This is a genomic window from Mesorhizobium sp. M0276 (genome assembly GCF_040321755.1).
Classification (GTDB): Bacteria; Pseudomonadota; Alphaproteobacteria; order Rhizobiales; family Rhizobiaceae; genus Mesorhizobium.
The window spans coordinates 1-57072 of sequence record NZ_JAMYSC010000009.1 but is presented as its reverse complement, the minus strand read 5'-3'; the positions used below and the strand labels follow the sequence as shown (position 1 = coordinate 57072).

Annotated in this window: 51 protein-coding genes and 4 pseudogenes (1 of these 55 only partly in view); 37 read left to right on the top strand and 18 right to left on the bottom strand. The window is 61.9% G+C overall.

Annotated elements, in window-relative coordinates; all coding sequences use genetic code 11:
* From NKJ01_RS09320 to NKJ01_RS09275, 10 genes are all read left to right on the top strand, one after another.
* On the top strand, positions 1-3689 hold the 3' portion of the coding sequence (locus NKJ01_RS09320; RefSeq protein WP_352727550.1) for a PAS domain-containing protein. It extends 877 nt beyond the left edge of the window; the window shows 3689 of its 4566 coding nt (coding positions 878-4566); its start codon lies beyond the left edge, outside the window; its stop codon occupies positions 3687-3689.
* 509 nt (positions 3690-4198) lie between these two features.
* Positions 4199-5254 (top strand): phosphate ABC transporter substrate-binding protein PstS, encoded by a 1056-nt coding sequence (gene pstS, locus NKJ01_RS09315; RefSeq protein ID WP_352604761.1) that lies wholly within the window; start codon positions 4199-4201, stop codon positions 5252-5254.
* A gap of 64 nt (positions 5255-5318) precedes the next feature.
* Complete coding sequence (pstC, locus tag NKJ01_RS09310; RefSeq protein ID WP_023757399.1) at positions 5319-6302, top strand: phosphate ABC transporter permease subunit PstC; 984 nt, start codon at positions 5319-5321, stop codon at positions 6300-6302.
* 3 nt (positions 6303-6305) lie between these two features.
* Positions 6306-7157, top strand: coding sequence for a phosphate ABC transporter permease PstA (gene pstA, locus NKJ01_RS09305; protein ID WP_352604759.1), 852 nt, complete (start codon positions 6306-6308; stop codon positions 7155-7157).
* Positions 7154-7957, top strand: coding sequence for a phosphate ABC transporter ATP-binding protein PstB (gene pstB, locus NKJ01_RS09300; RefSeq protein ID WP_352727549.1), 804 nt, complete (start codon positions 7154-7156; stop codon positions 7955-7957). Before pstA ends, pstB begins: the two co-directional genes overlap by 4 nt.
* Positions 7958-7982: 25 nt before the next feature.
* Positions 7983-8690 carry a phosphate signaling complex protein PhoU gene (phoU, locus tag NKJ01_RS09295; protein WP_023757396.1) on the top strand — a complete coding sequence of 236 codons (708 nt, stop codon included), beginning with the start codon at positions 7983-7985 and terminating at the stop codon, positions 8688-8690.
* Between the two features lie 19 nt (positions 8691-8709).
* Positions 8710-9399 (top strand): phosphate regulon transcriptional regulator PhoB, encoded by a 690-nt coding sequence (phoB, locus tag NKJ01_RS09290; protein ID WP_032906962.1) that lies wholly within the window; start codon positions 8710-8712, stop codon positions 9397-9399.
* 534 nt (positions 9400-9933) lie between these two features.
* The gene (eglC, locus tag NKJ01_RS09285; protein ID WP_023757394.1) at positions 9934-11346 is read left to right on the top strand and encodes an endo-1,3-1,4-beta-glycanase EglC; all 1413 of its coding nucleotides are present in this window, start codon (positions 9934-9936) and stop codon (positions 11344-11346) included.
* A gap of 64 nt (positions 11347-11410) precedes the next feature.
* Entirely contained in the window at positions 11411-13150 is a 1740-nt protein-coding gene (locus NKJ01_RS09280) for a type I secretion system permease/ATPase (RefSeq protein ID WP_352727548.1), read from the top strand.
* A 3-nt stretch (positions 13151-13153) separates the two neighbouring features.
* On the top strand, positions 13154-14473 hold the full coding sequence (locus NKJ01_RS09275) for an HlyD family type I secretion periplasmic adaptor subunit (RefSeq protein ID WP_352727547.1): 1320 nt from the start codon (positions 13154-13156) through the stop codon (positions 14471-14473).
* Between the two features lie 134 nt (positions 14474-14607).
* Here the strand turns inward: NKJ01_RS09275 and NKJ01_RS09270 are convergent, their stop codons facing one another.
* A complete protein-coding gene (locus NKJ01_RS09270) occupies positions 14608-15852 on the bottom strand; it encodes an ROK family protein (RefSeq protein ID WP_352727546.1) in 1245 nt (414 codons plus the stop codon).
* 269 nt (positions 15853-16121) lie between these two features.
* Here NKJ01_RS09270 and xylF point away from each other — a divergent pair, with 269 nt between their 5' ends.
* The 4 genes from xylF (at position 16122) to NKJ01_RS09250 (ending at position 21334) form a co-directional block, all read left to right on the top strand.
* Positions 16122-17162, top strand: a complete 1041-nt coding sequence (xylF, locus tag NKJ01_RS09265) for a D-xylose ABC transporter substrate-binding protein (protein ID WP_352486460.1) — start codon at positions 16122-16124, stop codon at positions 17160-17162.
* Between the two features lie 144 nt (positions 17163-17306).
* Positions 17307-18638 (top strand): sugar ABC transporter permease, encoded by a 1332-nt coding sequence (locus NKJ01_RS09260; RefSeq protein ID WP_023757390.1) that lies wholly within the window; start codon positions 17307-17309, stop codon positions 18636-18638.
* A 96-nt stretch (positions 18639-18734) separates the two neighbouring features.
* Entirely contained in the window at positions 18735-19535 is an 801-nt protein-coding gene (locus tag NKJ01_RS09255; RefSeq protein ID WP_352727545.1) for an ATP-binding cassette domain-containing protein, read from the top strand.
* A gap of 152 nt (positions 19536-19687) precedes the next feature.
* Positions 19688-21334: a CHASE domain-containing protein gene (locus NKJ01_RS09250; RefSeq protein ID WP_352727544.1), complete on the top strand. Its 1647-nt coding sequence runs from the start codon at positions 19688-19690 to the stop codon at positions 21332-21334.
* Positions 21335-21428: 94 nt separating this feature from the next.
* Here the strand turns inward: NKJ01_RS09250 and NKJ01_RS09245 are convergent, their stop codons facing one another.
* The 4 genes from NKJ01_RS09245 to NKJ01_RS09230 form a co-directional block, all read right to left on the bottom strand.
* Positions 21429-21674 carry a YMGG-like glycine zipper-containing protein gene (locus NKJ01_RS09245; RefSeq protein ID WP_352604741.1) on the bottom strand — a complete coding sequence of 82 codons (246 nt, stop codon included), beginning with the start codon at positions 21672-21674 and terminating at the stop codon, positions 21429-21431.
* 608 nt (positions 21675-22282) lie between these two features.
* Positions 22283-23314: a sensor histidine kinase gene (locus tag NKJ01_RS09240; protein ID WP_023757384.1), complete on the bottom strand. Its 1032-nt coding sequence runs from the start codon at positions 23312-23314 to the stop codon at positions 22283-22285.
* Between the two features lie 186 nt (positions 23315-23500).
* Positions 23501-23665, bottom strand: a complete 165-nt coding sequence (locus NKJ01_RS09235; protein ID WP_006203859.1) for a DUF1328 domain-containing protein — start codon at positions 23663-23665, stop codon at positions 23501-23503.
* Between the two features lie 251 nt (positions 23666-23916).
* Positions 23917-24711, bottom strand: coding sequence for a response regulator (locus tag NKJ01_RS09230; RefSeq protein WP_352727543.1), 795 nt, complete (start codon positions 24709-24711; stop codon positions 23917-23919).
* 222 nt (positions 24712-24933) lie between these two features.
* Between NKJ01_RS09230 and NKJ01_RS09225 the strand changes: the two genes are divergently transcribed.
* Together NKJ01_RS09225 and NKJ01_RS09220 are read left to right on the top strand one after the other, a co-directional pair.
* Complete coding sequence (locus NKJ01_RS09225) at positions 24934-25137, top strand: NepR family anti-sigma factor (RefSeq protein ID WP_023757382.1); 204 nt, start codon at positions 24934-24936, stop codon at positions 25135-25137.
* Between the two features lie 3 nt (positions 25138-25140).
* Positions 25141-25692 carry a sigma-70 family RNA polymerase sigma factor gene (locus tag NKJ01_RS09220; protein ID WP_023757381.1) on the top strand — a complete coding sequence of 184 codons (552 nt, stop codon included), beginning with the start codon at positions 25141-25143 and terminating at the stop codon, positions 25690-25692.
* A gap of 42 nt (positions 25693-25734) precedes the next feature.
* Here NKJ01_RS09220 and NKJ01_RS09215 read toward each other — a convergent pair whose 3' ends face one another.
* Positions 25735-26139, bottom strand: a complete 405-nt coding sequence (locus tag NKJ01_RS09215) for a response regulator (protein WP_352727542.1) — start codon at positions 26137-26139, stop codon at positions 25735-25737.
* Between the two features lie 167 nt (positions 26140-26306).
* Here NKJ01_RS09215 and NKJ01_RS09210 point away from each other — a divergent pair.
* The 3 genes and pseudogenes from NKJ01_RS09210 (at position 26307) to NKJ01_RS09200 (ending at position 27569) form a co-directional block, all read left to right on the top strand.
* Positions 26307-26644, top strand: a pseudogene (locus NKJ01_RS09210) (helix-turn-helix domain-containing protein).
* A 127-nt stretch (positions 26645-26771) separates the two neighbouring features.
* Positions 26772-27098, top strand: a complete 327-nt coding sequence (locus NKJ01_RS09205) for an ElaB/YgaM/YqjD family protein (RefSeq protein WP_023757377.1) — start codon at positions 26772-26774, stop codon at positions 27096-27098.
* Between the two features lie 12 nt (positions 27099-27110).
* Positions 27111-27569, top strand: a complete 459-nt coding sequence (locus tag NKJ01_RS09200; RefSeq protein ID WP_352727541.1) for a hypothetical protein — start codon at positions 27111-27113, stop codon at positions 27567-27569.
* A gap of 63 nt (positions 27570-27632) precedes the next feature.
* Here the strand turns inward: NKJ01_RS09200 and NKJ01_RS09195 are convergent, their stop codons facing one another.
* Positions 27633-29165, bottom strand: a complete 1533-nt coding sequence (locus tag NKJ01_RS09195; protein ID WP_352727540.1) for a sensor histidine kinase — start codon at positions 29163-29165, stop codon at positions 27633-27635.
* A gap of 137 nt (positions 29166-29302) precedes the next feature.
* Between NKJ01_RS09195 and NKJ01_RS09190 the strand changes: the two genes are divergently transcribed.
* On the top strand, positions 29303-29476 hold the full coding sequence (locus tag NKJ01_RS09190; RefSeq protein WP_352727539.1) for a hypothetical protein: 174 nt from the start codon (positions 29303-29305) through the stop codon (positions 29474-29476).
* 29 nt (positions 29477-29505) lie between these two features.
* Here NKJ01_RS09190 and NKJ01_RS09185 read toward each other — a convergent pair whose 3' ends face one another.
* On the bottom strand, positions 29506-30426 hold the full coding sequence (locus NKJ01_RS09185) for a diacylglycerol/lipid kinase family protein (RefSeq protein ID WP_352727538.1): 921 nt from the start codon (positions 30424-30426) through the stop codon (positions 29506-29508).
* Positions 30427-30700: 274 nt separating this feature from the next.
* Between NKJ01_RS09185 and NKJ01_RS09180 the strand changes: the two genes are divergently transcribed.
* Complete coding sequence (locus tag NKJ01_RS09180) at positions 30701-31945, top strand: PRC-barrel domain-containing protein (protein ID WP_352727537.1); 1245 nt, start codon at positions 30701-30703, stop codon at positions 31943-31945.
* 51 nt (positions 31946-31996) lie between these two features.
* On the opposite strand, the gene NKJ01_RS09175 is transcribed toward NKJ01_RS09180, so the two are convergent.
* Positions 31997-33562 (bottom strand): alkaline phosphatase family protein, encoded by a 1566-nt coding sequence (locus NKJ01_RS09175; RefSeq protein ID WP_352727536.1) that lies wholly within the window; start codon positions 33560-33562, stop codon positions 31997-31999.
* A 228-nt stretch (positions 33563-33790) separates the two neighbouring features.
* Here NKJ01_RS09175 and NKJ01_RS09170 point away from each other — a divergent pair.
* The 4 genes and pseudogenes from NKJ01_RS09170 (at position 33791) to NKJ01_RS09155 (ending at position 36848) form a co-directional block, all read left to right on the top strand.
* Positions 33791-34725: pseudogene (locus tag NKJ01_RS09170) on the top strand (VOC family protein).
* A 4-nt stretch (positions 34726-34729) separates the two neighbouring features.
* Positions 34730-35350 (top strand): alpha/beta hydrolase, encoded by a 621-nt coding sequence (locus tag NKJ01_RS09165; RefSeq protein WP_352727535.1) that lies wholly within the window; start codon positions 34730-34732, stop codon positions 35348-35350.
* 3 nt (positions 35351-35353) lie between these two features.
* On the top strand, positions 35354-35653 hold the full coding sequence (locus tag NKJ01_RS09160) for a GNAT family N-acetyltransferase (protein ID WP_023757367.1): 300 nt from the start codon (positions 35354-35356) through the stop codon (positions 35651-35653).
* 143 nt (positions 35654-35796) lie between these two features.
* Positions 35797-36848: pseudogene (locus tag NKJ01_RS09155) on the top strand (dipeptidase).
* Between the two features lie 6 nt (positions 36849-36854).
* Here the strand turns inward: NKJ01_RS09155 and NKJ01_RS09150 are convergent.
* Positions 36855-37112, bottom strand: a complete 258-nt coding sequence (locus NKJ01_RS09150) for a hypothetical protein (protein ID WP_352727534.1) — start codon at positions 37110-37112, stop codon at positions 36855-36857.
* A 2-nt stretch (positions 37113-37114) separates the two neighbouring features.
* Positions 37115-37252: a hypothetical protein gene (locus NKJ01_RS36440; protein ID WP_023757364.1), complete on the bottom strand. Its 138-nt coding sequence runs from the start codon at positions 37250-37252 to the stop codon at positions 37115-37117.
* A gap of 212 nt (positions 37253-37464) precedes the next feature.
* Here NKJ01_RS36440 and betI point away from each other — a divergent pair, with 212 nt between their 5' ends.
* The 3 genes from betI to NKJ01_RS09130 are packed head-to-tail and all read left to right on the top strand — an operon-like array spanning position 37465 to position 39758.
* Entirely contained in the window at positions 37465-38178 is a 714-nt protein-coding gene (betI, locus tag NKJ01_RS09140; protein WP_031259591.1) for a transcriptional regulator BetI, read from the top strand.
* A 24-nt stretch (positions 38179-38202) separates the two neighbouring features.
* Positions 38203-38451 (top strand): hypothetical protein, encoded by a 249-nt coding sequence (locus NKJ01_RS09135; RefSeq protein WP_352727533.1) that lies wholly within the window; start codon positions 38203-38205, stop codon positions 38449-38451.
* Positions 38448-39758, top strand: coding sequence for a flavin monoamine oxidase family protein (locus NKJ01_RS09130; RefSeq protein ID WP_352727532.1), 1311 nt, complete (start codon positions 38448-38450; stop codon positions 39756-39758). The genes NKJ01_RS09135 and NKJ01_RS09130 overlap by 4 nt, the downstream gene beginning before the upstream one ends.
* Here the strand turns inward: NKJ01_RS09130 and NKJ01_RS09125 are convergent.
* Together NKJ01_RS09125 and NKJ01_RS09120 are read right to left on the bottom strand one after the other, a co-directional pair.
* Positions 39722-39838, bottom strand: a pseudogene (locus tag NKJ01_RS09125) (Fe3+/spermidine/putrescine ABC transporter ATP-binding protein); the annotation flags it as partial. The gene NKJ01_RS09130 and the pseudogene NKJ01_RS09125 overlap by 37 nt on opposite strands.
* A gap of 108 nt (positions 39839-39946) precedes the next feature.
* A complete protein-coding gene (locus NKJ01_RS09120; RefSeq protein ID WP_352727531.1) occupies positions 39947-41149 on the bottom strand; it encodes an aromatic ring-hydroxylating oxygenase subunit alpha in 1203 nt (400 codons plus the stop codon).
* Positions 41150-41578: 429 nt separating this feature from the next.
* Here NKJ01_RS09120 and NKJ01_RS09115 point away from each other — a divergent pair, with 429 nt between their 5' ends.
* Positions 41579-41989, top strand: a complete 411-nt coding sequence (locus NKJ01_RS09115; RefSeq protein WP_352727530.1) for a hypothetical protein — start codon at positions 41579-41581, stop codon at positions 41987-41989.
* Positions 41990-42103: 114 nt separating this feature from the next.
* Here the strand turns inward: NKJ01_RS09115 and NKJ01_RS09110 are convergent, their stop codons facing one another.
* Both NKJ01_RS09110 and NKJ01_RS09105 read right to left on the bottom strand, forming a co-directional pair.
* The gene (locus NKJ01_RS09110) at positions 42104-44191 is read right to left on the bottom strand and encodes an ATP-binding protein (protein ID WP_352727529.1); all 2088 of its coding nucleotides are present in this window, start codon (positions 44189-44191) and stop codon (positions 42104-42106) included.
* A gap of 79 nt (positions 44192-44270) precedes the next feature.
* Positions 44271-45044 (bottom strand): response regulator, encoded by a 774-nt coding sequence (locus NKJ01_RS09105; protein ID WP_198032173.1) that lies wholly within the window; start codon positions 45042-45044, stop codon positions 44271-44273.
* Positions 45045-45089: 45 nt separating this feature from the next.
* Between NKJ01_RS09105 and NKJ01_RS09100 the strand changes: the two genes are divergently transcribed.
* A complete protein-coding gene (locus NKJ01_RS09100; protein WP_352604715.1) occupies positions 45090-45791 on the top strand; it encodes a winged helix-turn-helix domain-containing protein in 702 nt (233 codons plus the stop codon).
* Between the two features lie 72 nt (positions 45792-45863).
* Here the strand turns inward: NKJ01_RS09100 and NKJ01_RS09095 are convergent, their stop codons facing one another.
* Positions 45864-46031, bottom strand: a complete 168-nt coding sequence (locus NKJ01_RS09095; RefSeq protein ID WP_023757353.1) for a hypothetical protein — start codon at positions 46029-46031, stop codon at positions 45864-45866.
* A gap of 183 nt (positions 46032-46214) precedes the next feature.
* Here NKJ01_RS09095 and NKJ01_RS09090 point away from each other — a divergent pair, with 183 nt between their 5' ends.
* The gene (locus NKJ01_RS09090; protein ID WP_352727528.1) at positions 46215-46547 is read left to right on the top strand and encodes a hypothetical protein; all 333 of its coding nucleotides are present in this window, start codon (positions 46215-46217) and stop codon (positions 46545-46547) included.
* 211 nt (positions 46548-46758) lie between these two features.
* Positions 46759-47220: a L,D-transpeptidase gene (locus tag NKJ01_RS09085; RefSeq protein WP_352727527.1), complete on the top strand. Its 462-nt coding sequence runs from the start codon at positions 46759-46761 to the stop codon at positions 47218-47220.
* 214 nt (positions 47221-47434) lie between these two features.
* Here the strand turns inward: NKJ01_RS09085 and NKJ01_RS09080 are convergent, their stop codons facing one another.
* Both NKJ01_RS09080 and NKJ01_RS09075 read right to left on the bottom strand, forming a co-directional pair.
* The gene (locus NKJ01_RS09080) at positions 47435-50518 is read right to left on the bottom strand and encodes an efflux RND transporter permease subunit (protein ID WP_352727526.1); all 3084 of its coding nucleotides are present in this window, start codon (positions 50516-50518) and stop codon (positions 47435-47437) included.
* Positions 50515-51804 (bottom strand): efflux RND transporter periplasmic adaptor subunit, encoded by a 1290-nt coding sequence (locus tag NKJ01_RS09075; RefSeq protein WP_352727613.1) that lies wholly within the window; start codon positions 51802-51804, stop codon positions 50515-50517. The genes NKJ01_RS09080 and NKJ01_RS09075 overlap by 4 nt, the downstream gene beginning before the upstream one ends.
* Before the next feature lie 157 nt (positions 51805-51961).
* Between NKJ01_RS09075 and NKJ01_RS09070 the strand changes: the two genes are divergently transcribed.
* From NKJ01_RS09070 to NKJ01_RS09050, 5 genes are all read left to right on the top strand, one after another.
* The gene (locus NKJ01_RS09070; RefSeq protein WP_352727525.1) at positions 51962-52495 is read left to right on the top strand and encodes a TetR/AcrR family transcriptional regulator; all 534 of its coding nucleotides are present in this window, start codon (positions 51962-51964) and stop codon (positions 52493-52495) included.
* A gap of 303 nt (positions 52496-52798) precedes the next feature.
* A complete protein-coding gene (locus NKJ01_RS09065; RefSeq protein WP_352727524.1) occupies positions 52799-54127 on the top strand; it encodes an NAD(P)H-dependent oxidoreductase in 1329 nt (442 codons plus the stop codon).
* Between the two features lie 2 nt (positions 54128-54129).
* Entirely contained in the window at positions 54130-55158 is a 1029-nt protein-coding gene (locus tag NKJ01_RS09060; protein WP_352727523.1) for a thiamine pyrophosphate-dependent dehydrogenase E1 component subunit alpha, read from the top strand.
* Positions 55158-56156: an alpha-ketoacid dehydrogenase subunit beta gene (locus NKJ01_RS09055; RefSeq protein ID WP_352727522.1), complete on the top strand. Its 999-nt coding sequence runs from the start codon at positions 55158-55160 to the stop codon at positions 56154-56156. The genes NKJ01_RS09060 and NKJ01_RS09055 overlap by 1 nt, the downstream gene beginning before the upstream one ends.
* Positions 56157-56159: 3 nt before the next feature.
* A partial coding sequence (locus NKJ01_RS09050; RefSeq protein WP_352727521.1) for a biotin/lipoyl-containing protein occupies positions 56160-57072 on the top strand: 913 nt, incomplete at its 3' end.

Below are 57072 nucleotides of genomic sequence, written 5' to 3'. Positions count from 1 at the left end.
TCAACCACCGCGATGCCGAGATCGAGAGCGCCAACGCCAAGGTCGCCGAGACCTTCGCCAATCTCCGCACCATGGTCGATCAGATGCCGATCGGCATCCTCGTCCTCGATACCGATATGCGCGCCGAAGTCATCAACCGTGCCTTCTACGATTTCTGGCAGATCGACGCGCGGCGTGCCGAGATCGGCTGCAGCTTCCGCGACCTGATGGATGCCAGCCGTGACATTGACCCGTTTGGTTCCGAAGACGCGGCATGGCAGCGGCATATCGCCGAGCGCGAGGCGGAAATCAGGGCGGGCACCGCCGGATCGCGGCAGTTCCCGCGCAATGACGGCCGCACGCTGATATCATCGATGGCGCCGCTGGCCGGCGGCAAGCGGCTGATCTCCTATGTCGACGTCACCGACATGAAGAATCGCGAGGCCGAGGTTGCCGACGCTCTGGAGAAAGCGCGACTGGCCGAAGCAGTGATCAATGCCGTCAAGGATCCGATCTTCGTCAAGGACGACCATCTGCGCTTCGTTTTCGTCAACGAGGCGTTCGCCGCTTTGTTTGGCCAGACGCCGCAAGCCATGCTCGGCAGGCCCGGCGGCGATTTCCTGCCGGCGAATGCTGTGGCGCTTTTCGAGCAGAGCGAACGGGACGTGCTTGCCAGCGGACGCCCGTACGAAGTGGAAGAAAATTTCGAGGCCGATGGCGCCAGCCGTTCGCGCATCGTCAGGAAAAGCCGCGTCGGCATGGCCAGCGGCCGCAATTACGTTGCCGGTTTCCTGTTCGACATTTCCGACATGAAGCGCCGCGAGACCGAAGCCGAGGATGCGCGCAAGCATCTCGCCAGCGTGCTGGAATCCTTGCCGGCGGCCGTCATCATCTATGATCGTGACGACAGGTTCGTGTTCGCCAACCGCAAGATTCACGATACGCTTCCGGCCTTGAGGCCGGCATGGCAGCCCGGCTGCACATTGCGCGAGGCGCTCGTCCTCGGCCATGCCAACGGCTATTTCCGCAGCAGCGGCGATCCGCAAGTCGACAAGCTCTACGACGACGATCCCGATCGCTGGCTGGATGCGATCCTCGCCCGCTACCGCTTGCCCAATTCCTCGTTCGAGCGCCACAACCCCGATGGCCGCTGGTATCAGGTCTATGACATGCGGACCGTCGATGGCACATTCATCGGTGTTCGCGTCGACATCTCCGAGATCAAGAGCCGCGAGGCGGCGTTGCGCGATTCGATGCGCCAGATCGATCTGTTCCGGCATGTGCTGGACGAGCTCCCGGTCGCCGCCTTCATCAAGGCGCAGGACCTGAGCATCGAGTTCGTCAACAAGGCCTGGTGCGCGATCACCGGTTTTGCCAAGGAGGATGTCATTGGCCGCACCGACCGCCAGCTGTTCGGAGTGCAGGACGCCGATGGCTACAGCGATGACGACACGCAAGTCGCCGTGACAGGCACCGTCAAGGAGGTCGAGGAACCCGTCACCCATCGCGACGGCACGGTTCGACAATTGATGACGCGCAAGAGCCGGCTGGTGGCGCTGGACGGATCGGTGCATCTGGTCGGTTCCAGCACCGACATCACCGACGTCAAGGCGCGCGAGCGCGCGCTGGAAGAGAGCATGCGCGAGAACGAGGTGTTCCGCAGCCTGATCGACAACGTGCCGGTATCGATCTACGCCAAGCGCTCCGATCTCAGGCAGTTCTACGTCAACAAGGGTTGGAGCGATCTCACCGGCTTCGGCAAGGACGAGGCGATCGGCAAGACCGATATCGAGATATTCGGGTCGGACGGCGAAGCGTTCGTCGATAGCGACCTTGCGGTGCTGCGCACCGGTGAGACCCAGGAGGCCGAGGAGACGGTGACGCTGGCCGACGGCAGCGTCCGGCATCAGTTCGCGCGCAAGGGGGCGATGATCGCGTCCGATGGCTCGCTCTACCTGATCGGCTCGACCACCGATATCACCGAGTTGAAGACGCGCGAGGTCGAACTGCGCGAAGCGCGGCAGCGCGCCGTTCTCGCCGACCGCGCCAAGTCGGAATTTCTCGCCAATATGAGCCACGAGATCCGTACGCCGATGAATGGCGTGCTCGGCATGGCCGAACTCTTGGCCAAATCGGATCTCGACCCGAAGCAGAAGACGTTTACCGACATCATCGTGAAATCGGGCAACGCGCTGCTCACCATCATCAACGACATCCTGGACTTCTCCAAGATCGACGCCGGTCAGTTGGTGCTCGATCCGGCGCCCTTCAATCTTGCCGAGGCGATCGAGGATGTGGCGACACTGGTGTCGACACGCGCCAAGGAGAAGGATCTCGAGCTCATCGTGCGCGTCGAGCCTCGCCTCGAGAGCCTGTTTGTCGGCGATGTCGGCCGCATCAGGCAGATTGTCACCAATTTGCTCGGCAATGCAGTGAAATTCACCGACGAAGGTCATGTGCTGGTCGACGTCACAGGCGAGAGGGTTGCAACCGGAACGAAGCTCACCATCTCGGTCACCGATACGGGCATCGGCATCCCCGAGGAAAAACTGAAACTGGTGTTCGAGAAATTCAGCCAGGTCGACACCTCGTCGACGAGGCGGCACGAGGGAACCGGCCTCGGCCTTGCCATCACTTCGCGGCTCGTCGAGCTGATGGGCGGCGACATCGGTGTCGAGAGCGCCGAAGGCAAGGGCTCGACCTTCTGGTTCACGGTCACGCTGCCGAGTGCCGGACAGCAGAACGGGCAACGCATCATGCCGATCGACGTGACCGGCGCGCGCGTACTGATCGTCGACGACAACGCGGTCAACAGAGCCATCCTGACCGAACAAATGACATCGTGGACGTTCGATTCCTGCGCGGCCGAGAGCGGCGCCGAGGGCCTCAAGGTGCTGATCGCCGCCGCTGCCTATGGCGTGCCGGTCGATTGCGTCGTGCTCGACTACCAGATGCCTGAGATGAGCGGCGCCGAAATGGCGCGGATCGTGCGCAACACCGCCGGCCTTGCCGGCACGCCGATCATCATGCTGACCTCGGTCGACCAGTCGCTCGCCAACACCGGCTATCGCGATCTCGGCATCGATGCCCAACTGATCAAGCCGGCGCGCTCATCGGTGCTGCTGGAAACGCTGGTCGCAACCATCCAGCGGCATCGCCACAACACGACCGGCAGCGACGCCCTGCCGCTCGCAGGCACCGTCCCTTCGGGCGATATGGTGCCACCACAGCCGTCCGCGCCGGCAGAACAGCGGGCGCTGCTGCAGCCTCCCTCGCTACGCCCTCGGCTGCTCGCGACGGGTCGAGACGACAGGCTGGATATCCTGGTGGCAGAAGACAATGAGGTGAACCAGATGGTGTTCACCCAGATTCTCGGCGAGACCGGTTTCGGTTTCGAGATCGTCGGCAATGGCCGCAAGGCGCTCGACGCCTTCGGCCGGCTCAATCCGTGCATGATCCTGATGGATGTCTCGATGCCGGAGATGAACGGGTTGGAGGCGACCGCCGCCATTCGCCGGCTGGAGGAAGAAACCGGCACTCATGTGCCGATCGTCGGCGTCACCGCGCATGCGCTGAAAGGCGATCGCGAACGCTGCCTGGAGGCAGGCATGGACGACTACCTGTCCAAGCCGATCAGCCCCAGGGCCCTGCTCGAGAAGGTCGAGCGCTGGATCGGCGCCAGCCGCCAAGTTCAGCGTAACGCCGGGTAAGGGGTTCTCGCCGTGCCGGTTCGCGAGAACCAGGCAAAGATTCGCGACGCGTCCCACGCGCAGCACTATGGCGCGATCGCACCATATCAAAACTGTGCCTGATCAAGACAATGGCCATATTCGAATTCCGCTCTTCCCAGTTACGGGCGGGAGCAGCGACCGCCAGCATGGAACAGCGTCAACCTACCCCAACGGACCCTGTTTTTCGGCGATGGCCCGGCCACGACATCGTGGCCGCGAGCAACGCGCTCCCGTCCGGCTTTTTTATAAGGCCGGCTAATCCCAAAACGCCGGCCAGCCTCGGGCCAAACGCAGCAAGTCCCTGATTTCGAGGACAAAGCCGGGCTCCATCAGGAGTGCTGGTCAGGCCACAATTTGTTCATCCCGATCATGCGTTACCGGGGTGACATCAAACTGTCATGCGACTGTAATAATCGAAGGCTATTGGCCTCAGCGGGCGCCGAGAGGAATGGCGCCGAGAGACCATCTTCCGAACAGGAGCAGGCCACATGAGACATTTCATCCGCTCGGCGGCCGTTGCGATCGCAATGGCTACGGCGTCCACTTTCACCCTTTCCGCGGCAATGGCAGCTGATCTTTCCGGCGCCGGCTCGACCTTCATCTATCCGGTGTTCGCCAAATGGGCCGACACCTACAAGAAAGACACCGGCGTCGGCCTCAATTACCAGTCGATCGGTTCGGGCGGCGGCATCAAGCAGGTCATCGCCAAGACCGTGACCTTCGGCGCCACCGACAAGCCAATGTCCGACGCCGACCTGGAAAAGAACGGCCTCGTGCAGTTCCCGATGGTGATGGGCGGCATCGTGCCGATCGTCAACCTGACCGGCATCAAGCCGGGCGAACTTGTTCTTGACGGCGCGACCCTGGCCCAGATCTACCTCGGCGCCATCACCACCTGGGATGATGCGGCGATCAAGGCGCTGAACCCGAACCTGACCCTGCCGTCCACCGCGATTGCCGTCGTGCATCGCTCGGACGGCTCGGGCACGACCTTCAACTTCACTAACTATCTGGTCAAGCTGTCGCCTGACTGGAAGGACAAGGTCGGTTCGGACACAGCCGTCGAATGGCCAACTGGCGTCGGCGCCAAGGGCAGCGAAGGCGTTGCCAATACCGTCAAGCAGACCGACGGCGGCATCGGCTACGTCGAGTATGCCTATGCCAAGCAGAATAGCCTTTCCTACTCCAAGCTGGTGAATGCCGCCGGCAAGGTCGTCGAGCCGTCGCTCGAATCCTTCGGCGCGGCTGCTTCGAATGCCGATTTCAAAGGCGCGAAGAACTTCAACGTCATCATCACCAACGAACCCGGCGACACCAGCTGGCCGATCGCTGCTTCGACCTGGGTGCTGATCCACAAGGTTCCCAACGATGCCGCCGCCACCGGCGAAGCGCTGAAGTTCTTCGCCTGGGCCTACAAGGACGGCAAGGATACCGCCAAGGCGCTCGACTATGTCTCGATCCCCGACAGCGTCGTCGACTTGATCAAGACCTCCTGGAAGGCCGACATCCAGGCCGACGGGAAGCCGGTCTTCGCAGGCGAGTAACATCCTTCGAAGGAGCGCCGCGGCGCGGCGCTCCTTTCCCTCAACTCAAAGAGCCGAGCTTCACATGAGCGCTGTCCAGGAAGCCTTGCCAGCCATTCGAGGTTCGCGCGACGCGATCGTCAGACGATTCGCGCTGACCGACGCAATCTTCCACGGGATGACCCGGGCCGCCGCCATATTGGTGCTGGTCCTGCTTGGCGGCGTCGCGATCTCGCTGTTTGCCGGATCCTGGCAAGCCCTGTCGACCTTCGGCTTCTCTTTCCTGACCAGCGAAAGCTGGAATCCGGTGACGGAGAAATTCGGCGCGCTGGCACCGATCTACGGCACCATCATCACGTCGGCCATCGCCATCCTGATCGCCGTGCCGCTCGGCATCGGCATCGCCATCTTTCTCACCGAGCTTTGCCCGCGCCCGCTGCGGCGGCCGATCGGCATGGCGGTGGAACTGCTGGCCGGCATCCCCTCGATCATTTACGGCATCTGGGGCCTGTTCGTGCTGGCGCCGTTCCTGCAGACGACCGTGCAGCCCTTCATCATCGGCGTGTTCCACGGCATTCCCGGCCTCGGCAGCCTGTTTGCCGGTCCGCCCTATGGCATCGGCCTGCTGACCTCGTCGCTGATCCTCGCCATCATGGTGCTGCCCTTCATCACCTCGATCACCAAGGACGTCTTCGACACGGTACCGCCGGTGCTAAAGGAATCGGCCTACGGCATCGGCTGCACGACCTGGGAAGTGACCCGCCGCGTCGTCATTCCCTACACGAGGATCGGCATCATGGGCGGCGTCATGCTCGGCCTTGGCCGCGCGCTGGGCGAAACCATGGCGGTCACCTTCGTCATCGGAAACGCGCACCGCATCTCAACCTCGCTGTTCGCGCCGGCAACGACGATCTCCGCGACCATCGCCAATGAGTTCACCGAAGCCGTCGGCGACCTCTACACCTCTTCGCTGGTGGCGCTCGGCCTGATCCTGTTCGTCATCACCTTCCTGATCCTTGCCATCGCCCGCTACATGCTGATGCGCATCGACGCCCGCACCGGAGCCTGACCGATGTCGACAGCCACATCGCTTCACCAGAGCCGCAAGAGGAAGAATGCCGTGATGATGACGCTGTGTGTCACCGCGGCGGGCATCGGACTTGCCTGGCTGGCGCTCATCCTCGGCGCGCTGGTCTACAAGGGCGCGGCCGGCCTGTCCCTTGACGTCTTCACGCAGATGACGCCGCCTCCCGGCGACGCCGGCGGCCTGCTCAACGCCATCTATGGCAGCGTGGTCATGACGATCATCGCCGTCATCGTCGGTACGCCGATCGGAGTGCTGGCCGGCACTTACATGGCCGAATACGGTCGCTTTTCCAGGCTGACCACCGTGGTGCGCTTCATCAACGACATCCTGCTGTCGGCGCCGTCGATCATCATCGGCCTGTTCGTCTACGAACTTATGGTGCGGCCGATGGGGCATTTCTCGGCAATCGCCGGTGCTGTCGCGCTCGCCATCCTCGTCATTCCGGTGGTGGTACGCACCACCGAAGACATGCTCAATTTGGTGCCGAACGCCTTGCGCGAAGCCGGCACCGCGATCGGCGCACCGCGCTGGGTGGTCATCAAGTCGGTCGCCTACCGCGCCGCGCTATCGGGCATTGTCACCGGCATATTGCTGTCGATCGCCCGTATCTCCGGCGAGACGGCACCACTGCTCTTCACGGCGCTCAACAACCAGTTCTGGTCGAGCAATCTCAACGCGCCGATGGCCAGCCTGCCTGTCACCATCTTCCAGTTCGCTCTCAGCCCCTACGAGGAATGGCAGCAACTGGCCTGGACCGGCGCACTCATCATCACATTGACGGTTCTTGCGCTCAGCATCGTTGCGCGCAGCCTGACCGGACGCAGAGAGGACAAATGAGCCAGATGTTGTCTCCAGACATGACGATCGCCGCCGAGGCCACCGCCAAGGCCAAGATCGAGGTCAAGAACCTCAACTTCTACTACGGCCAGTCGAAGGCGCTGAAGGACATTACGCTGTCCTTGCCGGAGCGCAGCGTCACCGCCTTCATCGGGCCTTCGGGCTGCGGGAAGTCGACGCTGCTGCGCGTCTTCAACCGCATCTACGAGCTCTATCCCAAGCAGACGGCCGAAGGTCAGGTGCTGCTCGACGGCCAGAACGTTCTCGACCGCTCGCAGGACCTCAACCTGCTGCGCACCAAGATCGGCATGGTGTTCCAGAAGCCGACGCCATTTCCGATGTCGATCTATGAAAACATCGCGTTCGGCATCAGGCTCTACGAGAAGCTGAGCAAGTCGGAGATGGACGGCCGCGTCGAGCAGGCGCTGAAGCGCGCGGCACTCTGGACCGAGGTCAAGGACAAGCTCGACGCCAGCGGCCTCAGCCTCTCCGGCGGCCAGCAGCAGCGGCTCTGCATCGCCCGCACCGTGGCGGTGAAGCCGGAAGTCATCCTGCTCGACGAGCCCGCCTCGGCGCTCGACCCGCTGTCGACCGCCAAGATCGAGGAACTGATCGACGAGTTGCAAGCCGACTACACGATCGTCATCGTCACCCACAACATGCAGCAGGCGGCGCGCGTATCGAAGCAGACGGCCTTCATGTATCTGGGCGAGCTGGTCGAGTTCGACCGCACCGAGAAGATCTTCACGTCGCCCCGCGAGAAGCGCACGCAGGACTACATCACCGGCCGCTTCGGCTGAGCTCAGGCATACGAGGAACAGGATCATGAGCGAACACACAGTCGCTTCTTTCGACGAGGATCTCGGTCAGATCAGCAAGCTCATCAGCGACATGGGCGATCTCGCCAGCTCGATGGTCGGCGGTGCGACCAAGGCGCTCTTGAATTCCGACAACGCCTTGGCACAGCGCGTCGTCTCCGATGATGCGATCATGGACGCGCGCCAGCGCGAGCTCGACGACCGCGCAATCACGCTGATCGCCAAGCGGCAGCCGATGGCCGATGATCTGCGCCATGTCGTCGGTTCTATCCGCATGGCCGGCGATCTCGAACGCATCGGCGACCTTGCCAAGAACATCGCCAAGCGTGTCGGCACTGTCGGCCTCAGCGTCACGCCGCGCGACCTTTCGCACTCGATCGATGGAATGGCACAACTGGTGCTGATCCAGGTGCAGGGCGTCATCGAGGAATATGCGGCGCGTGACGCCGCCGCGCTGGCGAAACTGCGTGCCGACGACGAACGCATCGACGTCAAATACACCTCCGTGTTCCGCGAGCTTCTCACCTATATGATGGAAGACCCGCGCAACATCACCGCGTGCACGCATCTTTTGTTCTGCGCCAAGAACCTCGAGCGCATCGGCGACCATGTCACCAACATCGCGGAAAATGCCTATTATGTTTTGACCGGCACGCAGCTGCCGGCCAATCGTCCGAAACAGGACGAGACGACAATGTCCGCGCCCGCGGCATGACGACAGGGGTAACCAGCCGATGATCGCGCCACGCATCATGGTGGTGGAGGACGAGGAGCCGCTAGGCGTGCTGCTCCGTTACAATCTGGAGTCCGAGGGCTATCAGGTCGAGGTCGTGACGCGCGGCGACGAGGCCGAGATCCGGCTGCAGGAGAACGTGCCTGACCTTCTGGTGCTCGACTGGATGGTACCGGCGGTCTCCGGCATCGAACTCTGCCGGCGCCTGCGAATGCGTCCCGAGACCGAGCGGCTGCCGATCATCATGCTGACCGCGCGCGGCGAGGAGAGCGATCGCGTGCGGGGCCTCTCGACCGGCGCCGACGATTATCTGGTAAAGCCGTTTTCGACACCGGAGTTCATGGCCAGGGTCAAGGCGCTGCTGCGCCGTGCCAAGCCGGAACTGCTGTCCAGCGTGCTGAAGGTCGGCGACATCGTGCTCGATCGAGAATCGCACCGGGTCTATCGCAAGAAGAGCGAGATCCGGCTCGGGCCGACCGAATTCCGCCTGCTCGAATTCATGATGCGCCATCCCGGCCGCGTGTTCTCGCGCAGCCAGCTGCTCGACAACGTCTGGGGCGAAACGATCTACATCGACGAACGCACGGTAGACGTGCATGTCGGGCGGCTGCGCAAAGCCGTCAACAACGGCCGCATGCCCGACGTCATCCGCACCATTCGGGGCGCAGGCTACGCGATCAGGGAAGACTAGCCGATAGATCGGAACCAAGGTTCAAATTCAATCAGCAGGTCGTCGCCAATGGCCACGCGATGGCAGACATTCAAGCAGGCGGCATCGAAGTCTAAACTGCCCTTCGCGGTCGCGGGCTCGCGCGTACCTTGACTGGCTGGCGATTGCCTTCCGATCTCCCAATTCGCTTTTCTGCCAGGCTGGCCGCAGGAAGCACGGCCCGTGACACTTTAGTTGGTCACATTGCTATCTTGCCCGCAGACCTCCGATCAAAGTCGCGCGCCTCAAGAAACAATTTGAACTAATATGGCTATGTGCCCGCTAGAGGATGTGGTTTCGCATAAATTCGCAATTTTATTAAAAATTGCATCCGACTAAGAGCGAGTTTCCCTCTTCTTTATTGATTGTATGTGCTCCGAATAGTCAATACGATCTTGGATCTGATGATGATTCCGCGGGAACGATCTCGTTCGTTGCAACGTTGCTTTGAAAGCGGTCGCCGGACGCTGCGCCGAATGATTTGACCAGGTCGGACACTAAGAGGAAGGATTTCTGATGAGCACGGTCTTAAACGCCAAAGGTATTCCTCTTCCCTACACCGGCGCGTCCAGTCATTGGTTCTCGGCAACCGGAGCCGGGGCCGAACTGCATGGCACTTCAGGCAACGACTCCTTCTGGGGAGACACCGGCGTCTATGTCACGATGTACGGTGGCGCCGGCGATGACTACTATCACCTCTATTCCACCAACAATAAGGCGGTCGAAGATCCCGGGGCCGGGATCGATACGATCGACACCTGGATGAGCTACAAGCTCCCCGACAATTTCGAGAACCTGGTCGTTACCGGCGCCAATCGATATGCGTTCGGAAATGCGTTGGACAACATCATCAAGGGCGGGTCGGGTCATCAGACGCTGGATGGCGGCAAGGGAAATGATGTCCTGATCGGCGGTGACGGCGCCGACACTTTCGCCATCTCCAAAGGAAATGGGAGCGATCTTATCTTCGATTTCGGTGCGACCGATGTGGTGCGCCTTAACGGCTATGACTTCACTTCGTTCGACGCCGTCCGTTCGCAGATGGTTCAGGTGGAATCGAACGTGATGCTGAACCTCGGATCTGACGAGATCCTGGTGTTCAAGAATACGACCATCGACAAGTTGCAGCCCACCCAGTTCGAACTGCCGATAGACAAGTCCGGAATGACGCTGTCCTTCTCCGACGAATTCAACACGCTGAGCCTTCGGGACGGGCAGGACGGCACGTGGAATTCCAATTTCTCGTGGGGCGCGCCGAACGGCAGCACATTGAGCAGCAATGGCGAGTTGCAATGGTATATCGACGCCAATTACGGGCCGACGAGTTCCGTCCACCCGTTCAGCGTTGAAAACGGCGTCCTCACCATCACCGCCGCGCAGGCGCCGGAGGACATCAAGCCTCTGATCAACAACTACGAATACACATCGGGGATACTGACGACCCACGACACCTTCGCGCAAACCTACGGCTATTTCGAAATGCGGGCGGACCTGCCCGAAACGGCCGGAGCCTGGCCGGCCTTCTGGCTGCTTCCGGAAGACGGATCGTGGCCGCCGGAGCTGGACGTCGTCGAAACGCGCGGTCAGGATCCGAACACGCTTTTCATGACAGCGCACACCAATGAGACGGGAGAGCACACGAAGGTTTCGTCCACCGTGAACGTTGCGGACACTGACGGTTTCCACACCTATGGCCTGCTCTGGACAAAGGATGAGCTTGTCTGGACCTATGACGGTGTGAAGGTCGCCCAAGCGGCGACGCCGTCCGACATGCACGACCCCATGTACATACTGGCCAATCTCGCGGTGGGCGGCATTGCCGGCCAGCCTCCTGACCATCTGGCTACTCCAGCGGAGATGAAAATCGACTATATCCACGCCTATACGCTGGACCAACCCTTGGACATGGCAAGCGACCACTCGGTCTAAGCGGCGGCTTCATGTTTGAGGCCATTAGCCGTCAGGGAGCGCGGGGATGATTGGAGAGTCCAGTTTGCGGGCAGTTTTCAGGCGCGCCATCGCCGATGTCGGTGCTTTCTCGTTCCTCATCAACATCCTGCTGTTGGTGATCCCCCTTTATCTCTTGCAGGTCTATGACCGCGTCCTGCCTTCCTACCGCGTCGAGACGCTGTTCTACCTGTCGGCTATCGCGGTTCTCGCGCTAGCCTTTCTCGGTCTCCTCGATGCGGTCCGCTCCATCTACACGCAGCGCGTTGCAGCCACTGTCGACGACAGACTGGGTGCGAGGACATTCGCCGTCTCGCTTGAAGCCAAGTACGCCGGCGGCGCAGCCATGTCTCCACTGCGCGACCTTGCCTCGATATGCGCCTTCATCAGGTCACGCAGCGTGGCGGTCTTGTTCGACCTGCCGTTTGCTCCCTTCTTCCTCACCCTGCTGTACCTCATCCATCCCTTTCTGTTTTGGCTTACGCTGGCAGGGGTTGCGCTGTTGCTTACGCTGGTCCTGGCAAATCAGCTCGCCGTCGGCAGGAACGACGCTTTGTCCGCGGAACGTTCGGCTGTCGCCAGCCTGTCGGAGCAGGCCTTTGCCCGCAACGCGGAGACGCTGCTCGCCATGGGTATGGTCCAAAACGCCGCGCGCGTCTGGGGCAGGCACGTGGCGGAGGCGCTAGTTCTTCATGACCGTTCGTCCACGGCCAACGCGATCTTCAGCGGAACATCGCGAGCCGTACGCATGATCCTTCAGCTGGCGATACTGGGCGTTGGAGCATGGCTCGTGCTGCAAGGGAAGATGACGGCAGGGATGATCTTCGCGTCTTCCCTGGTGTCGTCCCGCGCGCTGCAGCCGCTCGATCAACTGATCGGTTCATGGCGGCAGATCGTCGACGCCAGACGATCGTGGAAGCGGTTGGACAAGGCGCTTTCCGCCCATCCGGCACACGCGCGAAAACTGACCTTGCCGGATCCGTCGGGCGAAATTGTCGTGCAGGGGCTGATCCTTGTCGCTCCGAACGCCACGCCCGGCACCGAACCCATCATCAAGCGACTGAACTTCCAGATCGGCGCCGGCGAAGCGGTTGCGATAATAGGTCCAAGCGGGGCCGGCAAGTCCACCCTGGCAAGATTGCTTGTCGGTGCGATCCAAGCGACCAGCGGCTGCGTCAGGATAAACGGCGCCGACCTCAGAAACTGGGACGAGAAGCAGCTTGGCCGTCATATCGGATATCTCGCTCAGGAGGTGGAGCTCTTTCCCGGATCAATCGCGGAAAATGTCGCCCGCTTTGAACCTGATGCAAGTGACGCCTCTATCGTCGAAGCGGCAAAACGTGCCCAGGCGCATGAACTGATACTGGCGCTGCGCGATGGCTACCAGACCGGAATAGGTCCGTCGGACAGAACACTGTCGGGCGGCGAACGCCAAAGGATCGGGCTGGCGCGTGCCTTTTACGGCAATCCGCGTATTCTTGTGCTGGATGAGCCCAGCACACATCTCGACGGCAGCGGCGAAGCCGCGCTCGAAGACGTGCTTGCCGCGGCGAAAGGAGCGGGCGTTACGACGATCGTGATAACGCACCGCCCTTCGGTCGCCGCAGCCTGCGATCGCGTGATGCTTCTGCGCAGTGGAGTGATCGAAGCCTTCGGTCCAAGCGGCGACGTGTTGCGGCAGCCGATCGCCGGCATCGGCCTTCCCCCGAAGCGCAGCATGGCGGTGACGGGGTCCTTTGCGACGACGATCCGCACCACCCCTCATAACGTCCGCTTTGGATCCTAGAAGATGGCAGCACAGAGTCTCGTCTGGGAAGGCAAAGCGCGCACCGACATCCGGCGGGTGGCTTTCGCCGGATATGCGGCAACAGCGATATTGATAGGTTGTTTTGGCTATTGGGCGGTCAGTGCACCGTTGTCCGGCGCGGTCATCACGCAAGGCACAATCTCGGCGACAGGCGGAAACATCCTCATTCAGCATCCTGAGGGCGGTATCATTCAAGAATTGCTCGCCCATGAGGGTGATCGCGTGCAGCAGGCCCAGGATCTGATCCTGCTGGATAGAACGGCCGCGCAAGCCGAGCTCAACCGGCTGACGAGACAGTCGATCGCGTTGAAGGCGAGCGCCTCGCGGCTGGAGGCGGAACGCGACGGACTGGACCAGCTTGCGCCAATCACGGAGGCCGCGCCAGCACCATTCCAGCACGATTTCGAGATTCTGGTTCGAGAACAGCAGAAGGAATTCAATGCCAGGCTCGCCCGGTTTCGATCGGAACAATCGATCCTCGCGCAGCGGGTTGCCATGCATCGCCAGTCTGTCGTCGGTTTGCAAGCCCAGAAACTGGCCGTCCAGCAACAGGCCGAAGTCGTGAAGAAAGAGCTCGGCATCAAGACCAATCTGCTGGACAAAGGCCTCACCAATCGCACGGAATATTCGCAGCTTTTGCGCAGCGAAGCCGATCTCGTCGGGCAGGCAGGGGCGCTGGAGGCAAATCTTGCAGCGGCCAACACCCAGATCGTCGAAGCCCAGGAGCAAATCGAGCGCCTGACCACCCAACGCGTGGAGGAAGCCCTGACGAAGCTCGACGAGGTACGGTCTTCGCTGGCCGACATCGACGAACAGATGCGGGCGTCCGAGGCAGTGCTGCGGCGGACGACGATCAAGGCGCCGGCAGCGGGCATCGTGGTGTCGTCCACCTATAATTCCAAGGGCAGCGTGATTGCCCCCGGCGAGAAGATCATGGAGATTCTGCCTACGACATCGGGTCTGGTCGTCGATGCACGGCTGCCGCCGAAAGACATCGACCAGGTTCGTGTCGGCCAGCCGGCAAGACTGCGACTATCAGCGTTGAACATGCGGCTCACGCCTGAGATTTCAGCCATCGTGACACAGGTTTCCGCAGACCGGCTCATCGACCAGGTTACGCATGAAGCGTATTTCCGCGCGAAGCTGAAAATTGCCTCCGCCTTGCCGCCCGGCGTGAAAGCGGAGCAGCTCTATCCTGGAATGCCGGTAGAAGCGTTCATAAGTACTGGCGACCGGAGCTTTTTCGAGTATCTCGCACGGCCGATGCGCGATTCCTTCGCTCGCGCTTTCACGGAGCGGTAGATGTGCGGACCGCGCAATCGATCGGCGCAGCAATGACTGCAAGGGACTTGGCTGTGAGAGTTCAACCGAGGACGTGCTAAACTCCGCCCAGGGTCGAACTCGGTCGTTCACAATGACCGGCTTTGACCCTGGTCTCACGCGACACTCTTTCCGGCGCTCCCTCTCGCCAGCACACCTGGCGCAAAAATCTCCTGATCGACGAAGGTCAGCGCCCGCATGGCGCAGCCTTCGCGGATCAGCGGCAATTCGTTCGGCTCTGCCTCGAAGGAAATCCATTCGGAATGCTGGCCGCCGGCGGTCTGGGCGATGGCCTTGCGCAATGCCGGCTCGATCAGGTCGAAGGCGGCGGCGCTGACGCCGACCATGGCGACGGGCGCCGGATCGATCAGCGCGAAAAGGCTGCCGAGACCGTAGCCGAGGGCTTCGCCGGCCCTGCGATAGGCCTCCCGTTCGGGCCCGTCACTTTCGCGGGCAACAGCCGCCAGCGCGCGCATGTCGGCGTCGCTGACATCGGCGACGGGTTCCGCGTCCTCACCCAGTTGCCTTGCATTGCGCCAGATGGCGTAGTTGCCGGCATAGGCCTCGACGCAGCCGCGCCGTCCGCAGCGGCAGAGCGCGCCGTTCGGCCGATGGATCATATGACCGAACTCGCCGCCCGACGAGTGGGTGCCGGTGAACAATTCGCCTTTCAGCACCAGGCCCATGCCGATGCCGTGCGACAAAAGGATGGCGATGAAATCGTTGCGGTAGCGATCGGGATCGCGCCAGCGCAGCGCGATCGCCATCATGTTGCAGTCGTTCTCCATGGTGGCGGGGATGCCGAACTCGTCTTCGAGGATGTCGGCGAAGGCGATATCGGTGTGCGGCGTGATTGGCGACCACAGCATGGCGCGAGCACGGGTGTCGGTGATGCCCTGGATCGCCAGCGCGATGCGGGCGATCCTGTGAACGTCAAGATCGGGATCTTCGAAACGACGCCGCACGATTGCCGTGCATTCGCCGATCAGCGCGTCGCGCGCTATGGTCAACGTGTCCAGCCGGCGCTGTTCCTCTGATATCACCTGGCCCGCATAGTCGATGACGGCGACGGAGAGAAAATTCAGCGACAGCACCACGGTCATCACCGCTGCCGCTTCCGGGTTGAGGCTGAGCCCGACCTGGGGCCGGCCACGTTTGAGCGAGCCGGCCTCGCTTGGCTTGCTTTCTGTCAGGATGCCTTCACCGATCAGGTCGGAGGAGATCGCCGATATGGTCGAGTGGCTGAGGCCCGTGGTTGCGGCGATCTCGGTGCGTGAAGGCTGTCTGGCGCGGCGGACAGCGGCGATCACCATCGCCCGGTTGCGCCGGCGCAAATCGTCGTGGCGGATTCCGACCGACATGTCTGTTCAAGTCCTCCCGGTCGCCGCGGTTCTCCGTCCCCTCGAACGCTGTCGGCAACGCTGTCAAATACTGGCAGAAGCCGCCCGGCCTGTCATTTATTTATTCCGGAGCTCGAAAAAAATTCGCAGACACATCAAAATCCCTCAGAATCGATGTTGACAGCGTTCGGGTGTTGGATCAGTATTTTTTCGAGGCTCGAAAAAATAGAGCCTTTGTGCCGGCCTTAGGGTCAGTTTGGTCGCGCCATACGCGGCGCAGGGAGGATAATATGAAAAGATTCACAGCCGCCATCCTGGCGGGTGTCGCCATGTCGCTGACGCTCGCGTCAGTCGCGCAGGCGAAGGACAAGGTCATCGGCGTTTCGTGGTCCAACTTCCAGGAAGAGCGCTGGAAGACCGACGAGGCCGCCATGAAGACGGCGATCGAGGCAGCCGGCGACAAGTACATCTCCGCCGACGCGCAGTCCAATCCCGGCAAGCAGCTTACCGATGTCGAGAGCCTGATCTCGCAGGGCGCCAATTCGCTGATCATCCTGGCGCAGGATGCCTCGGCTATCGGCCCGGCGGTACAGAAGGCGCTGGACGAAGGCATTCCGGTCGTCGGCTATGACCGGCTGATCGAGAACAAGGACGTCTTCTATCTGACCTTCGACAACAAGGAAGTCGGCCGCATGCAGGCCCGCGAAGTGTTCAAGGTCAAGCCGGAAGGCAACTATGTCTTCATCAAGGGCTCGGGTGCCGATCCGAATGCCGACTTCCTGTTCGCGGGCTCGATGGAAGTGCTCAAGGAAGCCATCGACAGCGGCAAGATCAAGAATGTCGGCGAGGCCTATACGGACGGCTGGCTGCCAGCCAATGCCCAGAAGAACATGGAACAGTTCCTGACCGCCAACGACAACAAGGTCGATGCCGTGGTCGCGGCCAATGACGGCACCGCCGGCGGCGTCGTGGCGGCGCTGACGGCTCAAGGGTTGGCCGGCACCGTGCCGGTCTCGGGTCAGGACGGCGACCACGCCGCGCTGAACCGCATCGCCCTCGGCACGCAGACCGTGTCGGTGTGGAAGGATGCGCGCGAACTCGGCAAGAATGCCGCCGAGATCGCCTCGCAACTTGCCGATGGCAAGAAGACGGGCGACATTGCCGGCGCCAAGGACTTCACGACGCCGGGCGGCAATACTGTCAAGTCGCTGTTCCTGACCCCGGTTGCCATCACCAAGGACAATCTCAACGTCGTCATCGACGCCGGCTGGATCAAGAAGGACGAGGTCTGCGCGGGCGTCGCCGCCGGCACCGTCGCAGCCTGCAACTAAAGCTGGGCTCTCTCTGCATTCTCAACGCCGCGGCCCAAAAGCCGCGGCGTTTTCTCAAAAAGATTTGTGTTTCCGCATCACGCGGATAGCTTCTAGGCTGGTTCCGGTATTCGCGTCAGACGGCCCGCCGGTTGGGAGGAAATCATGACCGACACGACGTCCAACCTACCTGCTGCAAATACCCCCGCAGACCAGGCGCGTGCGTCCGAACTGAGCACTGTCGGACGCTTCCTCAAGGCAACCGAACTCGATACGCGCATGCTTGGCATGGTTGGTGCGTTGCTGGTCATCTGGGTTGGCATTCACATCTTGTCGGGCGGACTTTTCCTGACGCCGCGCAATCTCTGGAACCTGTCGGTGCAGACCTCCTCGGTCGCGATCATGGCAACCGGCATGGTGCTGGTCATCGTCATGCGCAACATCGACCTTTCGGTTGGTTCCGTCGAAGGCGTGATCGGTATGATCATGGGCGTGGCGCAAGCCGAATTCCTCATTCGTGTCATCGGCTTCCAACTTGGAAATCCCTGGCTCTGGATCATCGCCCTGGCCGCCGGTGTGGTGCTCGGCCTTGCGATCGGCGCCTTCCAGGGCTTCATCATCGCCTATCTTGAGGTTCCTGCCTTTATCGTGACGCTGGGCGGTCTTTTGGTTTGGCGCGGCATGGCATGGCTGATCACCAACGGGCGCACGGTCGCGCCGCTTGACGCCACGTTCCAGCTGATGGGCGGCGGGCCGCGGGGCTCGGTCGGCGCTACCGCCAGCTGGATCATCGGCGTCGTCGCTTGCGTGGCTGTCGCTTTCGCGCTGCTCAACGGCCGCTCGCAGCGCAAACGGTTCAACTTTCCACTGCGGCCCGTCTGGGCGGAGATCTTCCTCGGCGTGGTCACCTGTGCGGCCATCCTTGGGGCCGTCTGGATCGCTAATTCCTATCCGTGGCCAATCGGCATCGTGCGCCAGTATGCGCAGCAGAACGGCATCACCATTCCCGAAGGTGGGCTGTTCATCGCCCACGGCGTGGCCATACCGGTGCTGATGGCGGTCGCGGTCGGCATTGTCATGACCTTCATTACCAGGCGCACCCGTTTCGGTCGCTACGTCTTTGCCATCGGCGGCAATCCGGAGGCCGCCAATCTCGCCGGCATCAACACGCGCTGGGTGACCATGAAAGTGTTCATGATCATGGGCGTGCTGGCCGCGATCAGCGCGGCGATCTCGTCGGCCCGCCTAAACGCGGCGACCAATGCGCTGGGCACGTTGGACGAATTGCTGGTGATCGCCGCCGCCGTCATCGGCGGCACTTCGCTTGCGGGTGGCTCCGGAACGGTGCTCGGCGCCATGCTCGGGGCGCTGCTCATGCAGTCGCTGCAGTCCGGCATGGTGCTGCTTGGCATCGACTCGCCGCTGCAGAGCATCGTCGTTGGCGCCGTGCTGGTCATCGCCGTCTGGCTCGATACCGTCTATCGCAAGCGGGTCTGAGCATGATCCCGAAAAGTGACAACGGTTTTCTCGGACAGACGGAAATCGTTTGTCCAGAGATCATGCTCAAGCAGGAACTGTCGGGGAGAAACGATCATGGCTGACAAAATCGACCCCGCGGGCACCGCGCTGATCGACATGCGCAACATCTCAATCGCGTTCGGCGGCATCCGCGCCGTCGACGACGCCTCGATTGATCTTTTCCCCGGCGAGGTCGTGGCGCTGCTCGGCCACAACGGCGCCGGCAAGTCGACATTGATCAAGATCCTGTCCGGCGCTTACAAACGCGATGCGGGCCAGATCTTCGTCAACGGCGAGGAGGCAGCTATCTCCAATCCGCGCGACGCCAAGAAATACGGCATAGAGACGATCTATCAGACACTGGCGTTGGCCGACAATGTCGACGCCGCAGCCAATCTGTTCCTCGGACGGGAGCTGATGACCGCCTGGGGTACGCTCGACGACGTTGCCATGGAGGCCGAGGCGCGCAAGGTGATGGGCCGGCTCAATCCGCGCTTCCAGCGCTTCAAGGAGCCAGTGATCAAGCTGTCGGGCGGCCAGCGGCAATCGGTGGCGATCGCGCGCGCGATCCTGTTCAACGCGCGCATTCTTATCATGGACGAGCCGACGGCGGCGCTTGGCCCGCAGGAAACGGCGCAGGTCGGCGAACTGGTCAAGCAACTCAAGTCCGACGGCATCGGCATCTTCCTGATCAGCCACGACATCCACGATGTGTTCGACCTTGCCGATCGGGTCTGCGTCATGAAGAACGGCCAGGTCGTCGGCACCGCCCGCACTACGGACGTGACCCAGGATGAGGTGCTCGGCATGATCATTTTGGGCAAATGCCCGCCCGGTGCCATTCCCGGACCGGGCGCGCTGAAGATCGCCGCTTGAGGCTTGCGGGTAGCGATGCCGCCTGACCGGAGGAATGTGCCGGGTCCGGACCATCCGATGTGCCAGCCGTCAGGATGGCTTGGCCTTGCCATTGTATTGGCACGGCGACTTCCCCATAAAAGGCTCGACATGCTCATGGACCGCATCATCCGTTGAAGAAGCTTTTTCCAACCGTCGCGTTCATCGCCGTCGCGCTGATCAGCATGACGATGGCGGGGTTCGCCTATTTCGCGACGCAAGAGGCCGCCCGCATCAAGTTCGAAGCGACGGCCGACGACGCGCTCAACCGGATCGAGAGCCGCATCGATCTGCATTTGTCGCTGCTACGCTCGACACAGGCCCTGTTCGATGCCCGCAACGGCAATATTTCCGGCGCCGAGTTCAACGCGTTCTTCAAAGCGCTCGATGTCGACAGAAATTTTGCCGGCTTGCGCGGCATCGGCTATCTCAGGCTGGCAAAGGCTGGAGACGAGACGGCGGTCGAACGCCATATGCAGTACGACCATGGCGTCAACCATCCAATCTATCCTGATACCACGCAGCCCTGGCGCACCCCCGTCGTGCTGTTCGAACCGCTGGATCCGTCCAACCAGGCCAGCATCGGGTACGACATGTTCAGTGAACCGGTGCGGCGCGCGGCAATCGAAAAGGCGATGTTGGATGACCAGCAGCACGCCAGCGGGCTGGTGCAACTGGGCCAGGAGACGGGTGCCGCGCAGACGTTCACCGGCTTCCTCGTCTTCGTGCGACTCAATGTCGAAACGGCACCCGATGCCATCGATGCGCCCAGATCCTCCACGGCGGGTTTTCTTTATGCGGCTTTTCGAACCAGCGATCTGTTCCAGACCGCGCTCAGTCGATCGCCGCTGCTGCCGGTCAACACGGAGATCTACGACGGCGACGGCGCGGTGAACGGCGACAATCTGCTGTTCCGGTCGGAAACGCCACCGGCTTCGACATTCGGCGACAGGCTGCTGGTCACCCGCAAGATCGTTGTGGCCGGGCGGCCATGGACTGTTTTGTTCCGGCCGACGAGCGCCTTCTCGCAGCCGTCGTCGCGCGCCATTCCGGTGATGCTGGGGCTGTTCGGCCTGTTGTTGGCGGGCGCCATCGCGCTGGTCGCGCGTTTCCAGGAGCGCGCCTATGAGGCGGCGGCGCGCTTGCACGAGACGACGGAAAAGAGCCTGCTCGAAAAAGACCTGATGCTGCAGGAGATGAAGCATCGCATCAAGAATTCGATCACCAGGGTGCTGGCGATCGCGCGCCAGACGGCTTCGCGGGCCACAGACGTCAATGAGTTTTCCTCATCCTTCTCGGCCCGGCTCCAGGCGATGGCGGCGTCCCAGGACATGCTGACGCGCTCGCGCTGGCAAAAGGCCGATCTTGCCGATCTCTTGCGCATCGAGCTTGGCCAGGTGTTCGGCAAGGAGCTGCCCGAAGGGCTGTTGTCAGGGCCGCAGGTGCTGCTCGACGAAAACACGACGCAAGCGCTCGGCTTGATCTTTCACGAACTGGCGACGAATGCGCTGAAATACGGCGAAGCCGGCAATTCGGCCAATTCGCTCAAGGGGGACTGGGCGCTGAAAGTGGACTGGTCGCTCGAAGGGCGCGGGCGTGACAGGACGCTGGCTCTCAACTGGCGCGAAACCGGTCAGAAGAAACTCGAAGCGCCTGCCAAGACCGGATTCGGCACCAAGCTGATAGACCTTAACGTCACGCGCGAATTGCGCGGCACGATCCATCGCGATTACCAGGCCAATGGGCTGAACGTGGAAATCAGAATCCCCTTGGCGAACTGAGCGCGATCGTCAGGCGCAGAATCAACCATCCAAACAACGAAAATCCGGAGGCCGGCGGACCGGTCTCCGGATCAACGTTTCGATTACCGCCGAACTAGTTGCAGCGAGCCGTGTAGATCCGGCCGCGATGATCGCGATACTGGCAATAGCCATTGCGCAGGTTGCGCACCAGCAGGCCGGAACCGGCACCCACGGCCGCGCCGATCAGTGCGCCCTTGCTGCCGCCGACCAAGCCGCCGACACCGGCGCCAATCAAGCCGCCGCCAACCACGTCCTGTTCGGTCGAGGTGCAGCCACTGACCGCCACCACCGCAACCATGGCAATAATCATCTTCCGCATAGAGTCACTCCTCACTTTGTGTCCCACTTTAGCAAGCTCCAGCTACCATTTAGCATGAAACGGCGGCCTTTGCTGCTGCAATCTATTGTTGGTGAAGAGAGTCTTTTTCTGGGCGTACCATGTTCGACGCTATCGCGACGCTGGAATAGCCAAGGAAGCATCGACAGTGCCGTCGAAACGCACATTCCAGATGATCTGGTCATAATCGTCTTCCGGAGCCGGATCGACCGAAAGGCCCGATATTCCGAGCCTGCTCCTGACCATCGACTCATCGGTCCCGAATCACTCTTGCCACAGTAACGGCCCTCACTCGGCAAAGTTCTGCACGGCAGCTTCGCGACTCATAAGGATGGAGGGCATGGCGCGCGGGGCGCAGACTATCAGTAGGCCAGTTGGAAGAGCACGACTGCGAGTGTGACCGCAGCCAGACCTAAGGCGAGAAGGGCTGTGAGGTCTGAGGGACAGGAGGCGTCAGTACGGACGCCTCGGGCTGCAAGTTCCTGCCGCGGAAATGTCCGGCGATGCAACAGGTTCCAGCGGTATCTCGGAAAAACAGCATCGACTTTTATGGTGAACAGCCGGTTAAGGATCGGGCAAACGCCGGTCGCTCATTCCGTCTCGAAATTGCCATGCGGAACAACAAGGCGGTATTCGAGGCGATCAGCCGCGATTTCGAGCGTCGCCGTGCCGTTCAGCGATGCCGGCACGACCCGTTCGAGTGCGACGCTGCCGAAGCGCTTCTCGCTACGCTGGTTGTCGTTGGCTCCGATCGTCTCGGCCCACGTCAGAGACAGGGAGGTCCCGGTGTCGTCGGGAGTCAGGCTGGCTGTAACCTCGACAAACCCATTCGGCCGCGACAGGGCGCCATAGCTCACCGAGTTGACGGCGAGTTCATGCATGGCGAGGCCGATATGCAGGGCAGCGTTGGGATTGAGATAGGGGTTTGCCCCCTGAAAACGCAGGCTGCGAACCGGATCTCCGCCGTAGCGGCCAACCTGCCCCGACACCAGTTCGCGAAGTGCGGCGCCCCGCCAATTGGAGGAGGTCACGAGATCCTGGGATGAAGCCAGCGATTGCAGCCGGCCGCGGAAGCGTGTCAGGAAATCGCCGATGCCGTCGGAGTAGCGCCCGGTCTGGGTGGCTATGCTTTGAATGATCGCCAGCAGATTCTTCGAGCGATGACTGACTTCACGCAACAGCGTCGTGAGGGTCTGCTCGCGGCGTTTCTGCTCGGTCGTCTCGACCATCGTGGTGACGACGCCTTGCACCGTGCCGCCATCGCCGTGGTCGGCATCGATCCAGACTTGAAACCAGCGGATGCCATCCTCGGCGGGAACGCTGATCTCGAGATGTTGCGGGTTGCCGGATGCAATGACGTCGCGTTTGGCCGCGCCAATGCGGTCTGCCTGCGCCGCCGGCAGGATGCCATTGCTGTCGGCGGTATCGGAGACCCAGGGCGCACGCATGTTGCGCGCCCATACGGTCCTCATCTCGCGATCCTGATAGAGAACGGAAATGCCTGCATTGTGCAAAGCGTGGAGAAGAGCCCGACCAAGCTGCATGCCGTTTTCGGCAGGGTGCAAGGCGATGACCTCATCGCTTTGCACATCGTCCTCTCTATTTCCGATTCTGGAACGCATCGGCCAATCTGTCCACCCAACTCAGACTGAACGGCTCACTGTTGAATGGGTTCCACAGGAGATTTCCCGAAACGAGCCTCCAAAGCGGTCCGCCGGACGGTGCCCTTTGAAGGATACCGCCCGGCGGTGACTGGAAACCGTTTGAGGGGTGCGGCTTCCAGTGTTCGCTCGATGATCGCTCGGTCCTCACGCCCGTCTGAACAGACCCGCAAGAAGCGAAATGATCAGGAAAGCGAGAAAGATGAAAAACAATATCTGCGCTATGCCAGCAGATGTACCGGCGATACCGCCGAAACCAAGCGCGCCGGCGATGATTGCCACGACGAGAAATACGAGCGCCCAGTAAAGCATGATCCATCTCCTTCGAATGGTGCGATGAAAACGTGGGTAGATGCGGTTTGTTCCACCCTTTGCCGAAAAAGACGATGCTTGCAAATCGTTCGGAGCTGGGGGCGCGGGGAAATTTGCCGTCGCCGCCCGATGCGTGCATCAGGCGGCACGAATTGGAGAATTGATGAATTGAAGATATGGAGAAAATCGGCGAGCGAGGCTACCGCCTCGGGTTCGTCAATTCTTCAATTCATCCACTCCTCAATTCCCGACTATGCGGCGGCTTTCGCCTGGCGATCGAAGAACAGCGCCTGGCTGATCAGCGCCTTGACCATGTCCGGATTGAACGGCTTGGTGACCAGAAAGGCCGGTTCGGGACGCTCGCCGGTCAACAGACGCTCGGGAAAGGCGGTGATGAAGATCACCGGCACCGACGTCGACGACAGGATCTCGTTCACCGCCTCGATACCCGAACTGCCGTCGGCAAGCTGAATGTCGGCCAGCACCATCTTCGGTCGTGTCTTGCCGAACATCGTCACCGCCTCATCATGGGTACGCGCCGTTCCGACGACGCGGTGCCCGAGGCTCTCGACCATTTCCTCTATGTCCATTGCGATCAGCGGTTCATCCTCGATGATCAGTACGTCGGTAGCCACCTGGCGAGAAATCTCGCTGCTAGCCTGCGCCAGCAGCTCCGAAAATTCATGGTCGCCGACATCGAGTATCTCTGCCGCCTCGTCCTCGCTGAAACCTTCGACGGCGACGAGCAGGAAGGCCTGACGGGGAAGCGGCGCAATCGCATTCAGATTGGCGGCGGCCCGCTGTTCCCACGCCGATTGCGCGTGCTCCTGCGGGACGCGGATGGCGACCGATGTGAACAGCTTGGCGAAAACCTTGTACAGTGCGATACGGTCGCTCGATGCCTCAGGGAAGATATCGATATCGGCTATGATGGCTTCGAGCATCGCGGCGACCATGGCGTCGCCACTTTCCTGCGATCCGGAAACGGCCCGCGAGAAGCGGCGCAGGAATGGCAGGTGTGGTGCGATGGTGGCAGATAAGCTCATGATAGTACGTCTCCCTCAGAATGACGTGGTTGCATAGATGGCAGATCGAGCCGATTGCAAGCCCAGTGAAATAACGCCGGTCCTGAGAAAAAGTTCCCGGCCCTGATGGAACTAATGCGGGAAGAGAGCGTTTGGAACGGGGATGGGGCAACCAGACGAGGGGGCCGCTTCGCGTTGTCGAGTCCGTTGTGAGCGGCTTGGTTTCTGGAATATAAGGGCAAAATGAAGGATATGACGAAAGATATTCTGGCTGGCGCCGCGGGCAGGCGCCGGAACGGTTCCGGTGACGCGCTTGGGCCGAACTCCGAAATCGGACGCAAACTCAAACAATATTACGACGAACTGGTCTCTGACGATGTGCCGGATCGCTTCGCCCGGTTGCTCAGCCAACTGGAACAGGCCGAACCTGCGCAGAAGAAGGACTGAGGCATGGCAGCGGTCTCCCAAGGCTTCAAGACCGATCTGCTTGGGGCGATCCCGAGCTTGCGCGCTTTTGCTGTGTCGCTGACGCAGAATGCCGACAAAGCGGACGATCTTGTCCAGGAAACGCTGGTCAAGGCGTGGGACAAGCATGAGAGCTTCCAGCCCGGTACCAACCTCAAAGCATGGCTTTTCACCATCTTGCGCAATGAATTCTATTCGCAGATGCGCAAACGCGGGCGCGAGGTGCAAGACAGCGACGGCATCATGACGGCCAGGCTTTCCGTTCATCCGGCCCAGCATGGCCAGCTCGACCTGAAGGATTTTCGCGGCGCCCTCGAACAATTGCCAGAGGACCAGCGCGAAGCCATCATCCTTATCGGTGCGTCGGGTTTCTCCTACGAAGAGGCCGCCGAGATCTGCGGATGCGCGGTCGGGACGATCAAGAGCCGGGTCAGCCGGGCCCGCACACGCTTGCAGGAGATTCTGAAAATATCAGGCGAAGACGAGTATGGTCCGGATGCGATTTCTGCCCAGGTCACGGGCACGCCGGCCAGTTGACCTGCGATCGCCAGCCGCAATCCGCAAGGTCGGGATATTGTTTCAATCGGAAAAGGCACGTCCGCAGGCCGCCGCCACCGCTTGCACCAGGTCTTCACCCGAATAGGGTTTGCCGACCAGCCTGACGCCAGGAAAGGCTGCCTTGATTTCATCGGCATCCGAATAGCCCGTCGCAAATACGAAAGGTACGCCTGCCGCGCGCAGCCCCGAAGCGAAATCGAGTGTCGAGGCACCGGCCACCATGAGATCGACAATGGCTGCATCGAACTGTGTGGCGACCTCGCGGCCATCGACCTCGGTCAGATCGCGGGCGATCACCACTTCACCGGCGCCGTGGTCACGGCAAAGCTGCTCGACATCCATGGCGATGAGAAATTCATCCTCCAGAACGAGAATCCGCAATCCGTCAAGCAATGTGGGCACAGGCGATGTCTCCTTGAAATGCATTAAGTCATGATCACTAATTGGCGTGCTGTCATTTAAAAAAGACATGTGGCCGGCGGCGGAACCTCAATCCTTGCAACGCGTTGAAATGCAGTTCGTCCGAAGAGCGGCTTTTCAGCGCAAAGCAGTCGCTCCCCTCTACCCGCCAATATAGCTGCGAGAACTGCCCGTTGCGGCCGTTGCCGGTTTTCCGCGAGTTCGAAAAACAGGAACTGGCCTTCGTCAGCAAATTCAAAAAGGGCAACTCGCTGTCGATAACGGTGCCACGGTCCGGGCCAAGGTCGTCGGGCTGAACGGCAAGCACTCCATCCAGATATCGATCACTCAACAACACATCGCCGACACGCTCGGCCTGTCGCTGGTTCATACCAACAAGACGATCCGCAAGCTGATGGATCGCAAACTGATCGCCTGGCGCGACGGCGGCTGCGAAGTCATCGACGCTGAAGGGCTAAAGCGACTGGCCAGCTGGGAAGGGTTGGGCGAGGCGCGCCGGCCGCTGATCTGACGAGGCGCCTTTTGCCTTGTCGGCGGACGAGGTGCGCGCCGATGCGTTTTCGGCTAGTTTGTCCCCGGTGTCGGAACCTTGAGACATGCGGTGCGTTTGAAATCGAGCAATCACAGGGAGTTAAGCGATGGCAACTGCCGCAGGAAAGACCGCAAGCGATGCCCGTGCAAATGCGGACCTCGAAGCCGATATCAGGCAGCTGAAGGCCGATATCGACAAGCTCACCAAGCAGTTGGCCAAGACCGGCGAGCATGGCTATGGCACCGCGCGTCGTGCAGCCACGGAAGGCGTCGAGCAGCTGCGTGCGCAAGGCGAAGCAGCCTTTGACAGCCTGCGCAGCAACGCCAAGGATATCGAAGCACAAATGATGGCAAGCGTACGTGAGAAACCGGTGACGTCATTGGCGATCGCTGCCGGCGTCGGTTTCCTTTTCGCGCTCCTCGCGCGACGCTAGTCGCATCCCCTGATGGGAATGCTCGCATCCCTGATTTCCGGCTTGGCGTCGGGCGAAGCCGTTGCCGCCGTGCGCCGGGCGCGCACGGCGGCAATCGTCTATGGGCTCGCTCTGACGGCCGCGCTCTGTGGTATCGGTTTTCTGGTCGGCGCAGCCTATATCTGGGCAGCGACGCGCTACGGGTCGCTTGCCGCCGCGCTGGGCTTTGGCGCCGCTTTCTTGGTGCTTGCCGGGCTGATTCTGCTGATTTACCAGCTATCCGCAGGCTCGCGCGCCCGACGCCGGGCGCAACGCCGCAACGCCGACATGAAAGCAATTGGCATCGCCGCCGCGCTCGCCGTGCTGCCGACGCTGCTCAAGGGAAAAGGCGGTCTCGGTGTCATTCTGGGTCCGGCTGTAGCGCTCGCGGCTTACGCGATCTACCGCGAGAATGTGAAACCTGATGATCCGGACGAGAGCGAGCGGAAATAGGGTCTTTTTTGTCGAGTATGATCTTTTCCGAAATCGGCTTCCACTTTTCGGGATTATGGCCTGTTACTTCGACAGATCCTCCAGCGGCATCGATATCTCGGCAAACACGCCTTCCGGTCGGAATTCGTGGGTCACTTCGCTGGCAATGACCTTGGCAAGGCTGCGGCGGATGAGGATCGAGCCGAAGCCATGCCGCTCAGGCGGGACGACTTGCGGGCCGCCGCTTTCGCGCCAGGTCAGCACAAGGCGTTGGGCGCCCTTTCTGCCTTGCTTCCTCCAGCCGAGATCAATCCTGCCTGATACCACCGACAGCGATCCGTACTGCAGTGCATTGCTACCCAGTTCATGCAGGATCAGGCCGAGCCCTACGGCCTGGTCGGGCGACAGCAGCAAATCGTCGCCGGAGATCGTCAGGCGCGCCTGTTTGGCCGTGTCGAAGGGCCTGACCTCGATCTGGACGAGTTCACGGATGCCGATGCCGCGCCACTCGCGGTCCGATAGCAGGCTGTGGGCGATGCCCAAGGCCTGAAGCCGGGCGCCAAAGGCCTCGAGGAATTCGCTCGGCTGGCGGGCATGACGCACGGTCTGCGTCGCCAGTGCCTGGACCGTCGCCAGCGTGTTCTTGACGCGGTGGTTGAGCTCACGCAGCAGCAGCCGTTGACGTTCGTCGCCAAGCTTGCGCTCCGATATGTCGTAGTTGACGCCGAAGATCAGCGTCGGCTTGCCGTCGCCGTCTCGCTCGATGACGCGGCCACGCGTGGCGAGCCAGCGCGGCGGATGAATGCCCTTCACCCGGTATTCGCCGAAATAGTCGTCGCTGCCAGTCAAGGCATCGCGAAAGCGGGTCTCGGTCTGGTAGACGTCGCGCGGATCGATGGCGGTGAGGATGTCGCGTGCCCGCAACCGGTTTGAGCGCGGCAGGTTGAACAGCTCCGTCAGCAACGTGTCGCATTCGATGACGTCGGTACGGATGTCCCACGCCCAGCTGGCGAGCGATGCCGCGTCGAGCGCGATGGCGCGTCGTTTTTCCTCGCGCACGAGCGCAGCCTCGGCGATGGCGCCGCTGCGGGTCGCGTCCTTCAAGATGAACAGGCTGGCGGCGAGGTCGGCGAGCGCCTTCAACTGGTCGAGCTCGGCGCGGGATGGAAAGGGATGAGGCTTGCTGTCGAGCACGCACAGCGCGCCGATGCGCGCACCCGCCACGATTATCGGCGCGCCGGCATAGAAGCGTACATGGTGCTTGCCAGTGACCAGCGGGTTGGCCTTGAAACGGGGATCCGTCGTTGCATCCGCGACCACCATCGGTTCGTGGCCGGCGGCAATCGCATGGGCGCAGAAGGACGTATCGGCCGCGGCCGCGGTCTCGTCCAAACCGAAGCAGGATTTGAACCATTGCCGCCCATTGTCAACGAGGGTGACAGTGGCGATCGGCACCTGCATCACCGCCGCGGCAAGACTGCTGATGCGGTCGAAATCCGGGTCGGCCGCAGTATCCAGTATCTCCAGCCCATGCAGCACGGCCAGCCGGTCCTCGTCCTCGACCGCGCACGCAACTTCGGCCGGCAAATCCGGCACTATCTTGGCCTTGCTATTCACCCAAGTCCCCAATGCCCGGTCTTCGTCCTCGCCCGCGCGCCGTCTTCGTCGGCCCGGAACCATCCTAGCGAGGAACCGTTACCTGACCATATTGTGCCAGACGCGTCACCTGGTGCAAAACGAGATAAGGACCGACCATGCCCAAGATCATTCCCGAAAATAAGGCGCGTCAGGGGCGATGGGGCTGGCACGGCCTGCGCATTTTGATTGCCGCGCTGTTGCTGGCCTTCGCTGCCTGGGGCATCGCCGAGATCTATGGTGAAATTGTCAAGACGCCGGCGACAGAGCAAGGAAGTGCGCCGGGCGGCTAGATTTTCGGGCTTCATCGCTAGAGATCGCATCAGGCGGCCTTTGCCTCGGCGACGCTGGCCGGCACCAGGACATTCAGTGCGCCAGGGTGGATTTCGATCGTCGTTTCACGGTCGAGACGAACCAGTTCTCCATCCATCACGGCACGAAACTTGCTGCTCCCCGAATGGATTTTCAGGACCGTCTTGTTCGCCTGATGAATTTCGACATGTTCGTTGTCGCGCCATTTGCCGCGCGCCATATTGAAGAAGAATTTGACCAGTTCGGCGCGCTGTTGCGCCACCGTGATATAGACGCCAAGCACGCCGCCTGCTGGGTTGTCGGCATAGGGTAAGTGGCCTTCGCCGAACAGATTGTTGGTGATGCCGATGCCGGTAATGCGGGCCGCCATCTCGGCGTCGCCGATGCTGAGCGTCACGTTCATCGCCGGTGGATTGTTGATCGTGGCCCAGGCCGCCTTGGCCGAGGCGCGGATTTTTCCCAGGCGTGAACCAAACTCCATCTTTTGGCGCAGTTGCACCAGCTTCGCATGTATGCCGATCGAGAACTGGTGGATGAAGGGCCTGCCGTTGGCAGTCGCCATGTCGACCGCAATGATTTCGCCATCGGCGAAAGATTCAAGCGCGGCATCGAGCGTCTGGGGAATACCCAGCCCTCGTGCGAACAGGTTCATGGTACCGGCCGGCAATATGGCGAGCGCCTTCTTCGTGCCCATTAGCCGGGCAGCCGCGGCGGAAATGGTCCCGTCGCCGCCACCTGCCAGCACGACGTCGATAGTGCGACGTGAAGCCACGCTGTCGAGCGTTTCCACTACATCCTTGCCGGCGACAATCTCGATGCTGAGAGAGTGACCTGCCGTCTCCAGCGTCCGATGCATCCTGTCGGAGAAAGCGGCAATGTCGGTTGTGCGCAAGGTGCCACCTTCCCGGTTCAGCACCGCTGCAAATTTCATGCCCCGCTCCGTCATTCAACCATGGTTGGACCGGGACAGACCCAGCCGCAGGCTGAAACGCGGTGAAGCGGGAAAGGTTCCGCCCGAGAGCAATCGACATTCGCTTCGCTCGCTCTGCGGCCAAGGCACATCGCCCGGTGATTCTGGCACGGACGCCCGCGCTTTTTGTCGGAACAACAGCACGCTCACGACGTTGTGAAGCTGTAAAAAACGCCGCGTCCGATCTCCTTTAGCGACGCGCGGCGCACGAAATCAGGCACGAGGAGAGAACATCATGATCCGCAACCTCTTAGCCACGACCGCACTCGCAGCGCTGGTCGCGAGCGGGGCCCACGCGCAGAGTACGACAGCCCCGGCGCCGAGCGCCCCTGCCGTTCAGCAGCCAGGCGCCGCTCCTGTGCGCGCAGAGGGCAGCATCGTCACCAACATCATCGGCGAATCCGTCTACAACGGCACCGCCGATGATGCCGAGAACATCGGCAAGGTCACTGACGTCGTCTTCGACAAGGATGGGCAGGCGAAATCCGTCATCATAGGCGTCGGCGGATTTCTGGGCGTAGGCATGAAAAACGTCGCGTTCGACTATGACAAACTGCAATGGGCCGAAAAGAACGGCGACCGCTGGCTGGTTGCCCGGACCACCAAGGAAGAGTTGACTGCGCAGGCTGAATTCGACACGAAGCCCTACGCTCCTGCGCCTGCCGCTCCGACTGCGGCGCCAACAGCACCTGCGACGACGAATACCGCGCAAAACCCTGTCGACATGAACGCCGCTCCGACGGAACCCGTGAAGCGCGCCGACGGCAATCTTGCCACCAACATCATCGGCGAAACCGTCTACAACGGCACCGGCGATGACGCGCAGAACATCGGCAGTGTCAACGACATCGTTCTGACCAAGGAAGGCAAAGCGCAGTCCCTGATCATCGGCGTTGGCGGATTCCTTGGTATAGGGGCCAAGAACGTCCCCTATGATTTCAACAAGGCCAAATGGGCCGAGAGGAACGGCGATCGCTGGCTGGTGGCCCAGACCACCAAGGAAGAGCTGCAGGCGCAGCCGGATTTCAACCGCAAGGCCTATGATCCGCTGCCGGCAACGACGGCTTCCAATGCGCCTCCAGCAACCGCACCGGCCGCCGCGACGGCACCTGACCAAACAAAGACCGCAGCCATCGACAAGTCTGCGCTGACGGAAATGCCGGTTGGTGAGATCCGCGTCAACGACCTGAAGGGCACCACCGTCTACGGTGCCAACGACGCCAAGGTCGGCGTGATCGGCGACGTCGTCTTGACCCCCGACAAAAAACCCGATGCCGTGATTGTCGATGTCGGCGGCTTCCTCGGCATTGGCGCGAAGGAAGTCGCGGTCGGCATGGACAATCTCAAATTCATGACCGACAAGAACGGCAAGAGGTATCTCTACACGACCTTCACCAAGCAACAGCTTGAGGCTCAAACCGCCTATGACAAGGGCAGCTATGCCCAAAAGCGCGATCAGCAGCGCATGATCATGAGGTAGGCAACAGGCAGTAGGGCTGGACCGTCGATGTAACGGTTCGCCTTACTGCCCTTATCCCCTTACCACTCCAGCTATGTGACCAACCACGCCGTGCTCCGTCAGCTCTGCCAGTGCCAGCGACTGGTCAAGATGTTCCGCACGCCAGGCAAGGAGCCGTTCGGCAAACTCCAGCCGCACGGCGAGATGCTCAGGGGAGGCTGCGAGATTGTCCAGTTCGCCCGGATCGCTTTCGAGGTCGAACAGCAGCGGCGGCAGGCCGCCACCGAAATGCACATATTTGAATTTTTCTGTGCGGATGACGGCGAGGTTGCACTGGCGTGAGGCGATGCCGAAATGCCGTTCAGCCTCACCATCGGCGATCGAACGGAAATCGAACTCCCAGTGCGCGGCATCGCGCCAGTCCGGAGGGCTTCCGCCGCCCACGAACGGCTTCAGCGAGTATCCGTCGAGATGCGGCGCGGAAGCCTCGCCGAGCAGATCGAGAAGCGTCGGCAAAATGTCCACAGCTTCGGTGAAGCGATCGACGCTGCCGCCGGCGGCCTGGGCGTGGCGCGGGTCGCGGATGATCAGCGGAATGTGGTAGCTGCCGTCGAAGTAGCCGCCCTTGCCCAGCATGAAATGGTCGCCCATCATCTCGGCATGGTCCGATGTCAGCACGATGATCGTGTCGTCCCACGCGCCTGCGGCCTTGACCGCTTGCCAGATGCGACCGAGCTGCGCGTCGACCTCGGAGATCATGCCGTAATAGATGGCGCGGATACCGCGAAAGTCGTCCTCGTTCCAGTCGTGCACCTTGCCCTTGGCGTCGGGACGGAATTTCATCTGCTTCTGCCGGCCTAGATCAAAGGCGAGATAGGGATGGCTTTCGGCCTCTGTCTGCCAGTTTGCCGCACGCTGGAAGGAAGGTCCGTCGCCCGGATCATACATCGTGTTGTAGGGCTCCGGGACGATGAAGGGCGGGTGCGGGCTGATGAAGGAAAGATGCGCGAACCAAGGAGCCGCGTCCTCCTGCTCTCCGAGCCAGCGCGTGAATTCACCGGTGAGGAAGGCGGCAGGGGTTTCGTTCCTGGCGTAAACAGGCGGCGCGTTGCTGACGGATGAGCTGGCCTTGCCTTGGGCCACCGGGCGGTGGATGTCGGGAGATCCGGCGCTGATGTCGATGCCCCGCTGCTTCAGCCAGGAAAGCCACTGCTTCTGATGTTCGGGCAGCAACTGGCGCACCGCAAAGCCCGGCAGCACGCCTTCATAGCTTTGCAGCCGCGGGTCGCCCGGCGCCAGCAAGCGTGGATCGAGCGAGACGTCGGTGTAGCCGAACAGCGTCGGATCGTAGCCCAGGCCGCGTGCATGCAGCGCGATATTGCCGTGGCGGGCATCGAGCGGCGTGCCGTTGCGGCAGACGCGGTTGTTCATCTGGTAGAGGCCAGTGTAGAGGCAGGCGCGGGCCGGCGAGCAGGGCGCCGCGCCGCCATAGTGCCGTTTGAACAGCACACCCTCCGCGGCCAGCGCATCGGCATTCGGCGTCTTCACGAGCGGGTGGCCCGCGGCCGACAGGCAATCGCCGCGCCACTGGTCGCATGTGATCAGCAGAATGTTAGGCCGCCTGGTTTTCCCAGTCACTCGCGATACCCCCTGTCCGGATGCTCGAAAACGCCGCTCATGGAACCGAATTCTGCCGACGGCGCAAGTCTGTCTTGTGAGTCGTTTGGTGAACGGTTCCCCATCAATTGTTCACTTGTACAACACAGTCCATTCTGTGTTTGCCGCCTTTGCCTTAGGCGCCCGCATCCTCATATTGGCGTGGACAGCGGCGAGGGCCGCACAAGCACCAAGGGAAGGAGCAAGACAATGCTCGACCAGATCAAGGGCCTGCATCACGTCACCTCGATGGCCAGGGATGCCCGGCAGAACAATGAGTTCTTCACCCAGAAGCTCGGCCAGCGCCGAGTCAAGAAGACCGTCAACTTCGACGCGCCCGATGTCTACCATCTCTATTACGGCGACGAGACAGGCACGCCCGGTTCGGTGATGACCTATTTCCCGTTCCCTAACATCGGAAAGGGCCGGCATGGCGTCGGCGAAGTCGGTACCACGGTTTATTCGGTGCCGGAGGGTACGCTTGGCTATTGGGAAAAGCGTTTTGCCGATGAGGGCGTCGCCGGCGTGTCGCGCGAAGTGACGTTCGGCGAGAAGCGTCTGGCCTTTGCAGGCCCCGATGGCGATGGTTTCGCGCTGGTCCAAGACAAGGCGGACAGCAGAGCGCCATGGGCGAAAGGCGGCATTCCCGTTGATGAGGCGATCCGCGGCTTCCACTCGGTGTCGCTGCGTCTGAAGGATGGCGGCGCTACCGAGGAGCTTTTGAAATTCATGGGCTACGAGGGGAGATCGAGAAATCAGGCAATGTCAGGCGGCTCGCTGTGAAGAACGGCAACGGCGCCGATGTCGTCGACATCGAATCGCTGCCGACCGCCGCCTTCGCCGATCTGGGCGCCGGCTCCGTCCACCATGTCGCCTTCGCGGTCGAGAACCGCGCCAAGCAGCTCGAAGTGCGCAAGGCGTTGATGGACACCGGCTATGGGGTGACGCCGGTGATCGATCGCGACTACTTCTGGGCGATCTATTTCCGCACGCCGGGTGGCGTGCTGTTCGAAGTCGCCACCAACGAACCAGGCTTCGATCGCGACGAGGATACCGCTCATCTCGGCGAGGCGTTGAAGCTGCCGACGCAGCATCAGCACCTGCGATCCCATCTCGAACAGCATCTGCAGAAACTGGAAGGCTGAGCTCATGAGCAAGGACGCGTACATCCACAAGCAGCTGCCCGGTTCGCCGGGCGGCCCGCTGCTGTTCGTCCTTCATGGCACGGGAGCCGATGAGAACCAGCTTCTGTCGCTGGGGCGCGATCTCGCGCCGCAGGCGACCATCATTTCGCCGCGCGGCGATGTGTCGGAACAAGGTGCCGCGCGCTTCTTTCGCCGCAGCGGCGAGGGCGTCTACGACATGGACGATCTGGCACGGGCGACGGACAAGATGGCGCGCTTCGTCAAGGCGCATGTCGAGACGGCGAAGCCGTCGGCCGTGCTCGGCCTCGGCTACTCCAATGGCGCCAACATCCTGGCCTCCGTTATTTTTGCCAGACCGGCGCAGTTCGACGCCTCAGTGCTGATGCATCCGCTCATCCCGTTCGAACCGAAGGTCAAGGGCAGCCTCGCGGGCCGTCATATTCTGTTGACCGCCGGCAAGCGCGATCCGATATGCCCGCCGAACCTGACGATGCGGCTCGAAGCCTATTTGCGTGCCGATGGTGCCGATGTCACTGTGGAGTGGCATGAAGGCGGGCACGAGGTGCGGCCAAACGAGATCGAAGCGGCGCGGCGGCTCTTCGCCGGCGCCACCCAAGGAGTGTAAGCGATGCCTGACCAACTGCCTGAGATCGAATTGGAGGATCGCGGTTCCAAGGGGCGCTATGTCCTGCGCGGGCCGGGTGGCGCCGAGGCCGAGATGACCTTCACCAAGATTGGCGAGCACCAGATCATCATCGACCACACCGAGGTGCCGGACGCGTTTCGCGGCCAGGGTGCCGGGCTTCGGCTCGTCACCCGCGCCGTCGAGGATGCGCGTGCGGCGGGCAAGAAAATCATTCCTCTCTGCCCGTTCGCCAACGCCCAGTTCCGCCGACACCAGGAATGGGCCGACGTGCTGAAGAAGTAGGGATATCGTTGTTCGCAAACGGCGTGACACGCGGCTGCAGTCTCACCGGAGTGGCTTTGGCATTTGCCCGGGTGGCGCATCCTGCCTAAGTAGATATGATCTACAGCAGCCACATCGCCGACAAACGAACCGAATGATCCCCCATGACCGAAACCGACCTCGTTCCCGTCTTCGACGGCCATAACGATACGTTGCTCAGACTTTATCAGTCGAAAGACGCGGATGTCGAAAAGCTGTTCATAGAGGGAAAATCGGGCGGCCATATCGACCTGCCGCGTGCCAAGGCCGGCGGCTTTGCCGGCGGCATGTTCGCCATCTTTCCGCCGCCCGTCGAGAAATCCAGGCGCAGCCCCGTGCCCCCGGCGCCGAGCGATGCGGAGCCGCTGCCGCCCGAGGTTCCGCGCAGTGATGCGCTGACTTCGAGATGGCCTCGATCCTGTTCCGGCTGGAACGGGCCGCAGCGCTCACCGTCTGCCGCAGCGCGGGCGACGTGCGCAATGCCATGGCGCAAGGCTCGATCGCAGCCGTGTTCCATATCGAAGGGGTCGAAGCGATCGATCCCGAGCTTACCATGCTCGACGTGCTGCATCAGGCCGGCCTGCGCTCGCTCGGCATCGTCTGGAGCAGGCCTAATGCTTTCGGTCACGGCGTGCCATTCCGCTTCCCCTCCTCGCCCGACACAGGGCCCGGCCTGACCGATGCCGGCAAGGCACTGGTCAAGGCCTGCAACCAGCTGAAGATCATGATCGATCTCTCGCATCTCAATGAAAAAGGTTTTCGCGATGTTGCCGCGCTAAGCGATTCGCCGCTGGTCGCCACCCATTCCAACGTGCATGCGATCAGCGGCCATTCGCGCAACCTCATCGACTGGCAACTCGGTGCGATCCGCGAATCCGGCGGTATGGTCGGACTGAATTTCGCCACCGGCTTCCTGCGCGAGGACGGCCGGATGAATGCCGACACCAGCCTCGACATCATGGTGCGCCATGTCGATTCACTGCTGCAGGCTTTGGGTGAGGACGGCGTCGGCCTCGGCTCGGACTTCGACGGTGCCATGATCCCGGCGGCCATCGGCGACGTCGCCGGCCTGCCGAAGTTGATCGATGCTTTGGCAGCGCGTGGCTTCGGCCGCGCGCTGATCGAGAAGATCGCTTATCGCAACTGGCTCAACATGCTCGAGAAGACGATCGGTTAGAACGACCTATTGGAAGCCCATGCGCTTCAGCCAATCGCTGCCGATCCCGCGATCACGGATGATCGGCAGCGGATTTTCGGAATCGAGCCGTGCGCAAATGCGGTAGACTTCAAGCGTCTCGGCGCTCATCTCGTTGCGCTTGTAGAAGAACATGGCGGCGGCATACCGCGTGCGGCCTGACCACTTTTCGCCGAGGGGCGTGTTGATGAGCGCCCACTGCTCGGCGGCTTCCCCATCTTCTCCAGGCTTGTCGGCGTCGTCCATGATCAGAAATCCGCCGGCGGATTGGCGGCGCGGCGGTCGAGCTTGATGAACGGCCGTGCCACCACCTTGGCCCGCTTCATCAGTTTCTGGTACTGCAGCTCGCGCATGGCGTAGATCTCGACCCAGAGGTCGCCAGCCATAGTATCACCACATGGCCGCGCCAGCGATGGCGATGTTGCCCTTGGCCATCGTGGTAGGCGATGGAGTGTTCGGCCGGGGTGTTGTCTTCGATCTCCAGCCCGACAAGGACATGGCGCAGCCTGCGAACCTGGGAAGTCATGCAGAAGGTGCTTGACAGTGGTGAGCACCGTCCCACTGACTTTGCGGTCGAAAGCCGGTTGAATAGCCGGTGATGCTGGAGACCATCAGACCCATGAAGACAGCAGTCGCCAAGGAGGCCCTCGTTGAATCGGCGCGGAAAGCCGAATCCGAAAAGCGCGGGCGCAAGGCCTCGAAGGAGGTCAGGCAGCATCAGCTCATCGAGGCGACGATCGATTCCCTAGCCAAGCGCGGCTATTCGGAAACCACGATGGCCGATGTCGCGGATGGCGCCGGCCTGTCGCGCGGCATCGTCAATTTCCATTTCGAGAGCAAGGAGAAGCTGCTCATCGCGACCTTGCAACATATGTATGACGAGTATTCGGCGCACTGGCGCAATGCCTTGCAGAAGGCAGGCGATGACCCCGCCGATCAGCTTCATGCCCTGGTCTCCGCCGATTTCGACCGTTCGATCTGCAACAAGCGCAAGCTCGCCGCCTGGTGCGCCTTCTGGGGCGAGGCCAAGTCGCGGCCGAACTACCAGGCGCTGAGCAATGCGCGCGATGCCGTCTATCAGACCATATTCATCGACCTGTGCGCGACGCTCAAGCAGAGCGGCGATTATGCGTATGAGCCGCAGGTCATGGCCCTGGCACTCAGCGCCATGCTGGAGGGGCTGTGGCTGCGGTTGACGATGGGAACCGAGGACACCACCCGGGAGATCGCGTTGCAGGCGGCCAATGAATTCCTGTCGGCCGCATTCCCCAGGCACTTTCCGTGGAAGGCCGCCGGCGCGACGGAACCATAGAAAACGACAGAGGATGGAACGGCGATGAAGATACTGACCCGAGGCCTGACGGTGAGCTTGGCGCCCGGCGTGTCGGACCACTTGGTCAAGACCTTGGGCTATGGCCATGGCAAATGCTCCGGCATGGCGGCGATCGACCACACAGTGCTCGTCGAGCGTGACTTCGACAATCTCGATAAGTTTTTCGACAACACGCTGTTCCAGCAGCCGGTGGCGCCGGAGTTCAAGCAGCGCAGGGTGGCAGAGTTCGAGAAGATCGAGGCCGGCTATTGAAGAGCGAACAGGAAAGAACCGATGTCGTCATCGTCGGCGCCGGCTTCACCGGCCTGTCGGCAGCGCTTGCGCTCAAGGCAGCCGGCATCGATTTCGTTCTGCTCGAAGCCCGCGATCGCGTCGGCGGGCGGGTCGAGTCCATGGCGATCGGCGACGGCGAGCGTGTCGACAGCGGCGGTCAGTTCCTGTGCGAGGATATGCCGGCGCTGATGGCGTTGGTCGAGGAGCACGGCAAGACGCTGGTCGAGACCTATGTAGACGGCGAATTCGTCGCCCAGCCGGCTATGTCTGCGGGGGAGGCGGAACGAACCTATGTCGGCTCGATGGCGATCCGCGATCGCATGAACGCGATCGCGCTTGGTGATACTGATATCGCCGGCTTGTCAGTCGCCGCCTGGCTCGATCGCCAGGACGACCCCAAGGACGCCAAGGCAGCGTTTCGCTCAATGATCGAAGGTCTGTGGTGCCAGGCGCTGGAGAAGCTGCCGCTTTGGCATCTCATCGACAATGATCGCCGTATCACCAACGAGGTGTCGGAGCTGCAATATTTTCTCGCAGAGACCATGCATTCGCTGGCGGAGGATTTGGCTCAAGAACTGGGCGCCCGGGTGCGGCTTGGCGCGCATGTCACGCGCATCGAGCAAGGCGCAAATGGCGTGTCCACCCATACCAGCGCGGGTTCGATAGAGGCTCGTTGTCTGCTCGTCGCCGTGCCGCCGGTCATGGCTTCGAGGATAGATTATTCGCCGCCACTGCCGGCAGCTCTGGAGAAAGCACTTGGCGTCTGGCGCAGCGGGACGGTGATCAAGATGCTGCTGCGCTATCCCACCACCTTCTGGCGAGCCAAGGGCCTGAGCGGCATGGTGATGTGGCGTGACCAGCCAGGTTTGTTTGCCTGCGACGCCAGCAAGGATGACGATCATCCGGCGCTGGCGGTTTTCATCGGCGGTCCATCGGCCATCGAATGGCGTGGCTTTGGACAGGAAGGCCTCCGCACCAGAATTGCGGCGCGTCTCGTTGCAGCGCTCGGTCCGGAAGCTGCAAAGTGGATCGGCCTTGCCGTCCGATACTGGTTCGACGACCTCGGCGGCGTCGGCGGCTACAGCGACCTCATCGTCGACATGGATGCGACCGACGCCGAGCGCATCATCCTGGCCGGCGCGCCACCCGTGCATTTCGCCAGTTCGGAACTGTCGCCGTCATTTCCGGGCTATGTCGAAGGCGCCATCATTGCCGGACGGATCGCTGCGCGAAGGGTGATCGCCGAGCTTCAGTCGGAAATCGCTACCAAAGCCTCGGGATCGTAGGCGAGGCGGATCGAGGTCCCGACCGGGGTGTCGTCGGCGCCGAAATCGTTGGTTTCGGTCACCGATAGCGGTCGCAGGAGCTCGCATGAGCTCGGCCTGCTGGTCCGGCCGCTGATCAACATGTGCTTGATGGGGATAGCTCCCCTCTCCCGTTCTACAGGGAGAGGAGCGCTCATCGTCGTCTGCCCTTACGACCTCGACCTCAGCGCGTCATTCAAATTCCACATGTCCTTCTCCTCGGGCGCGGTCTCCAGGCCCAGCACCGGCAGCATCTTGCGCAGATGGTCGTGGTGGGTGCGCACGCCGTATTCGAGGTCGGAGAGATAAAAACCCTCGAAGGCTTCGGACAGCATGGATTCGTTCGACCACACCGAGAGTTGCACATCTTCCGACATGGTGTCGCGGTCGATGCGGAAAGAGAGGTAGCGGGCGGCGGCCTGCTTGCGGCTTTCGTCGCGGTAGCGGTAGACGGCGCCGCGCAGCAGCGTCTCGCCCGTCGACAGCGGAAACTCCTGATAGAACTGCACCGATTCCGGCATCATCGAAATGACCGCGTTGGGGAAGATGCCATAATAGACCCAGGCCTTCTTCAGGTAGTCGGGCAGATGCGCCGGCTCCGGCGCGATCTTGACGTAGTTCTTGACGCTCCAGCGCCGCCCGGCATGCGGGTTGTAAGTGGCGAATGAGCGCGACACGCCGTTGATGAAGGGCTCGTCGAAATAGGTGGCGCCATAGAGGTCCTGCAACGCAGGATGCGCCATGGCGACGTGATAGCCTTCATTGTCGACATCGCGTACCGACTTCCAGTTGACCGGGCTCTTCTGCGTCCAGATGCCCCAGGAGGGCACCATGTCGGCGGCGCTGTAGTGCGCGAATTCGGGCTCGATCGGCTTCATCAGTTCGGCAACCGAGGGCTGCGGCCCGCCATTGCGGAAACGGATGAAGATGAAGCCCATCCAGACTTCCAGATCGAGCGGCATGAGGCCGAATTCGGTCTTGTCGAGGTCGGGGAAGGAGCGCGGGCGTGCGGCACCGCGCAGCGTGCCGTCGAGATTGTAGACCCAGCCATGGAACGGGCAGACCAGTGCATTCTTGCAATTGCCTTGGCTTTCGGCGACGACGCGGCTGCCGCGGTGGCGGCACATATTGTTGAAACCGCGCACGACGCCATCCTTGCCGCGCACGATCAGGGCACGCTCACCGACGACGTCCATGGTCAGATAGTCGCCGGCGAGAGGTACGTCCGATAAATGCCCGACGATTTGCCAATGATTGCGAAAGACATGTTCCTTCTCAAGCTCGAGAAGGGCATCGGAATGGTAGCTCCAGCCCGGTAGTCCCCGCCGATCCCAATCGTTGGGGATCGCCAGGTCGCGGAGGAGCGGGTTCATAAAACGTCTCTTCTTTTTATTGAATACTTGTTCAATACAAGCATATTTTGCATTGAAATGCAATGGTTTGTGCAAGACGGGCTGGATTCCCAGCAGAATCCGTGAGGCCTCCGGCGGCAAAATCCGCGCTGCTGGCGGCCCGGAAAGTCCCGAAGAATCCGGGTGTTAGTCGGGGTTTCAGGGCGCGGTCTGGCCCCGACTTCGTGAACGATCGGAGCGGAGCACGAGGGCGCTTTTCAGAGCAATCGGCTGGAACCGGTCGAAAGTCGCTGTCGGAATGAGGCGGATGAGTGCCCGACTTTGCCCGGTTTTGCCCGAAACGCCGTTTCAAATTCGTTACATTGCCAGTCTTGCACCACCTTTTCCTTGTTACAAAGCGCGGCTAAGTTCGTTTCATCACTAAAAAGAAACTCAGCGAAGGGGAAGGCAATGTATGCGAAAATCCAGACGATCCGCGGCGGACGCCGCCTCCAGGCTCCAGAGCGCAATGACCGCCGTCCGAAACTGGCGCTGCGCCAGCGGGCCAGCGACCATCCCATGGCGATGTTCATGGTGCTGGCTGCTTGCGCCTTCGTCGGCATGGCGTTCACGCCGACAATCGGGCCAGCCTTCGCTTCGTTAAACCCGCCGGCCAAGCTGATCGAGGGCGCGCAGACGACGACCAGGACCGCACGTCTGCCGATCCCGGTGACCGACTTCGCCTGCAAGGGCCAAGCCTGGGGCGCCGAGAGCATCGATTGCCTGCGCGCCATCGCCGAGCAGTCCGGAGTGCACAAGACCCGTGCGATCCGCATGATCGCCAAGGCGGCGCCATTGACCGACACGCCGAACATTTTCTGATTTCTGTCGAAGCATGATTCCGAAACAGGTTCCCGTTGGGGGATCATGCTCTGACCTCCCCGAGCGCTCCTCCAGCGCTCCCTTCGGCTCCCGCCGCAAGTCGGGGGCCCTTTTTTATCCTTTTGTCATCGCCTGCTCGGCAATGGCCGACAGTACGCTGCGCACATCCAGCGTGCTGAATGGCTTTTCGAGGATCTCCGGCCGCTGATGTGCCGGCAAGGCCTCGATTTCGGCTTTCGCGCCGATCAGGTCGCCGGTGACCAGCACGAAACGCCGCGCCAGGTCAGTCTTTTCGGCAAGCAGCTCGCGATAGATCGATATGCCGCTGATGCCGGGCATGCGCAGGTCCGAAAAGACGATGTCAGGCGGCATGTGGCCGCTCAAGGTGGCCGCACCCGATTCCCAGACTGGAACGATCCGCGACTTGATGCCCATCAGTTCGAGAATATCGGAGAGCGAGCCGGCGACATCCGGCTCATCGTCTATGATCAGGGCATGGCGCAGGCCGCTGGATCGCGGCTGGTTGTCGCCGGCGGCGGCGAGGCCGGCCACAATGGCCGGCAGCTGGACGACGAAACGCGCGCCTCTCGGGACCACTTCTTCGAACCAGACATTGCCATTGTGTCGCTCGATGATCGATTTCGAGATCGACAGGCCGATGCCAGTGCCGACGCCAACCGGCTTGGTGGTGAAATAGGATTCGAAAATGCGGCTGCGGATCGCCTCCGGCACGCCGGGCCCATTGTCTTCGACCGAGAAGCAGGGATGACCCCGGTCGCTGCGGAACGTCCTCACCTTTATCAGCCGATCGCCGGCAATGCCGGCCAAGGCATGTTGACTGTTGATAAGGAAATTGGCGGCCACTTGCGTCACATGGTCGGCGTCGGCCATGGCCAGCAGCGGGCCGGCGGCGAAGTCGGTGTCGATGATGATGCCGCTTGAGCGCGCGCCATAGGCGGTCACTTCCAGTGCCGCCCGGATCACCTGGTTGAGGTCGGTCTCGGCTTGTGCCGCGGGATGAAGCCGGACCATCGACAGGAAGCTCTTGACGATGCGGCCGCAGCGCTCGGCGGCGGCACGTACTTTCTCGGCGCGCACCTTGGTCTGCGGATCGGAGGCGAATTCGTGCAGCAGCGTCGATTGCGCCACCACCACGGCCAAAGGGTTGTTGAGCTCGTGCGACACGCCGGCCAGCAACGAACCCATCGCCGCCATCTTTTCGTTCTGGTGCAGCTTCTCGCGCTGACGACCGATCTCCTCCTCGGCGCGCAATTTGTCGCGCAGGTCGCGGATGGAGCCGAAAATCAGGCGACGGTCGGCGACCCGCATCTCGGTCGCCGTCAGCTCGATCGGGAACACTTCGCCGGCTGAGTTCTGGGTCACCGTCTCAAGCCGTTGGCCGACCATTGGCGCGCCGCGGCCGGTCATGTATTCGGCCCCCGAAGCATAGCCCTTTCGGTAGTAGATAGGCACGATGGTATCGAGCAAGTCCTTGCCGAGGATGTCGCTGCGCTGGAAGCCGAACATCTTCTCGGCGGCCGGATTGAATTCGATGATCGAGCCGGTCTCGTCGATGACGACGATGGCATCGAGGGAGGCCTGCAGCATGGTGCGGCGGATGACCTCGCTGGCATGGGCTTCGGAGGGCGAGCGTTCGATGGCGTCTCCGATGGCGAGCGCGATGATGTGCAGCGTCGCCTCTTCCTCGTCGGTCCATTTACGCTCGTTGACGCAATCGTTGACCGCCAGCGTGCCCCACAGATGGCCGTGCGCGAAGACCGACACCGACAGGAAAGACTTGATGTTCTGCTTTTCGAAATCGGCTCTCAGAAAGCCCTCGAGATCGCGCGTATGCCCGGCGAAGATCTTGCCTTGCCGTTCGTCCTCGGCCAGTCGCTCCAGCAGCGGATCCGAATTGACGATCGACTGCACGATGACGGTCGGCGACGCCAGTTCGCCACCAAAGAGAGGGTCGATCCAGTAGGCGGCGACGGACTGGGCGAAACCCTGGCCAGGCAGCTCGCGCAAGCGAAACAGGATGCCACGCTGGCAATCTATGGCCCGGCAGAGCGTTTCCAGGATGCCGTCCATCTCGCGCTGCCAGTCTCCGGCCTCACGCAGTCGGCGAACGACGCGGACTGCCGCCATTGCCGCGCCCTGCCTGAACCCCTGCATATCCGTGCTTGCTGCTTCAGCGATCATCTTCTGCCGCCATTCCGGAACCGTGCCAATTCGATCAGCGAGCAACAGCTGCGAATCCGAACCCCACTGGCCTCGGAGCTCAGTTGCCGTCGCCGGTCGGCAGCGAGAAGATATAACCCTCTCCGCGCACCGTGCGCAGGAATTTCGGGTTGGCCGGATCGGTCTCGATCTTCTTGCGCAGCCGCATGATGCGAATGTCGACCGCGCGCGATGAATCCGGATCTTCGGTGAAGCCGATCGCCTCGGAGATCGCGGCGCGGGTCAGCAGCCGGTTGGCGCGGGTCAGGAAAACCTCCAGCACGTCGAATTCGCTTTTGGCCATGTCGACCACCGTGCCGTTGGCGCCGGTGACCAGCCTGCCGTCGAGATCGGCCTGGAAAGGGCCGAATGCAACGGAACGACGATCCGTCCTGGCCTTCTTGTCCTGAAGCTCCTGCGGCTGGGGAACCCGGCGCAACACGCTGCGGACCCTCGCCAGCACTTCGCGCAATTCGTAGGGTTTGACGATGTAGTCGTCGGCGCCGAGTTCCAGCCCGACGATACGGTCGAGCGCGGTGCCGGCGGCGGTCGCGTAGATGATGCCGATCGGCAGTTTCGAGCGCAGCCAGCGGCCGAGCGAGAGGCCGTCCTCGCCGGGCATGGCGATGTCGAGGATGGCGAGATGGAACGACTGCGTTTCAACGAGGCTGCGTGCGGCGGCAGCGCTTTCTGCGGTGACCACGTCATAGCCTGCAGCGCCAAGATATTCGGCGACCGCATCCCTCAAGTCGGGCTCATCCTCGACGATGACAATTCTTGCCCGCACGATGTTTTCGCTCCCACTTTCAGTGGAAAGTAGATTGGGTATAAACATGATGTCCAGCACTCATATCCGGTTGCCAGGGAACGGTTTGAAAACATGGCCGCACGATCGAACATCGCGCTTGTTTCCGTTGCCGAAGTGATCGCGACCGAGCTCGCCGACCATCTCGAGCGGCGCGGACATGATGTGCATCAGGCGCGCCAGCCCTGGGAGGCCGAATCGCTGCTGTCGGGAAAGGGCATCGACGTCGTCGTCGTCGGCGACAGCCTCAGCCAGGCCGAGGGGCGGGACCTGCTTCGGCGTTATGGCGGCCAAGGCGGGGGCGGCGAGGGCGGACCGGATTTCATCCTGATCTGCCGGCCGGCCGATCTCGTCGACAAGGTACTGGCGCTGGAGCTTGGGGCGGCCGACGTCGTCGAGAGCCCGCTCAATGTCAGGGAGCTCGCCGCCCGTGTTGGCGGCCTGCTTTCGCGACGCGGCAGGGGCGCCCCGGAACTGATCGTGCTGGAGAACGCGACCGTCGATCTGAGGTCGGCCATGGTCATGCATCGCTCCGGCACGGAAGAACAGCTCTCGCCGGGTCAGGTGGCGCTGCTCCGGCTGTTCCTGGCCAGTCCGCGCAAGGTGCTGACGCGCGACGATATCATCGCCGCAGCACCGGCAGAAAACGCCGACGCGTTCGATCGCTCGATCGATTCGCGCATCGTGCGGCTGCGCCGTAAGCTCGATACCGAAACCATTACCACCATACGCGGCGCCGGTTACCGGTTCGATCCGCCGCGGCAATTCGCCGACTGATTGCCGGGCGCTGACGCTCGCTCTTTTGTCGGGCATCGGATTTTCCATCTCTGGGCCCGATGCTCCCGGCGCTCAGCGTACCAGCAGAAGTGATGGGCCCACAGGCATGTCACCGCCCATGGTGAGCTCACTGGCATGGGCGCGGTCCCTCAGGAGCACGGTGGCAAGGCCGGCAAAGCCGAGCAGACCCTGTGCGTAGAGCAGTGCGGACAGCACCGAAGCGGCAAATTTCGTGTTCATCGTAGCAGTTTCCCAAAATTGAAATGTATTGCGGATCGCTTCAGGACACCCCCGAAGTGCCCGCGCCGCCCGGAACCCCCCGTCGCGGCGGGGGCCTTCGGTCCTCTCGGCAGCAAGTTGCCGGAGGGGCCGCGCAAACCCGTCAGCCTAAGACCGACCCGCCAGAGGGCCTTGAGCCGAGCAATGCGCAGGCTGGAAACAATCCAGACCGAGGCGAAAAACAGTGCGGCATGCAGTGTCGAAATCTCGCCTGAATTCATTGCACCGAGTCTAGCCAGCGGGGTGCCGGCACCCGTGCCGATGCCGCCGATGACCATTGCCGCGATGCCGATCCTGAGAAGCCAGGGCAGAGCGTTCGATTTCGTTCCCATGTTTCGTTACCGGCTGCTTTCGTTGCGTCAACTTTGCTTGCAGCGCGTATCCGGATCATGCCGCTCGAAGCCGCGCTTTGTTGCAATCTGGTTTCGAAATCGACGGCTATTCTTTCGTATGCAACCAATCCGCACTTTCGTTTAGAGAGAGATACCCATGCTCGTGACTTTGGCCCCACTAGCGCCTGGCCGACCTGCCTCTCTTTTCGGCTGTACGAAGCGCGGCGTTTGTTAACCAGTGGAAACAGATTCGAAACACAAACGAGGATTTTGCGAAATCTGCTGGAAACATGACGTCGGGATAAGCAGCCATCGAATTGGAGCCGGCCGGACCGGCATAGAGAGGGGATTTCATCATGCATACCGCCATTGCCGCCAAGCTCATCAACATCACCGCTGCCGTGCTGACCGGTGCCGCACTTCTGTTCGGCGCCGGGCCAGGTGTGGCCCACGCCGCCAACAAGATAGTGGCGCGCGTTTCGCTTTCGCAGCAGATCATGGAGGTCTCGGTCGATGGCCGGCCGACCTTTGCCTGGAAGGTTTCCACCGGCGACCGCGCCCATGTGACGCCGACCGGCTCGTTCAAGCCGACGCGCTTGCATGAGATGTGGCACTCGAAGAAATACGACAACGCCCCGATGCCGCACTCGGTCTTCTTCAGCGGCGGCTACGCGGTGCATGCGACCTATGCGATCAAGCGTCTCGGCCAGCCGGCCTCACATGGCTGCGTGCGACTGCATCCCGACAACGCCGCCGATTTCTACCAGCTCGTCGAAACCTTCGGGGCGACCAACACCAGCATCGTCATCGTCAAGTAGCCTGATGGTCGTTGCCTTCGGCTCTATTGTGCCGAAGCCGTGGAGCGATCATCAGAAAAAAGAGGCCGGGGACAATCCCGGCCTCTTTTTTGTTTCCAGCTACTTCTTGTGCAATTAGAGCAGTTCTCCGTTCACGGAACGGCGAACGGCTCTAATTCGCTTTTTGACGCATTTCCGGACCGAAAACCGTCTCACACTTTTCCTGGAATTGCTCTTAGCTCGGCAGTGCCGGCATCAGCTTGGGATCCGGTTTCTCGGCCAGGTGAGGGAGGTCCTTGCTGGCGATGAAGGTGTAGAACATGGGCACGACGAACAGCGTGAACATGGTTCCGACCAGGATGCCGGTGAAGATCACCAGGCCCATCGAGTAGCGGGCCGCGGCACCGGCGCCGCTGGACGTGATCAGCGGCACAACGCCAAGCGCCATCGCCGCTGTCGTCATCAGGATCGGCCGCAGGCGCACCTTGGCCGAGGCGATGATGGCGTCATGCCGCCGCATGCCATGGATTTCGCGCTGCTGGTTGGCGAACTCGACAAGCAGGATGCCGTGCTTTGTGATCAGGCCGATCAGCGTGATCAGGCCGACCTGCGTATAGATGTTGAGCGTGCCGAGACCCAGATTGAGCGGCACGATCGCGCCGAAGATCGACAGCGGCACCGCCATCATGATGATCAGCGGGTCGCGGAAGCTTTCAAACTGCGCCGCCAGAACCAAATAGATGACGAGAACTGCCGCCGCGAAAGCGATCAGGATGGTGTTGCCCTGTTCCTTTTCCTGCCGGGACTGGCCGGAATAATCGAGGAAGAAGGCATCGGGCAGGCTTTCCCTGGCGATGTCCTCCAGCGCCTTCAGCCCGTCGCCAGTGGTGACGCCGGGCAGTGGAAGCGCTGAAATCGTCGATGAATTCAGCTGGTTGAACTGCTCGACGGCCGCCGGCGCCGCATTGGTCGAAATCTTGACCACCGCCGACAGCGGGACCATCTCGCCCGTTACGCTGCGCACGAAGTATTCGCCGAGCTTGTCGGGGTTGTCGCGAAATTCCTGCGGCACCTGCGGGATGATGTCGTAGCTGTTGGAGTCGCGGTCGAACTGCGCCACTTCGGCGCCGCCGACCAGCAGTGTCAGCGTGCGACCGATATCGGCGATCGGCAGGTTCAGCGCCGCGGCGCGGTCACGGTCGATGGTCACCGTCACCTCCGGTGCGTCATAGGCCATGGAATTCTGCACGACGATGAAGCGGCCGGAGGCTTGCGCCTTTTTCTTGATCTGCTCGGCCACCTCGTACACTTCCGAGGACGCGCCGGTCGATCGCACCACCATGGAAATCGGCAAGCCGCCGCCGGAGCCCGGCAGCGTCGGCGGCGCGAAGACGAAGGCCTCGACGCCGGCGACTTTGGCGATACGGGCCGTAATGTCGGCCTGCAGTTCCTTGGAATTGCGCTTGCGTTCCGCCCAATCCTTGAAGGCATAGCCGACAAAGGCGCTGTTTGTCGTGCCGCCGAAGGCGACGGCCGAGAACTGCGCCCGTGTCTCGGGAATATCCTTCACCAGACCGAGGATCTGATTGACGTATGTCTCGGTATAATCGGACGTCGCATAACGTGGCCCTGTCACGATCGAGAGCAGAAAGCCCTGATCTTCTTCCGGCGCCAGCTCGGTTGAGGTCTTGGTGAACATGAAACCGGTCACGCCGACAAGCGCAAGCACGATGATCAGCGTCAATGGGCGATAGTTGAGCGAACCAGTGACGGCTCGTTCATAGACATGCTCGACGCGTGCGAAGGCGCCGTCGACAATGCGCTGGAAACGGCCCGGCGTGCCGGATTTCAGGAGGCGTGCCGACATCATCGGGGTGATGGTTATGGCGATGACGCCCGACAGCACCACCGAGCCGGCGAGCGTGACCGCGAATTCACGGAACAGAGCGCCGGTCAGGCCGCCGGTGAAGGCCAGCGGCGCGAACACGGCTGCCAGCGTCATGGTCATGGCAACGATGGCTGATGCTATTTCGCGCATACCGCTGAACGCAGCCTGCATCGGTGGCATGTTGTCTTCTTCCATGTGACGATGGATGTTCTCCACCACCACGATGGCGTCGTCGACGACAAGGCCGATCGCCAGCACCATGGCCAGCAGCGACAGAAGATTGATCGAATAGCCGACGGCAAACAGAAGGAAACAGACGCCGATCAACGACAGCGGGATGGTGACGATCGGCATCATCACCGAACGGAAGGAGCCAAGGAACAAAAGGATGACGACGACGACGATGGCAACCGCCTCGGCGATGGTCTTGAACACCTCTTCGATCGAGGCGCTGATCTGTTCGGTCGCGTCGTAGACGACCTCGATCGTCATGCCCTTCGGTAGAGTCTCCTGAATCTCCGGCACCAGCTTGGTGAGCGCCGCCGCCGTGGTCAGCGGATTGGCTGCCGGCGTCGGAAAGATGGCGAGGAAGGTGCCGGGCTTGCCGTTAAAGCTGACCCTGGTGTCGGTGTTCTCGGCGCCGAGCTCGACGCGCGCGACGTCGCGCAACCGCACCACATTGCCGTCGGTCGAACGCAGCGGCAGCTCGGCGAACGCCTCCGGCGTCTGCAATGTCGAGCGCACCGTGATCGATGAGACGACGTATTCGTTCTCGGTATTGCCGGGGGCCGACAGGAAGTTGGAATTGTTGATCGCCGTCAGCAGTTCGGAGGCCGTCACGCCGCGCGCGGCGAGCTTGATCGGATCGATCCAGACGCGCATCGAGTATTCCTGGGCGCCGAAGATCTGCACGTCGGCGACGCCTTCGACCGTCGACATGCGTGGCCTGATGACGCGCTCGATGTACTCCGTCAGCTGCTCTTTCGTCATGTTCGGATTCTGCATCGAGATGTACATCATCGCGAACTGCTGGCCGGTGCCCTTGACGATGACAGGGTCCTTGGAGGCGTCCGGCAAGGTACCGCGCACGCCCTGGACCTTGGACAGCACCTCGGTCAGCGCAACGTCAGGGTTGGAGCCGAGCTTCATCTGCACCGTCACGGTGCTGGAGGACGGGCGGCTGGACGAGGTGACGTAGTCGATGTTCTCGGTCGAGGCGACGGCGCGGGCGATCGGGGCGGAAATGAAGCCCTGGATCAGATCGGCGCTGGCGCCTGGATAGGCGGTGGTAATAGTGATCGCGGTCTCGTCGACCTTCGGATACTGCCGGATCGACAGGTTGAAGATGCCTTGGAAACCCAAGAGCAGGATCATGCAGGCAAGGACCGTCGAAAGGACAGGACGGCGAATGAAGAGATCGGAAACGCTCATTGCTGGTCGGCCTGCTTGTTCGCCGATTTGGTCGGGTCGACAGTGTTGTCCACAACGACGGACATACCGTTGAAGAGGCGGTTCTGACCGGCGGTGACGACCTCGTCGCCAGCCTTCAGCCCCTGGACGATCTCGACCATGCCGGCATTGCTGCGACCCGGCTTGACGAACACCTGCGACAATACCAGCGCAGGCTTTTCGCCTTCGGTAGCTGGCTTGGCCGAATCGGCAGCCTTGTCCGCCGGCTTCATGGCGTCGGTTGGCTTGGTGTCTGCAGGTTTGGCCTCCGTCGATTTATCCGCTGCAGGCGCTGCGGGCTTTTCCTCTGGCTTGGCTGCCGCTGCCGGGGCCGCCTCGGCTGGTTTCGCCGGCTGCACCACGAAGATGTAGTCGCCATAGAGGCTTGTGGTCAGCGCGGTCTGCGGCAGCGTCAGCACGTTCTGCTCTTCGGGCAGCTCGACACGCACCTGCACAAACTGGCCAGGCGTCAGCTTGCCGTCGGGATTGGCGACTTCCGCCCTGATATTCACCAGCCGGCTGGACGAGTCGATCTTCGGGTCGATGCCGCGAATGGCACCGGCAAACGGCCTGTCCTCACCGCCGAAGCCCAACCGAACCGTCTGGCCGATCTTGAGCAACGGGAGTTGCTGTTCGGGAACCGAGAAATCGACCCGCATCGTGTCGAGATCCTGCAGCGTCACCACGGCGGTGCCGGGCGCCAGATACTGGCCAATATCGATCTTGGGAATACCCACCGTGCCGCCGAAAGGCGCCGTCAGCTGCTTCTGATCGAGCACGGCCTGCAGCTTTGTAACCTGGGACGCAGAGGCCGAGGCCGCCGCACGCGCCGTGTCCAGCGTCGAATCGGAGCCGACGCCACGCTTGGTCAGTTCGATGGCGCGGGCCAGCGATGTCTGATCGAGCGCGGCCTGCGCCTTCTGTGCGTCGAGATCGGCGCGCTCGACGGCGTCGTCGAGCTGCAGCAGAACGGCATTGTCGGCCACTTTCTGGTTGGCGTGGAAAAGGATGCTTTTGACGATGCCGGTGGTCTCAACCGTCAGGTCGACGCCCCGCACCGCCTTGACCGTACCGATCGCCTCGATGCCCGGCGTCCAGGTCGACGGCTTGGCGATGGTCGTCGAAACGGTTGCCGCAGGCGGCTTCATCGAAGCGAAATACTGCTTGATGCCGTTGTCGCGCAGGAAGTTGAAGCCGACGATGCCGCCGACCACGACGACGAGCACGACCAGGACCAGGATGATGATAAAGATACGGAGTATGCGCATGCGCTTGAGCAAGGAGGTCCCCTTAGTCGAAATCCGGCGCGAAGCGCGGACATCGGGACACATATCGACTGCGGGTCCCGATTTCAAATAACGGCGGTCTTACTGTACCGTCTGGACGGTCTTGTCAATTGGGCCTAAGCTTGCGATGGGAGGCGCCATGAGAGCCCGAAGAAAGAACTCGCGCGAGAAAATTCTCGCTGCGGCGGCCGATGTCGCACGGGAGTCCGGGCCAGGCAGTCTGTCGCTGGAAGCGGTCGCCAGTCGCGCCGGCGTATCGAAGGGCGGGCTGCTCTACAATTTTCCGACCAAGGCCAAATTGATGCAGGGGCTGGTCGAAGGTTATCTGCGCGAGTTCGAGCAGGCGCTGGAAACCGCCCGCACGAATGACAAGGACGAAAATCCGCTGGCCGTCTACATCAGGCTGTCGGCCAATGATTACGAGGAAAAACAGCCGTCCGCGTCCTGGATCTTCTCGGCTATCGCCGAGGATCCCGATTTCATGACGCCGATAAAGACATTCAAGCGGCAGCTTTTCGAACGGCTGAAGGGCGAGACGCCCGACCTCAAATCGCTGCTGGTCTGCTATCTCGCCATCGAGGGATTGCGCAGCATGAACCTTTTCGATTCGGATGTCCTGTCGAAAGGCGAGCGAGACTTGCTGGTATCGTCCTTGCTGGAGATTGCCGGATAGGCGCGCCGAGCGCGCTCACTTCGCGGCGCGCTCGATGTCTGGGCGCAGGACGATCGCGGTGTCAGGTGCTCGACACCGCCATCATCGGCGATCAGATGGTGCAACGTGTCCAGCCTGTCGTGGACGGCACCTCGCTTCGGTGGACCGCTGAACCGCCCATTCCCTGCCTCTTTTTCGGTCCCGCGGGGATTGCCGGGAAGTGACCTAAAAGCCGGCAATTTTGGACATTAGTCTTGACACAAATACATATGTTCAATACCCGTCAGGCAATTGAACGAGCCTGCATTATGGGAGGAAAGCGGTATGGCTTCCAATGTTTCGCTGACGGGTCTTGCCCGCGATCTCGAGGAACGCGCCAAGACCGGCAAGCCTATCCGGATCGGCTTGATCGGCTCCGGCGAGATGGGAACCGACATCGTCACCCGCGTCGCCCATATGTCGGGCATCGAGATCGGCGCCATTTCCGAACTGAACCTGCCCGCCGCCACCAAGGCGGTGGATATCGCCTTCCAGGAAACCGGGCATTCGCGCGAAGTGTCGAACGCTTCGGCGATGACGGCGGCAATGGAGGCCGGCAAGGTGGCGGTCACCAGCGATGCCAGCCTTGTCATCAACAATGATCTCATCGACGTCGTCATAGACGCTACCGGGGTTCCCGCCGTCGGCGCCGAGATCGGACTGCGCGCCATGGAGCATGGCAAGCATCTGGTGATGATGAATGTAGAGGCCGACGTCACCATCGGCGCCTATCTGAAGAGCGAGGCCGACCGGCTTGGCGTCACCTATTCTCTGGGTGCCGGCGACGAGCCGTCCTCCTGTATGGAACTGATCGAGTTCGTCTCGGCCATGGGGCACCCGATTGTTGCCGCCGGCAAGGGCAAGAACAATCCGCTTAACATCGATGCGATCCCCCCGGACTATGAGGAAGAGGCCAGGCGCCGGCACATGAATGTCCGCATGCTGGTCGAATTCGTCGACGGCTCGAAGACCATGGTCGAGATGGCGGCGATCGCCAATGCCACGGGGCTGGTGCCTGACAAGCCAGGCATGCATGGCCCGACTGCCACGCTTGGCGAATTGTCCAAGGTCCTGGTGCCCCAGAAGGATGGCGGCGTGCTGTCGAAGGTCGGTGTCGTGGACTATTCGATCGGCAAAGGCGTTGCGCCCGGCGTCTTCGTCGTCGCCGACATGTCGCATCCGCGAATCTCCGAGCGCATGGAAGATCTGAAGATGGGCAAAGGCCCGTACTTCACGTTCCACCGTCCCTATCATCTGACCTCACTCGAGGTGCCGCTGACCTGCGCCCGCGTCGTGCTCTACGGCAAGGCCGACATGGTGCCGCTGGCGAAGCCCGTGGCCGAGGTCTGCGCGGTGGCCAAGAAAGATATGAAGCCCGGGGAGAAACTCGACGCGATTGGCGAATATTGCTATCGCGCCTGGATCATGACGACGCCGGATGCGCGCGCTGCCAAGGCCATTCCCTGCGGCCTGCTGCAGGGCGGCTCGGTCACCGCGTCGATCAGGAAGGGCGAGCTCATCACCTATGCCAATGCCGCTCCCGCAGCGGGCTCCAAGATCGCCGAACTGCGCGCCCGCCAGGACAAGCTCGTCTACGGGTCCGTGGAGGCGTGATCATGGCCGGAGCCAGCAAAGCCGTCGCCGACAGTCGCGCCAACCTGCCTTTCGTCTATCGCCAGTACAGCGCCGAGCAACTCAGGCAGGTGCTCCACAAGATGTACCTCATCCGCCGCTTCGAAGAGGGGGCGGAGGAGTGCTACACGCGCGGCCTCATCCACGGCACCATGCATCTGTCGATCGGCCAGGAAGCCAGCGCCATGGGCATCTGCATGCCGCTCGCCGAGGATGATCAGATCACCTCGACACATCGCGGCCACGGCCACTGCATCGCCAAGGGCGCCGAGGTCAAGCGCATGTTCGCCGAGTTTTTCGGCAAGACATCAGGCTACTGCAAGGGACGCGGTGGCTCGATGCACATTGCCGACGTCGCCAAGGGCAATCTCGGCGCCAACGGCATCGTCGGCGGCGGCATTCCGATCGCCGTCGGGGCCGGGCTTTCCTCCAAGATGATGAAGACCGGCAAGGTCGTGGTCTCCTTCTTCGGCGACGGTGCCAACAATGAAGGCGCCTTCCACGAGGCGCTGAACATGGCGGCGATTTGGAAGCTGCCGGTCATCTTCGTCTGCGAGAACAATGGCTACGGCATGTCGACATCGACGGCCCGCTCGACCGCCGTCAAGAACATCGCCGAGCGCGCCGCCGCCTATTCGATGCCGGGCGTCATCGTCGATGGCAACATTTTCTCCGAGGTCGCCGAGGCGTCTCATCAGGCCGTCGCCCGAGCCCGCGCGGGCGAGGGGCCGACGCTGATCGAATCCAAGACCTATCGCCATCGCGGCCATTCCAAGAGCGACCGCAACCGCTATCGCACCAAGGAGGAGATCGAGGACTGGATGTCGAACCGAGATCCGATCACGCTGTTCGAGAGCGAGCTCAGGGAATTCGGCTTCATCGACGACAAGGGTATCGAGGCAATCCGTGGCGCGGTGGCGCAGGAGATCGCCGACGGCATCGAGTTCGCCAAGGCGAGCCCGTCGCCTGACGTTCGCGACACCGGGAATTATGTCTACACGGAGCAGGCGTGATGGACGCGATGGTGCGCGAACTGAGCTACGCCCAGGCGATACAGGAGGCCATGGCGATCGCCATGGACATGGACGAACGCGTCTTCCTGATGGGCGAGGATATCGGCGTCTATGGCGGCGCTTTCCAGGTCACCGGCGATCTGGTCGAGCGTTACGGCGTTGACCGGGTGATCGACACGCCGATCTCGGAACTGGGAGGTGCGGGCGTTGCCGTCGGTGCCGCCCTCACCGGTATGCGACCGATCTTCGAATTCCAGTTTTCCGATTTCGCCACACTGGCCATGGAGCAGATCGTCAACCAGGCGGCCAAGATGCGCTTCATGCTGGGCGGCGAGGTCTCGGTGCCGGTGGTGATGCGCTTTCCCGCCGGCTCCGGTACCGGCGCGGCGGCCCAGCACAGCCAGAGCCTCGAAGCCTGGCTCGGCCATGTGCCGGGCCTGAAAGTCATCCAGCCGGCAACGCCCTACGATGCTAAAGGCATGCTGCTGGCGGCTGTCGCGGATCCCGATCCGGTGATGATCTTTGAGCACAAGCTGCTCTACAAGATGAAGGGGCCGGTGCCTGAAGGCTATTACACCGTGCCGATCGGCAAAGCCGATATCCGTCGGGAGGGCCGGGATCTCACCATCGTCGCCACCTCTGTCATGGTGCAAAAGGCGCTCGACGCAGCCGCCGTGTTGGAAGCCGAAGGCGTCGACGTCGAGGTTGTCGATCTGCGAACCATCCGGCCGATGGACAAGCAGACCGTCATCGACAGCGTCAAGAAGACGTCGCGGCTGATGTGCGTCTACGAAGCGGTCAAGACGCTGGGCATCGGCGCCGAGGTCAGCGCCATGATCGCCGAAAGCGAGGCGTTCGACTACCTCGACGCGCCGATCGTGCGGCTGGGCGGCGCCGAGACGCCGATCCCCTACAATCCGGAGTTGGAAAAGGCCACAGTGCCGCAGGTTCCCGACATCATCACCGCCGCGCGCGACCTCGTGAAGGGGGTTCGCTAGTCGATGCCGACCGAAGTCATTCTTCCCAAGGTCGACATGGACATGGCGACCGGACAGATCTCGCGCTGGTTCGCCGAGGAAGGCGCGCGCGTCAAGAAGGGCGATGTGCTGTTCGAGATCGAAACCGACAAGGCGGCGATGGAGATCGACGCGCCGGCGAGCGGCGTCCTGCGCGATGTCACCGGCAAGGAGGGTGTCGATATTGCGGTCGGCGCGGCTGTTGCCTGGATCTATGCCGAAGATGAAAGCTATGCGCCAATCTCCCCCCTTGAGGGGGAGATGTCGACGAAGTCGACAGAGGGGGTTGCCTCAGGAGGCACCGTCTCGGCGCCGAGCACTGCCGAGATGACCCCACCCGACCGGCCTTTGGCCGGCCACCCTCCCCTCAAGGGGGAGGGGGGAACCCGCGCGACACCTTTGGCACGGCGCTTGGCTCGCGAGGCAGGCCTGAACCTCTCCGGCATATCCGGCACAGGCCCATACGGTCGCGTCGTCAAGGCAGATATCGACGCAGCACTTTCCTCCCCCCTCGAGGGGGAGGTGTCCGCGAAGCGGACGGAGGGGGTCGCCTCAGAAGGCACCTCCTTTGCGCCGAGCCCAGTCGAGCCGACCCCACCCGACCGGCCTGCGGCCGGCCACCCTCCCCTCAAGGGGGACGTTCTGCGCCTGTTCGAGCAGGGCTCCTACGAACTCGTCCCGCATGACAACATGCGCAAGACCATCGCCCGCCGCTTGGTCGAGGCCAAGACCACCATCCCGCATTTCTACCTGACGCTCGACTGCGAACTCGATGCGCTGCTGGCGCTGCGTACGCAGATCAATGCGGCAGCCCCGGTGAAGAAAACCGACAAGGGCGACGCGCCCGCCTACAAGCTGTCGGTCAACGACATGGTCATCAAGGCGATGGCGATGGCGC

Coding starts and splice junctions, on each gene's coding strand:
- NKJ01_RS09190 (WP_352727539.1), top strand. CDS start 29,303: ATGCCCAAGATCATTCCCGAAAATAAGGCGCGTCAGGGGCGATGGGGC.
- NKJ01_RS09100 (WP_352604715.1), top strand. CDS start 45,090: ATGGCCGCACGATCGAACATCGCGCTTGTTTCCGTTGCCGAAGTGATC.
- NKJ01_RS09240 (WP_023757384.1), bottom strand. CDS start 23,314: ATGCGTTCCAGAATCGGAAATAGAGAGGACGATGTGCAAAGCGATGAG.
- NKJ01_RS09180 (WP_352727537.1), top strand. CDS start 30,701: ATGATCCGCAACCTCTTAGCCACGACCGCACTCGCAGCGCTGGTCGCG.
- NKJ01_RS09120 (WP_352727531.1), bottom strand. CDS start 41,149: ATGAACCCGCTCCTCCGCGACCTGGCGATCCCCAACGATTGGGATCGG.
- pstB (WP_352727549.1), top strand. CDS start 7,154: ATGAGCCAGATGTTGTCTCCAGACATGACGATCGCCGCCGAGGCCACC.
- NKJ01_RS09260 (WP_023757390.1), top strand. CDS start 17,307: ATGACCGACACGACGTCCAACCTACCTGCTGCAAATACCCCCGCAGAC.
- NKJ01_RS09230 (WP_352727543.1), bottom strand. CDS start 24,711: ATGAGCTTATCTGCCACCATCGCACCACACCTGCCATTCCTGCGCCGC.
- eglC (WP_023757394.1), top strand. CDS start 9,934: ATGAGCACGGTCTTAAACGCCAAAGGTATTCCTCTTCCCTACACCGGC.
- NKJ01_RS09070 (WP_352727525.1), top strand. CDS start 51,962: ATGAGAGCCCGAAGAAAGAACTCGCGCGAGAAAATTCTCGCTGCGGCG.
- NKJ01_RS09235 (WP_006203859.1), bottom strand. CDS start 23,665: ATGCTTTACTGGGCGCTCGTATTTCTCGTCGTGGCAATCATCGCCGGC.
- xylF (WP_352486460.1), top strand. CDS start 16,122: ATGAAAAGATTCACAGCCGCCATCCTGGCGGGTGTCGCCATGTCGCTG.
- NKJ01_RS09090 (WP_352727528.1), top strand. CDS start 46,215: ATGCGCAGGCTGGAAACAATCCAGACCGAGGCGAAAAACAGTGCGGCA.
- NKJ01_RS09255 (WP_352727545.1), top strand. CDS start 18,735: ATGGCTGACAAAATCGACCCCGCGGGCACCGCGCTGATCGACATGCGC.
- pstC (WP_023757399.1), top strand. CDS start 5,319: ATGAGCGCTGTCCAGGAAGCCTTGCCAGCCATTCGAGGTTCGCGCGAC.
- NKJ01_RS09055 (WP_352727522.1), top strand. CDS start 55,158: ATGGACGCGATGGTGCGCGAACTGAGCTACGCCCAGGCGATACAGGAG.
- NKJ01_RS09060 (WP_352727523.1), top strand. CDS start 54,130: ATGGCCGGAGCCAGCAAAGCCGTCGCCGACAGTCGCGCCAACCTGCCT.
- NKJ01_RS09200 (WP_352727541.1), top strand. CDS start 27,111: ATGGGAATGCTCGCATCCCTGATTTCCGGCTTGGCGTCGGGCGAAGCC.
- NKJ01_RS09110 (WP_352727529.1), bottom strand. CDS start 44,191: ATGATCGCTGAAGCAGCAAGCACGGATATGCAGGGGTTCAGGCAGGGC.
- NKJ01_RS09220 (WP_023757381.1), top strand. CDS start 25,141: ATGGCAGCGGTCTCCCAAGGCTTCAAGACCGATCTGCTTGGGGCGATC.
- NKJ01_RS09105 (WP_198032173.1), bottom strand. CDS start 45,044: ATGTTTATACCCAATCTACTTTCCACTGAAAGTGGGAGCGAAAACATC.
- NKJ01_RS09075 (WP_352727613.1), bottom strand. CDS start 51,804: ATGCGCATACTCCGTATCTTTATCATCATCCTGGTCCTGGTCGTGCTC.
- NKJ01_RS09165 (WP_352727535.1), top strand. CDS start 34,730: ATGAGCAAGGACGCGTACATCCACAAGCAGCTGCCCGGTTCGCCGGGC.
- NKJ01_RS09185 (WP_352727538.1), bottom strand. CDS start 30,426: ATGAAATTTGCAGCGGTGCTGAACCGGGAAGGTGGCACCTTGCGCACA.
- NKJ01_RS09275 (WP_352727547.1), top strand. CDS start 13,154: ATGGCAGCACAGAGTCTCGTCTGGGAAGGCAAAGCGCGCACCGACATC.
- NKJ01_RS09245 (WP_352604741.1), bottom strand. CDS start 21,674: ATGCGGAAGATGATTATTGCCATGGTTGCGGTGGTGGCGGTCAGTGGC.
- NKJ01_RS09080 (WP_352727526.1), bottom strand. CDS start 50,518: ATGAGCGTTTCCGATCTCTTCATTCGCCGTCCTGTCCTTTCGACGGTC.
- pstS (WP_352604761.1), top strand. CDS start 4,199: ATGAGACATTTCATCCGCTCGGCGGCCGTTGCGATCGCAATGGCTACG.
- NKJ01_RS09205 (WP_023757377.1), top strand. CDS start 26,772: ATGGCAACTGCCGCAGGAAAGACCGCAAGCGATGCCCGTGCAAATGCG.
- phoB (WP_032906962.1), top strand. CDS start 8,710: ATGATCGCGCCACGCATCATGGTGGTGGAGGACGAGGAGCCGCTAGGC.
- NKJ01_RS09225 (WP_023757382.1), top strand. CDS start 24,934: ATGAAGGATATGACGAAAGATATTCTGGCTGGCGCCGCGGGCAGGCGC.
- NKJ01_RS09085 (WP_352727527.1), top strand. CDS start 46,759: ATGCATACCGCCATTGCCGCCAAGCTCATCAACATCACCGCTGCCGTG.
- NKJ01_RS09135 (WP_352727533.1), top strand. CDS start 38,203: ATGAAGATACTGACCCGAGGCCTGACGGTGAGCTTGGCGCCCGGCGTG.
- NKJ01_RS09095 (WP_023757353.1), bottom strand. CDS start 46,031: ATGAACACGAAATTTGCCGCTTCGGTGCTGTCCGCACTGCTCTACGCA.
- NKJ01_RS09215 (WP_352727542.1), bottom strand. CDS start 26,139: ATGCATTTCAAGGAGACATCGCCTGTGCCCACATTGCTTGACGGATTG.
- NKJ01_RS09160 (WP_023757367.1), top strand. CDS start 35,354: ATGCCTGACCAACTGCCTGAGATCGAATTGGAGGATCGCGGTTCCAAG.
- NKJ01_RS09065 (WP_352727524.1), top strand. CDS start 52,799: ATGGCTTCCAATGTTTCGCTGACGGGTCTTGCCCGCGATCTCGAGGAA.
- phoU (WP_023757396.1), top strand. CDS start 7,983: ATGAGCGAACACACAGTCGCTTCTTTCGACGAGGATCTCGGTCAGATC.
- NKJ01_RS09150 (WP_352727534.1), bottom strand. CDS start 37,112: ATGGACGACGCCGACAAGCCTGGAGAAGATGGGGAAGCCGCCGAGCAG.
- pstA (WP_352604759.1), top strand. CDS start 6,306: ATGTCGACAGCCACATCGCTTCACCAGAGCCGCAAGAGGAAGAATGCC.
- NKJ01_RS09115 (WP_352727530.1), top strand. CDS start 41,579: ATGTATGCGAAAATCCAGACGATCCGCGGCGGACGCCGCCTCCAGGCT.
- betI (WP_031259591.1), top strand. CDS start 37,465: ATGCTGGAGACCATCAGACCCATGAAGACAGCAGTCGCCAAGGAGGCC.
- NKJ01_RS36440 (WP_023757364.1), bottom strand. CDS start 37,252: ATGGCTGGCGACCTCTGGGTCGAGATCTACGCCATGCGCGAGCTGCAG.
- NKJ01_RS09270 (WP_352727546.1), bottom strand. CDS start 15,852: ATGTCGGTCGGAATCCGCCACGACGATTTGCGCCGGCGCAACCGGGCG.